Raw genomic sequence first — 57671 nt, 5'->3', positions numbered from 1 at the left:
GGAGATCGGGCGGACGGATGCCGCAGCCGGCGCAGCGCTCGAGGAGCGCTTCCGCTCGGTGGTGGCGCGGATCGCGGCCGCCCAGGAGGCCGACGGGTATCTGAACACGATGTTCGGCCGTGCCGGACAGCGCGAGCGGTGGTCGGATCTGGAATGGGGGCACGAGCTGTACTGCCTCGGCCACCTGTTCCAGGCCGCGGTCGCCCGTATCCGCACCCGCCCCGACGCCGACGACGGGCTCGCCGGCATCGCCCGGCGCGCCGCGGACCTGGTCTGCCGCGAGTTCGGGCCCGATGGCCGTGATGCGATCTGCGGGCATGCGGAGGTCGAAGTCGGGCTCGCCGAGCTCGGTCGCGCGCTCGGCGAGCAGCGTCTCCTCGAGCAGGCCGCCCTCTTCGTGGAGCGGCACGGCCGCGGTACCCTGCGCGACATCGAATGGGGCCGGAAGTACTTCCAGGACGACGTTGCGGTGCGCGAGGCCGATGCGCTGCGCGGGCACGCCGTGCGCGCGAACTACCTCTCCGCCGGCGCGACGGACGTCGCCGTCGACGGTGGCGACGACGCCCTGCTGGATGCGCTGCGCAGCCAGTGGGATCGCACGGTCGAGCGACGCACCTACGTGACCGGAGGGCAGGGCTCGCACCATCAGGACGAGGCGTTCGGCGACGACTGGGAGCTCCCCGCGGATCGTGCGTATTCGGAGACCTGCGCCGGAATCGGCTCGATCATGTTCTCCTGGCGGCTGCTGCTCGCGACCGGCTCACCGCAGTACGCCGACCTCATCGAGCGCACGCTGTTCAACGTGGTGGCGACGTCTCCGGCACCCGACGGACGCTCCTTCTATTACGCGAACACCCTGCACCAGCGGGTCCCCGGCGTCCCGGCGGACCCGGAGGCGACGTCGCAGCGAGCTTCGTCCTCGCTGCGCGCGCCCTGGTTCGAGGTGTCGTGCTGCCCACCCAACGTGGCACGCACCTTCGCGAGTCTCGACGCGTACATCGCGACCGCCGACGACGAGGGCGTGCAGCTGCACCAGTACGCCCCTGCCCGGGTGCGGACGGTCCTGCCGGACGGCCGGGTCGTCGCCTTCGACGTCACGACGGCGTATCCGGCCGACGGGGTCATCCGGGTCACGATCGCGGAGGACGCGGAGTGGACCCTCACCCTGCGGGTGCCGGCCTGGGCGTCCGGTGCGAAGCTCCGCGTGCAGGGCGAGCCCGACCAGGTGGCGGAGCCCGGCGTCATCGAGGTCAGGCGCGCCTTCGAGCGCGGCGATGTCATCGAGCTCGTCCTGCCGATGCATCCGCGCGCCACCGCGCCCGATCCTCGTGTCGACGCCGCCCGCGGCTGCATCGCCGTCGAACGCGGCCCGGAGGTGCTGGCCCTCGAGTCGGTGGACTTCGGCGCCGACGTGGTGGATGCGGTCGTCACCGGTCCACCTGTGGAGCGGAACGGCCGGGTGGTGCTGCCGCTCCGTGATCGCGCGACGGATGCCGCAGCCGACGTCCCCCTGGTGGCGTATCACGACTGGGCCCAGCGGGGCCCGTCGACCATGCGGGTCTGGATCCCGACCAGCTGACCGTCACGACAGAAGGGGCCTCCCGCACATGTGTGCAGGAGGCCCCTTTCTGCGTCGTCCGCGCTATTCCTTCTTGCGCGTCACCGCGCGCTGCAGCAGCACGAAGACGAGCAGGATGCCGCCGGTGATGATCGTCGTCATCTCGGGAGGGATGCCGCCGTCGCGCGTGATCAGCACGTTCATGAGCCCGAGCACCAGCGCGCCGATGACGGAGCCGAGCACATAGCCGTAGGCGCCGGTCAGCAGGGTGCCGCCGATGACCGCCGCAGCGATCGCGTCGAGTTCCCAGCCGATGCCCGTGATGTTCTGCGCCGTGCCGAGGCGGGCCGTGTAGAGGACGGCGGCGAGCCCGGCGAGGGCGCCGCTGATGACGTAGACGAGGACCTTGGTGCGCTGCACCGACAGGCCCATCAGCAGGGCGGAGCTCTCGGAGCCGCCGATCGCGTAGACCGTGCGTCCGGTACGGGTGCGGTGCAGAACGAAGAACGCGGCGAGGACCACGATGACGGCGATGATGACGGCCGGCGTGATCACCAGGTCGTTCACCTTCGGACCGTCGACGACCTTGAGCTGGACGCCGATCCAGCGGATCGGCGAGTCCTCGCCGAGGCGTTCCGGCTTCGTGCTCAGCAGCGACGCCAGGCCGCGACCGAGGAACATCATCGCCAGCGTCGCGATGAACGGCTGCACGTTGAAGTACCGGATCAGCACACCGGAGACCACTCCGAAGAGCGCGCCGATGCCGACCATCACGACCATCACCGCGATCGCATTCCATCCGGCGTTGGCCAGCATCACGCCGGCCACCGAGGAGAACGCGATGATCGAGCCGACCGAGAGGTCGATGCCGCCTGTGATGATGACGAAGGTCAGGGCGACGGCGAGCACGATCAGGTGCGCGTTGTTGATGAGCAGGTTCGACAGGGTGCTCGCCTGCAGGATGCGGCCGTAGGCCACCTCGCCGTAGACGACCATGCCGACGAAGATCACGACGGAGGCGATCGTCGGCAGAACCGACGGGTTCGCCTGGATCATCCGGCGCACCCGGTCGAGGATGGCCACGGGTTCGTCGCGCACGCGGGCCGCGGTCAGGGCGGTCATGCCTGCACCTCCTCTTTCACGGTCTTCTGCTCGGGGGCTGCCGGCTTCTCTCTCCGGCGGGTGCGGAACCAGCTGCGAACGCGCTCCGACTGCAGCAGGCAGAGCACCACGATCACGATCGCCTTGAACGCCGGTGTCGCCGACGAGGAGACGCCCAGGAACAGCACGGTCTTGTCGAGTGTCGCGATGAGCAGGGCGCCGACGAACGCGCCGCTGAGCGAGAACTTCCCGCCGGCCAGCGACGCCCCGCCGATGACGACCGCGAGGATCGCGTCGAGCTCGAGCTGGTAGCCGGTGCGGGAGATGTCGACGGTCATCACGCTGCCGACCGACATGATGCCGGCGATGCCGGCGAGGATGCCGCTGAGGATGTAGGTGGTCAGCAGCAGGCCCTTGGGCTTGATGCCGGCCATCCGGCTGGCCTTGGGGTTGATGCCGATCGCCTCGATCATGAGGCCGAGGGCGCTGCGTCGCACGACCCAGCCGACGACGATGACGATCAGGACGGCGAGGATGAACACGACGGGGATGCCGATGAGGTAGCCGTTCGAGATCCACCGGAAGGGATCGTTGGATGCCGCGGTGTTCTGTCCGCCGGTGATGACCTTCGCGATTCCGCGGCCGGCGAGCATCAGCACGAGCGTGGCGATGAAGGGTTGCAGCCCGACGTAGGCCACGAGCACGCCGTTCACGGCGCCCAGGACGGCTGTGATCAGCAGAGCGAGACCGGCCGCGGCGAAGGCGACGCCCACGGAGGCCGAGTCGCCCGCGGCGTTCAGGAACTCCATCGACACGGCGCCGGCGACCGCCATCAGCGATCCGACCGAGAGGTCGATGCCGCCGGTCGCGATGACGAGGGACATGCCGATCGCGATCATCATGATCGGCGCCGCCTGGCGCAGGATGTCGATGAGGTTGCCGACGAGGTTGCCGTTGTTCGGGTTCACCGTCATCGCCAGGTAGGCGGGGTCCTTCACCACGTTCAGCGCGAGCAGCGCGACGATCGCCACGATGCCCCAGAAGAACGGCTTGTGGATCAGTTCACGCCAGAGCGACGTGCCGGATGCGGCGGTCATCGCGCCTCCTCCTTCTCGGTGATGTGGGCGATCGTATCGGGTGCAGCGCCCTCGGTGTCCTCGAGGGTCTCCGCGGCCGCATCCAGACCGTGGGCGGCGATCACGTCGACGATCTCCTGGGCGGTGACGTCGGGGCCGTTCTGGATCTCGCCGATCTTGCGATGATCCTTGAGGACGACGATGCGCTCGGAGAGACGCACGACCTCCTCGAGTTCGGAGGAGATGAACACGACGGCCACGCCTTCCTCGGCGAGCATCGCGACGGCCTCCTGGATCTCGGCCTTCGCGCCGACGTCGATGCCCCTGGTGGGCTCGTCGAGGATCAGCAGCTCGGGCTTGGTGGCCAGCCAGCGTCCCAGCAGAACCTTCTGCTGGTTGCCGCCGGAGAGGTTCTTGATCATCCGCTCGGGGTCGGCCGGGCGCACGTTGAGTTCGCCGATGTACTTCTCGACGATCGCATCCTGCTCCTTGCGCGACATGGGCCGGGCCCAGCCGCGTTCGGCCTGGACGGCGAGGATGATGTTCTCGCGCACGGTCAGATCGCCGATGATGCCCTCGTCGCGGCGATTCTCGGTGGAGAATGCGATGCGCCGCGCGAGTGCGTCGGCCGGCGACTTCAGATCGACCTTGGCGCCCTTGACCGAGATCGTGCCCTCGTCGGGGCGATCGGCGCCGTAGAGCAGCCGGGCGAGTTCGGTGCGGCCCGAGCCGAGCAGTCCGGCGAAGCCGACCACCTCACCGGGACGGATCTCGAGGTCGGTCGCCTCGACGGAACCGCGGCGGGCGATTCCGGATGCCGAGAGCACGGGCTTCTCGCCGGCCTCTCGCGGCGCGCGGCGACGATTGCCGCCCAGCGACTTCAGCGTGTCGAGGTCCTTGCCGATCATCGTGGAGATGAGCGCATGCCGATCGAGGTCGCGGGTGAGGAACTCGCCCTCGTACCGTCCGTTGCGCAGCACCGTGAGCCGGTCGCTGATCGCGTAGATCTGGTCGAGGAAGTGCGAGACGAAGAGGATGGCGACGCCCTGATCGCGCAGGGTCCGCATGACGGTGAACAGGCCTTCGACCTCGGCCGCGTCGAGGCTCGAGGTGGGCTCGTCGAGGATCAGGACCTTGGCCTTGATCGCCATCGCGCGGCTGATCGCGACCAGCTGCTGGAGTGCGATGGAGAGCGTCGACAGCGGCTTGTGGGTGTCGAGGTGCTCGAGCCCGAGACGGGCGAGCGCTTCGGTCGCGGCGCGATGGGTCGCGCGCCAGTTGATGCCGAACGGACCGCGGACCTCATGTCCGAGCATCACGTTCTCGCCGATCGAGAGGTTCGGCGCGAGGTTCACCTCCTGGTAGACCGTCGAGATGCCGGCTGCCTGCGCGTCCGCGGTGCCCGCGAAGCTTCGTTCGCCGCCGGCGACGACGATCGAACCGGCGTCGATCCGGTACACGCCGGTGAGCGCCTTGATCAGGGTCGACTTGCCGGCGCCGTTCTCGCCCATGAGCGCGTGGACCTCGCCCTGGAAAAGCCGGAAGTCGACGCCGTCGAGGGCTTTGACGCCGGGGAACTCGATGGAGATCCCGCGCATCTCGACGATGGGGAGTTCTTCGTTCATCGCTGACTCTCAGTTTCGAAGATGGTGTTGCCCGGGTGGCGGACGCGCCGCCACCCGGGCCGGTCGCCGGATCGCTCCGGCGGTGTGATCAGCCGGATCGCTCCGGCGGGATGATCAGTACTTGCGGTCGGCCAGGACGGCCTTGGCTGCCTCGGCGGAGTCGAACTCCTCGCTCGGCACGACGATGTACGAGTCGACCTCTTCGCCTGCGAGGGCCTTCTCGACGACCTCGAGCGCGGTCTCGCCGAACAGCGGGTTGTACTCGTGCACGTAGCTGAGCTGACCGTCGGCGAGGGCCTGCATGGCGTTCTTGGTGCCGTCGATCGTGGCGATCTTGACATCCTTGCCCACGACCAGGCCGGCCTCTTCAGCCGCCTGAGCGGCGCCGAGACCCATCTCGTCGTTCTGTGCGAACACGAGCTGGATGTTGTTGTTGTTGGCCTTCAGCATCGTCTCGAAGACGCTCTTGCCCTCTTCTGCAGACCAGTTGGCGGTCTGCGCGTCGAGCTTGGTCAGCTTCGTGTCTCCGAGGCCCTCGTCGAAGCCCTTGTTGCGCTCGTTGACGACGCCGACGCCTGCCGGGCCCTCGAGGACGACGTAGTTGCCGCCATCGGGGAACGTGGCTGCAGCCCAGGCGCCGACCTCCTTGGCGACCTCGACGTTGTCGGGGGCGATGCGGGTGACGTAGAGGCTGTCGTCATCGGGCTCGATGCCGCGGTCGAGCAGGATGACCGGGATCTCGGCCTCCTGGGCACGCTTGAGCGAGTCCTCCCAGCCGGACGCCTCGGTGGCGGACAGCAGGATGACGTCGACGCCCTCGTCGACGAACGACGTGAATGCGTCGATCTGCGACTTCTGGTCGAGGTTGGTGGCGGGCGCGTACTTGAGCTCGTATCCGGCGTCCTCCGTGAAGGTGTCCTGGATGTTCTGCTCGTTGGCCTCGCGCCATGCTCCCTCGGGACCGACGGCGACGAAGCCGACGGTGGTCAGCTCACCGGTGCCGCCTTCGCCGCCGGCGCCCTCTTCCGGCGCAGCGGTCGAGCAAGCGGCGAGACCCAATGCGAGCGCGCCGACTGCGGCCAGCCCCAGTACGGTGCGGATGCGCGTGTTCACGGACATGTTCTCCTCCTTGAGACGCCGGGGTTCTCCCCCGGCAAGCGTGTGGACCTGACGTGGTCCCCTGCGTGATTGCAGGACGCCTGGTCGAGCGCCCTGCCGCGATGTTACCGGGAACAATCAGTGGAACACAACACTTCACGTGAAGTTCTTTCAAAGTGGTGGCCGCGTTCTCGTTACCGGTCACAGTCCGGTCACAATTCTTCGGACGAACCCCTGTCTGCGGCGATCATCTCGACGACCGTGTCGACGGTCACACCCGGGCCGTTGCTGAGCTCGCCGATCTTCTCGCGGTCCTTCAGCACGATGATGCGATCGCTCAACCGCACGACCTCCTCGAGTTCGGAGGAGATGAACACCACCGCCACTCCGTCTCCCGCGAGCTGCGTGATCCGGCGCTGGATGTCGAGCTTCGCGGCGATGTCGATACCGCGCGTCGGCTCGTCGAGGATCAGCACGTGCGGGCGCACGGCCAGGGCACGCGCCAGCAGGAGCTTCTGCTGCGTGCCACCGGAGAGGAGCTTCGCCGGACGGTCGAGGTCGGCGGCATCCAGATGCAGCACCTCGACGTAGGTGTCGATCAGCGCGGCCGCCTCCGAGGGCGACAGCGGCCGCGACCAGCCGCGCAGCGCCTGCAGGGACAGCACGATGTTCTCGCGGGCCGTGAGCTCGCCGATCACCCCCTGCGTGCGGCGGCTCTCGGTCGTCATGGCGATGCGGCGCCGCAGCGCGGCGGACGGGCTGCGCAGATCGACCTTCGCTCCGTCGACCCGCATCTCACCGCTGTCGGCCCGGACGGATCCGCTCAGGAGGGACGCGAGTTCCGTGCGTCCGGAGCCGCGCAACCCCGCGAGACCGACGATCTCTCCGCGCTGCACCTCCACGTCCATCCTGTCGAGCTCACCACGACGGCCCAGGTCCGTCGCCTGCAGCACCGGCGTGGCGTCCGAGGCGTAGTGGTGGAGCTTACGCTCTGACTTCAGGGCGCGCAGACTCTCGATGTCCTTGCCGAGCATCTGCGAGATGAGGTCGGCGCGCTCGAGGTCGCGGGTGGCATGCTCCCCGATCCAGCGACCGCCGCGCAGCACCGTCATCCGGTCGCTGATCGCGAATGCCTGCTCGAGGAAGTGCGAGACGAAGAGGATCGCGACGCCGCGTTCCCGAAGGCCGCGGATCACGCGCATCAGGATGGCGACCTCAGCCTGATCGAGACTCGAGGTGGGCTCGTCGAGCACCAGAACCCGCGGATCGTCGACGACGGCCCGCGCCAGGGCCACGAGCTGCTTCTGGGCCGGCGAGAGCATCGACAGCGGAGTCTTCGGGTCGAGGTCGTCGAGCCCGAGCCGCGCCAGAGCGGCAGCGGCGTCCGCCCTCGTCCGGCGCCAGTCGATGCCGAACATGCCCCGGCGTTCTCGCCCCAGCATGACGTTCTCCCCCACGCTCAGGTTCGGGCTCAGCTGCGTCTCCTGGAAGACGGTCGCGATGCCCGCCGCCCTCGCGTCTGCCACACCCGAGAAGCGGCGCTGCTCACCGGCGACCGTGACCGTGCCGGCCACCGGGGCGCAGGTGCCGGTGAGCACGGCGATCAGCGTGGATTTGCCCGCGCCGTTCTCGCCCATCAGCGCATGCACCTCCCCCGGGAAGAGGCGGAAATCGACATCGTCGAGAGCACGCACGCCCGGGAACTCCACCGTGATGCCTTCCAGCTCGACCAGCGGCTGCGCGGCTGCGAGCGCCATCAGCGCACCTCGCGTGGCGCTGCGCTCGACGCCCGCGGCACGAGCTCGGTGGGGATGCGGGTCAGCGCCGGGATCTCGCGCTCCTCCATCGCCGCGCGGAGCATCTCGACCACGGCGCCGCCCAGCGCATGGAAGTCCTGACGCACCGTCGTCAGCGGCGGCAGGAAGTGGCGTGCCAGCGGCACATCGTCGAAGCCGACGACGCTGAGGTCGTTCGGCACCTCGAAGCCCTTGTCGTGCAGCCCGTGGATGAGCCCGATGGCCATGTCGTCATTGGCCACGAAGATCGCCGTGTAGTCGGGCAGGCGGTTCAAGCCCATGGCGAAGTCGTAGGCGAAGTCGGCGGTCCAGTCGCCCACCACGATGGGTCGCTCGCGGATGCCCCAGGACTTCGCCCTGGAGTGGAAGGCGCGTTCTCTGGCGCGGGCGTCCAGCCAGTCCAGGGGACCCGCGATGTGCAGGATGTCGCGATGGCCGAGCGAGACGAGATGGTCGACGACGAGCGTCGTGCCGGCGTGCTGGTCGATCGACACGGTGAGGAAAGTGGGATCGGCGTCGGCCTTGACCACCAGCATCGGCACGCTGAGCGTGATCCTGCGCAACGCCGCCACCGACGACGATCGCGGCGCGATCACGCAGAGCGCATCGACGCCCTGCGTGACGAGGTTGTCGACGGCATCCTGCGGGGTGAGCGCATCGCCCTCGTGCAGCGCCACGGCCGTGACCGAGTATCCGGCGGCGCGGGCGGCGAGCTCGACGGCCCGCAGGATGCTGGTCGGACCGAACGCCACCGGACTCTCGATGATGACGCCGATGCGCCGTGTGCGCTGGGTGGCGAGAGCACGAGCGACGAGATTGGGGCGGTAGTCGAGCTCCTCGATGGCCTCGAGCACGCGCCGCTTGGTGTCGGGTTTGATGTTCGGGTGATCGTTCAGCACCCGCGAGACGGTCATGTGCGAGACGCCGGCGATCACCGCCACCTGGCGGATATTGGGCTTGTCCGAGCCGACGTTCACCATGCGCACCTCCGTCGGCCCCGCCTCCGAAGATGTTACCGAGAACAGCTCCGGAGGCGCAATCGTCGTGTCTCAGTCGACCATCCGGAAGGTCGCATCGGCACGATCGCCGTCGGTGACGATGGGATCGATCCAGACCTGGAAGTTGCGATGACGCAGGTGGCGTTCGGGTCGGTTGTGCGACTGGAAGGAGGTCATCATCGAGTGCCCGAGCCCCGCCACCGGCACGAACGTCGCGTCCGCGGCGAACAGCGCTGAGCCGTCGTTCTGCGCCAGCGCGACGCGGAAGAAGCTGTGCCGGAGGAACCGGCCGGGGTGGTCGACGGACTCGAAGGAGATGCGGTGGTCCTGGTCGCCGGCGAGACCCGGGACCAGTCGGAAGCGCGACAGATCGAGAGCGGGAGCGGCCGCGAGCGACACGGCCGCGCCACTCGCCGCCAGATAGTGCGTCGGGTGGGTGAGCGCCTGCAGCCGGGAGATGCGCTCCCCCGCGGCAGGGGCCGCCGCAGTCAGCGTCCCGAACCCCAGTGCGTCGTAGCCGCCCGAGTTCGGACCGTAGTCGCCGCCGCCGCCTTCGGCGCGCACCGTCTGCACCATCTGCGTCGTCCACGGCGCTTCGAGTCCGCGCCTGCCGACGTAGTGGCCGAGGATGAGCTCCCAGACCGGACGTCCCTGCCCTCGGGCGTTCGCGCCCGGAACGGTCTGAGTCTGCCAGCCGGCGTGCGCCGCCGTGGTGCTCGGGCCGGACTGCCACGTGTACGGGGTGAACGGCACGTCGTGTCCGAGGTTGTACTTGGCGACGTATTCCGCAGCTTTCAGGAAGCGGTTGTCGTCTGCACCCCAGAGGTCGATCCCCTGGTTCCAGGCCATCTCGCAGATCGTGCCCATGAGCCCGATTCCCATGATCGAGTGTGCCTGGTCACGCCCGCTCTCCTGCCACTGCGCGAGCCCCTCCTCCTCGTAGACGAACGGAACGGCGTGCGGAAGCGAGCCGTTGCCCGCGCCGTTGTGGAAGTAGTCCACGGCCCGGTCCACGAGGTCGTCGCGGTCGGCGAAGATCCCGATGGCGAGGACTGACGCCATGTTGCAGAGATCCCAGTTCGCCCAGTAGTTCGTGATCACCGCGCCGTTGTGGTTGGTCAGGAAATGCTCGTTCATCGGAAGGAAGATGTTCAGCAGCATCGCGCGGAACGCGTCGCGCTGGAAGTCCGGGCGGTCGCGGACCAGCTCGGCGGCGTTCGCGAACTGGTAGCCGTAGATGCCTGCTGCGAGGAACCGATCGGCGTTCCCGCTGAGCGTGGTGAGGGTCGACGACCACGTGTTGAGGATGCGCACGGCTGCGGCACCGTGCTCCTCGATTCCCGTCGCGTGCCAGCGCAGCGCGTTCTGGTAGGCGGCGTGGATGTCGGTCACCATCGGCATGTAGTTCGACCCGTCGCCACCGCGGATCACCACGGCCGACGGACGCGGATTCCATCCCGCGCCGGATCGTCCGTTCGCGGCGAGGCGCTGGAAGCCGGCGAGCCAGGGCTGGGTCTGGGCATCCACCCGGCCGGCGATGTCGGCCAGATCGGACGCCGTATGCAGCAATCCGGGATGCGCGTAGGTCGAGTCGAAGAGCGCGGTGTGCGCAAGATGCGGCTGCCGCGAAGCGGTGACCGCTGCCGCCGCCGGCGCGGCGGCGAGTGCGCTGACCCCGATTCCGCCGAGCGTGGCGGCACCCGTCACCAGCGCGACGCGTGCCAGCAGACCCCGCCGCGTGATCCCTCGGGCCGCCGCAGCGGCATTGATGTTCGTCGACTCCATCGTCGTCTCCCTCTCGCATCGGCGGGCCCTTCGCTCGCCTGCGCTTGAAGTTAGCGCTAACAAACACTCAGGGTCAAGCACTCCACCCGCCGGCACGCAGAAGGACCCGGGCACCGCCCGGGTCCTTCCTCGCCTCAGAGCGTCAGAGGATCAGCCGCATGCGGCCGCCTCGGTGTCGACCTTTCGCTGCACCTGCACCTGTTCGCCACCGACCGTGGCCGTGGCCTCGACCGTCACCTCGCCGGCCGGGATGGTGGCCGCGCGGGTGTTGATCGCGACGGACTTTCCGGCATCCGGCGTCACCGTGCCGAGATCGCGCCGCCCGTAGTCGGACACCGCGGTGAACGCGATGCCCACGGCATCATCGTTCACCACCCGAACGGTCTGGGTCAGGTTCTTACCAGCGACGCAGCGCGTGGTCACCTCCACCGAGAACGCCAGCGAGGCGGCCTCAGTGAAAGACCAGTTGTCGACCTCGGCGAGATCGGTCGTCGCCTCGGCTCCCTCCGGGCCGGCGAAGACGAAGAACACATCGTGCTCTCCGGTGGCGCCTGTCACGGCAGCCTCCACGCTCGTCCACTCCCCGACGGTCCCCTCCACGGGGATCTCGGCGACGACCGGGCCGTCCACATCGTCCAGACGCACCTGGATGCTGCCACCCGCGACGAGAGGCTTCACCGTGGCCGAGACCGTTGCGGCACCCGTCCCGAAGTCCACGCCCGCGATACCGGCGAAGTCCCCGTCATCGACGGCGGAGAGCATCATGTTGCCTCCACCGTTGTGCTCGGGGAACTCAACAGACGCCGCATCCGTCTTCGCCACGCTGATCCCGCGCTGCCACGCGAGAGTCTCGGCCTCGAAGGTGCGGTACGGGTCGAAGCTCTCGACCTGCTCGACGCCGGCACGGGTTCCGGTCACCGGCTTGATGGTGCCGTCCGCGTTGAACTCGAGCTTGTCGATGTGCACCGAGCGGTAACCCTGGGTGGCACCGGGCGTTCCCAGTGCTGCCGCCCATGCCGCACCCCTGGTCTGCGCGTGGTAGGTGAAGTACGTACCGCCCTTGTAGTCGAACATGTCGGAGTGGTTGTTGCCCCCGTTGCCCGCGCCGAAGAAGGTGGACGGGTTCTGGAAGGCCACGCCCGCGTACTGCGCTGCCGTGAGATCCATCGGGTCATCGGTCATCATGTACGCGATCGCACCCCGTGACGGGTACGCCCCCGGCACCTCGTTGACCTGGAAGTTCGACGAGTACGAGTAGTAGTACTTGCCGTCGTGCTTGAACATGCTCGAAGCCTCGAACATGCCGGGTCCGTCGATCTCGACCGGGTCGCCGTCGAGGGTGACCATGTCGTCCTGCAGCTTGACCACCCGGGTCGACTTCGGGTTCTGTGGCCCCTGCACGTTCGGCGCGGTGCCGATCTGCGAGTTGCCGCCGAAGTACAGGTAGCCCTGTCCGTCGTCGTCGATGAACACCTCGGGATCGAACAGCCACATCCCGGCCGGGAATCCGCCGCCGGCGATGTACTCGGGCGACACGGTGTCCGGGATGATCTTCTTCCCGAGCGGGTCCTCCCACGGCCCGAGGGGCGAGCCGCCCACGACCACGGCCGTTCCCGTTCCGCTGTCGCAGAAGTACAGGTAGACCTTGCCGTCCTTCTCGATCGCGGCAGGTGCCCACGAGTTCCGGCTCCACGGCGCCGCGCCGCCTTCACGGGCGACGGGAACCGTGCCGTGATCGACCCAGTTGACCATGTCACTGGTGGACATCACGTTCAGCCGGGTGATCCCGCCGTAGCCGTTCGACTGCGTCGGCAGCCCGTTCGCATCCTTGCTGTTCAGCTCGTACTGCTGCGTGTCGTCCGTCGAGTAGATGTACAGGCGGCCGTTGTAGACGAGGTGGTGCGGATCGGCGCCGAACTTGTGGCCGACCAGAGGGTTGTGGTCGCCGACCGGCTTGGTCTGCACGTTCTCCAGGCCGGAGAAGTCAGGGCCTTCCGGCGCATCGGCGATCTTGATGAGGGAGAGCTCGTCGACGTTGAACGCCTGCAGTGCGCTGGAACCCCACGGAGTCTCGACGAAGAGCCAGTCGGCGGCGACGTGCTTCGCCTCGGCGGTGAACTCCCGCGAGAAGCTGCCCCACTCACCCTTGGTGAAGCTCTGACCGTAGTCGGCGCAGCCGTTGAAGTTCGCCGGGCAGAATGTGAAGTTGAACTGCTGGGTGGCATTGCCCTCGTCGAACTTCAGCTTTCCGGTCAGCCGGTACACGGCGCCGAGTTCGACCTTGCCGGTGACACTGGCGAACGGGCCGGACTGGGTGTTCGCGCGGGCGGTCACCTGCAACGAGTTCGTGCCGCTCGCGGCATCCTGACTCAATGCCAGCGTGCCACCGCGCGGTGCGGTCCATCCGGTGAAATCGCTCACGAAGCGACCGTCCGGCAGCAGGTTCCCCGGCACAGCAGGCGGCTCCTCCCCCGCCGTCACGACCTCGCCGGCCATCGGCACCACGCCGGAGATCACCCCGGCGAATGCTCCGCTGTCCACGATTCCTGCCGGTGCACCGTACGCCGCGCTGCTGCCGAAAGCCGCCATGGGAGATGCGACGAGCGCGGCGGCACCCACCAGCGCCGTGGCGAGTCTCATCGCCCTGCCTCGCGATCGTCTGGGACGCGGCGCCGTACGGGCGCCGTCGATGATTGTCTTCATGCGGTCTCCTCCTCGAGATGCGGCGCGAGACGCCGACAGCTCGGATGTTACCGGTATCAGAAAACGGGGGGCAACGGTTTCGAAAAGCCTTGACAGCGTTCGTGCGAAGTGTTCAGACGCGCGGCGGCGCCGTCGAGGCACGCACCACGAGTTCGGGCTGGATGAGCTCGCGCAGCTCCGATTCGCCGCCGTCGATGGCGATCAGCAGTTCGCGCATCACCAGTCTTCCGACAGCGGCGAAGTCCTGACGCACCGTGGTCAACGGCGGCAGATAGTGCCGCGCGTCGGGGAGATCATCGAAGCCGACGACGCTGATGTCTTCGGGCACCCGGAGGCCGCGCTCCGCGAGACCGTGGATGAAGCCGAGCGCCATCTGATCATTCGCGACGAAGACGGCAGTGGCGTCGCCGAGTTCGAGATTCCGCCCGAACTCGTATCCGGAGTCGGATGACCAATCGCCGATGGCGAGGTCGCGCACCGGAAGGCCGTCCTCCTCCAGGCAGCTCCGCCAGGCCTCGGTCCGCGCCTTGGCTTCGAGCCAGTCCTGCGGACCGGCGACATGCAGGATGATGCGGTGCCCGAGATCGATGAGGTGCCGCACCGCGGCTGTCGCACCGGCACGCTGGTCGACGGCGACCGTGTGCATGCGGGCATCCGGCTCTTCCTTCACGACGAGCGTGGGCACGGTCGTATGCCGCACGGCATCCAGTGACGAAGCTCGAGGCGCGATCACGCACAGGGCGTCGATTCCCTGCGTGACGAGCTCCAGCACTCCGGCATCGATGCCGCCGGCCTCGGCGTCGCCGACCGAGAAGGCGCTGACCGCGTATCCCTCAGCGCGCGCCGCGGTCTCCACTGCTCGAAGGGTGCTGTTGGGGCCGAACTGCTCGGGGTTCTCGACGATCGCGCCGATCCGCATGGACCTGCGTGTCGCGAGGGCGCGGGCGATCGAACTGCGGGTGTAGTTGAGCTGCTCGATCGCATCCATGACGCGGCGCCTGGTCGATTCCCGGATGTTGGGGTGGCCGTTGAGCACGCGCGACACGGTCATGTGCGAGACGCCGGCACGATCGGCGACGTCGTAGATGCTCGGACGCGCAGAGTCGCCGGAGGGCGCCGAACCGTTGCTCATTCTTCCCCCATCCCGTGACCGCGAACATCGCAAGACTACCGGGGTGGCGGGGAAGGGCGCGCTGAGCCGCGCTGGGGCGATTCGCCCAGCGCGGCTCAGTGCGGTGCGGTCGGTGCTCGGTTCCTGATCTCCTGTCAGCCGCAGGTGCGGGCGTCGTAGAAGGTGCTCGCGGAGTACGAAGCGCCACTCGCCGTGCCGTCGACGGCGACGGATGCCGCCTCGATCGCGCTCTGCCTGCTCGACACGGTCTGCGTCACCGTCTTGCCCGGCTGCACTGCCTTGACCGTCTTGACTCCGAAGGGCGTCGAGATGACGACATCGGCCGCCCTGGTGTCCTCGTTCGTGACGGAGACGGCGAGGGAGGCCTTGCCTGCCACGCAGCGCGTGGTGACGGCGGAGCTCAGCTTCAGGTCGGGGTCGATCCCGACGCCGGCGTAGTGGAACATCACCCGCTGGTACTCCGCCGCCGTGATCGGCACGATGCCGCCATGACGCTTCTTGATCGCACCGAGGTTGACGTCGGTCGCCTTGCTCCACACCGTGCTGGAGGTGGAGGCGAGGTCGGTCGTGCGGAAGGGCACGTAGCCGCGTCCGGTCGCGTACTGGTCGGCGAGCAGCCCGTAGAGCTGCTGCGCGCCGGCACGGTCGTCGTCGTTGTACTGGAAGAACTCCGGCCCTTCGAGGCAGGCGCCGGTGTAGTTGGTGCCGGCGGCACAGGTGCCACTGCCCGTCAGGATCGACTGCAGCGTGCCGACCAGCACCCACTGCTGGTCGGTGCCCGTGGCGGCCGGCAGAGCCGACGCGGTGGTCGCTGCGAGGTTCTTGGACCGCTCGATCGTGATCTCGCCGTCGCCCGAAGCGCGGTAGTACCAGTCGCCGACCTTGATCACCGTGGTGTCGATGATGGAGTGCTGGCGATCGATCCACTTCACCGGGGTCGAGAAGGTGCGGAAGTCGCGCGTTGTCGAGAGGTAGATGTCGACGCTGTCTCCGAACGCGGTGTTCCCGTCGGCGCGGGTGGCCCAGTACACGTAGTACTGACCCGTGACCTCGTCCCAGATCGCCTCGGGCGCCCAGGCCATGCCGGCATTCGGGATCTCGCCTGCGACGTCGGCGAGACGCGGTTCGCTCCAGTTCACGAGGTCGGTGGACTCCCAGATGACGAGCTCGGTCGAGCCGTCCTCGGTGGCGTGGGCGTTGCCCCAGCCACCGCGGTGGTAGATGCTCAGGTCGGTGGCGATCAGGTAGAACCGGTCGCCCTCCGGCGAGCGCACCAGGAACGGGTCGCGCACGCCGCCCTCGCCTTCGCCGGCGTCGCGCTCGGTCGACAGCACGGGAGAGCCGGCAGGGCGGGTGTCGGTGAAGGTCTTGGCGTCGCGACTGGTGGCGAAGTAGATCTGCTCGTCGGACGCAGAGCCCTCCGTGCCGGTGAAGTGGGCGAAGATGTAGTCGGTCGTCGCAGGCATGTCGTAGGCCGCACGGACCACGAGCGCGATGTCGCGGGTGGCGGTCTCGCCATCGATGGTCGCGTTGACGGTCAGCGTCACCTTGACGTCGCCGCCCTCCGGACGCGTCACGATTCCGGGCGCGGTCTGCGCGGTGCCGGTCACGTCGACGATCGACGGTGCGGAGCTCTGCCAGGTCAGCACGGAGCCGTAGCGGGACCCGGATGCGGGGAGCGCGAAGTTCGAGCGGATGTCGTCGGCATCCGCGATGCTGATCGCGTCGAGGTCGCGCTGGGCTTTGTCCGAGGCCGCGGGATCCGCGAGCACGGTCACGTCGAAGGTGCGCGGTGTGCTCTGCACTCCGCGCACGGCGGAGACAGCGGTGAGGGTGACGACGGTGTCGGCTTCCGGCTGCGTCACGGCGCCGTCGGGGCCGACGATGCCCGGTTCCGACGAGGTCCACGTCACGCCGCCGGCCGTGGGCAGTGTGAGGTCCGTCTCCACGGCGTCGAGGCTCTGCGCGTTGGCGGCGGCGAGATCGATCGCGGCGACCGTCTCGGTCGCGGCGCTCGCGGCATCCGTCGCTGCGATCTCGGTGAGCGTCGCCGCCGGCAGCGCCTCCTCGTACACGCGGAACGTCGAGACCTTGCCCTGGTAGAGGCTGTCCGTGGAGTAGGCGCTCTTGCCGATGTAGTTGACGGTGTGCGTCAGCAGGTCGGTGAGGTTGACGCTCGAATCGGTCTTCTCAGCCACCTGCGCGCCGTCGATGAACAGCCGCAGGGTCGAGGTGGTGCCGTCGGGGTTCTTCGCGATGGTCGCGGCGACGGACTGCCACTGCCCTTCGACGAGCTTCGTCGCCGACGTGACGGTCTGCTCGCCCGACCAGTTCGTCTTGGTGATCGCGACGCGAGGCGCGACGGGCTGGATGAAGAACTGGCCCTGGCCGCTCGACGGGCCGGCCGTGCCGCCGATGTTCCACAGGAACTTCGCGCCGGTGAGCGCCTGGGGCGACGTCTCGATGACGATCGTCGCCGCGCTCCGCCCGGCCAGCAGGTCGTTCGGCATCTTCACGTGGTTGGCGCCGGTGAACTGCATGTATCCGCTGTTCCAGGCGTCGCCGCCGACCACCGTGGCGTCGTTGCCGTGCGTGCTCGCGTCGTGCACGGTGGTGCCGCTCGCCTCCGAGAAGTCGTACAGCGCCACGAGCGACGCCGGTTCGTCGGCTGCCAGGGTACGCACCGAGGCGGCGTACGCCGCCGCCGGTGCTGTGAGCGCCAGGCCCCCCACCAGCGCGACGCCCAGTGCGCTCGCGATCACGCGCCGGCCGCGGCTGCGCGTCTGTTCAGAACTCATCATGAGAACCCCTTCGTTCTTTCGTGCATCGGAGTGTGTGCGTGTGTGTCGGTGGTTCAGCCGCAGGCGCGGGCCGAGTAGGACTCTGTGATCTCGGTCGCGCCCTGCCCGCTGGTCGCCACCGCGATGGCGGAGCCTGCATCGATCGACGCGAGCCTCGTGGAGATCGCCACCGACGACGACGCGCCCGGTTTCACCTCTGCGACGGTCTTCGTGCCGTGGGGCGTGCTGATCTCCACGCTCACGGCAGCATCGTCGCTGTTCCAGGTCTGCGCGACGAGCGTCACCTTTCCGGCGGTGCAGCGCGTGCTGAGGGCGACCTCGACGTCGGGCCCGGTCGGCGGCAGCTCCACGATCTGCGCCGGCACGCTCTCGAGCGTCGGAACGACCGGCTTCATCAGGCCGTCGGCGCCGAACTCGAGCCTGTCGATGGTCGTCTCGCGGTTGTTGCCGTTGCCGCCGGGAATCGCGAACCGGTGATAGGCGATGTACCAGTCATCCGTGCCGGGGACGTTGATGATCGAGCTGTGACCGGGGCCCTTGATGCCGAGGCTCAGGTCCTTCTGCAGGATCACTCCGCGGTAGGTCCACGGCCCGTTCATGCTCGTCGCCGTGGCGTACCCGACGCGGTAGTTCTCCGAGCCGGTGTCGTCGATCGCGTAGGTGAGGTGGTACAGCCCGTTGCGATGGTTGAAGAAGACCCCTTCACGGAAATCGGTCAGCCCGGTGATCCGCTGGTAGCTTCCCGGTTTGATCGAGACCATGTCGTCGCCGAGCTCGGCGAGCACGGGCGATCCGTTCCCCCAGCCCAGGTACCACCTCCCGGTCACGGGGTCGTGGAAGGCCGCAGGATCGATCGCCTGGCCCGAGGTGACGGTCTCGTTGTTGAGGATCATCGCGGTGGGCTTCGCGACGAAGGGGCCATACGGGCTGTCCGCCACGGCGACGCCGATCGTCTTGCGATTCAGGCTCGCGTTGTGACCGCTGAAGTAGAAGTAGTACTTCCCGTCGCGCTCGATGATGGTCGGCGCCCATGCGTTGCCCGTAGCCCACGGCACGTTGCCGTTCGCGCCGTCGAGCGTCAGGAAGGGCTGCTCGGAGCGGACCCAGTCCACCAGGTTCTTCGAGCTCCAGACATAGAACTCCTTGCCTCCCCACCCGGCGTAGCCGTCGGAGGTCGCGTAGATGAAGTAGGTGTCGCCGAAGACCGCGATGTTGGGATCTGCGTAGAGACCGGGCAGCACCGGGCTGTTCACCACGCGCGCCTCGATCGTCCAGGTCGCCGTCTCCCCTCCCTGGCCGGTGAGCGTGTATGTCACCGGAGCTGCCAGATCGACGGCGGTGCCGGATGCCGGCGAGACCGTGACGCCGTCGGCCGCGCCGAATGTCGGGGCGAGCGCGGTCACGTCCGTCCCCTTCAGCACCGGAAGCACGACCGTGTGCGCTGCCGCGTTCACGATCGGAGCCAGCTTGAGCGCTGAGGGGTCGGCGAGCGAGACATCGATCAGCTGATCCGTCACACCGGCGTTGCCCAGCACCTCGGTTGCCGACAGCGCCCGGTCGTAGACGCGCACGTCGTCGAACCAGCCCTTGAAGTATTCGTCGCCGGCGTAGAACGACTTGCCGAGGTATCCGGCGAGGTTCATGCCGAGCTGTTCCACCGTCGCGCGCAGTGCCGCGTTCTCACCGAGCTTCACACCGTCGGCGTACACCGTCATGGTGGCGCCATCGAAGACGACGTCGATCCGGTGCCACTGCCCGCTCGACACGGTGCCGGTCACCGCGGACTCGTTCTGCCACGAGGACTGCGTGATGGCGCTGCGCACATCGGAACCACGCACCCGGAGGAAGTGGTACCTGTTGGAATCCGCACCGAACGCGAACGTGAAGAAGTTTCCGCTGGTCTTCTCGGACTTCACATCCATCGACACGGTCATGGTGCTGCGCCCATCGAAGAACCCGAGCGGGAACGCGGCGAAGCCGTTGGCGGTGCCGTCCAGTCGCAGCGCCTGCCCCCTCTCCGCGTCGGTGGCGACGACCGCCGTGCCGCTCGGGGTGAGGTCGGCCCCGCCGATCGAGTCCTCAAGGGTGCCGCCGTCGAAGGTGTATTCGGCGATGGGCCCCTGCTGTGCCTCCGCGGCCGCGGGCTGCGCGACGATCGCGGCCGCTGCGACGACGAGGGTGAGCGCGGCGAGCCCCGCGATGGTCCGTCTGGTGAAGGTCTGCATCATTGCACTTCCTTGGATGTCCGGCAGCTGCCGGACAGAGGGTCAGAGGATGGCTCGCGAGGGCCGGCCTGGTCGGTTCCGGATGCGACGGCGGATCGTCCTGACCGCCAGGAATGCGATGCCGGCGACGATCAGCACGACTCCGACGGCCAGCAGAAGCCCTGGCGTCTCGATGCCTGTCGCGGGGAGGCCGCCGCACGACTCCATGCATGCGCGCGGGAGGATCTCGACGTGGATGTAGACGCCGACCGTTCCGTCTGCGAGTTCACCGCCCTCGCCCTCCAGGGCTGCGATCGCGGACGGATTCATACGCTCTCCGCCTGCGCGTGGGATTCCCTGAGCGCCTGCTCACGGCCACGCTCGACGGCCTTCTCGATGAGGCCGTCGATCCGCCGACGCGAGCGGATGCGGTTCCACAGCAGTGCGATCAGCAGGAGCGCGACACCGAGGACGATCAGGAGATGCGGCCAGGGCACGGCCCAGAGGAACTGAGTGGTCGTCGCGGCGGCGACGACGGCCGCTTCGTCGGCGGAGGAGGACACCACCGGTGCGACGGTGAGATCGGCGGGGAAGCCGAACAGCGGCCACACGTCATCGATGGCCAGCGCGTACGACCTCTCCTCGCCCGGCAGGAGTTCACTGCGGCGCTCCCCCTCGGCCGGGAAGGCGATCGTCTGACCGGCGACGTCGAGCGCGCCCTCGACCATCAGCCGCGTGTTGCCCGTGTTGACCACGGTGAAGGTCGTCGAGATGTCACCGGGGCGGAACGGGTTCCAGGAGAGCAGATAGTCGGTCTGCACCTTCTCGACGGAGAACGCGGGCCTCAGCGGGCCGGTGACCTGAGTCATCACCTTGAACCCGACGCGGCTCTCCACGCCCACCCCGGTGCCCTCGCCCTGCGCTCCGGAGATCACCGACGCGGTGATGCCCGCGGCATGATCGCCCGGCTCGGCGTCCTCGGGGACCGTCAGCGAGAACGGAACCACCGCTGTCGCTCCCGGAGCGACGGTGACGCTCTCCGGCAGAGTGATCCAGGTTCCGGCCGCCACCGACTCCTGATCGGAGCGGAGCATGTCGAACCGGCCGTTCGCATTGTAGAAGCCGTCGGCGGCGGAAAGGCGGAAGGTGACCTGCTCGGCACCGAGGTTGCGTACCGCGAGGTGATCGTCGACGGTCTCACCGGGGTCGATCGCATGCTCCACGAACACGCGACCGTCCGGCCCGGACTCGTCTGCCGGAGTCACCGACCACGAGATCGGCGCGTCGTCCTCGGCGGCAGCCGCCGCGGCGGGTACGCCGAGCAGGGCGAGCGCGGCCAGCGCGCTCACCAGCACCGAGCGGAATCGCACAGAGTTCACGGGAGTCCTGATCAGGTGAGGGGGGGCTGGGCCGGTCGCCCGGACCCAGCCCCTCGTCGGGAAGATGCTCAGAACGCGTCTTCGAAGAGCGACAGCGTCAGCAGCGACGTGTAGCTGCCGGGAGCGACGTTCACGTCGGTCTTGAGGACGAGGCCGGCGTTCGCCGTCCACTGCCCGGCGGCGGCCTTCGCCTCGGCCGAGTCGAGCGCGAGCTGCAGCATCTCCTGGCCCACGAGCCCGACGTTGTTCGGCACCGGCGGGGTCGGGTCGTCCTTCGACGTTGCGACGGCGTCACCGGCGGTGACCTCGCCGTTGCCGGTGGTCACCAGAGCCGGGGTCCAGCCGAGGTGGTCGGGGGTGATGTTCGGCTGCCCGGCGGCTCCGGTGAAGTCACCGGCCTGACCCGTGACGTACCAGTACACGCCGGCCGGCACGTCGGTGCGGGTGTCCGTCACCGTCACGTTCGGCAGGGTGCCGGTGAACTGACGGTATGTGGCCGTCGAGCCCGTCTCGGTCAGCACGGATTCGGTGCCATCGACCGTCAGGCTCAGCGCACCGCCCGCCACGGGTGCGATGTCGACCTTGACGTCGACGCCCGAGCTGTCCTCCTCGTCCGGCCACGCCGCGAAGGCGGCACTGCCGACGCCTGCCAGCAGCACTCCGCCGAGGATGCCTGCGGCGCAACGTGCCGCGGTTCCCTTGGTGATCTTCATGGTTACTCCCATTCCTCGGTCGGCATCAGCCGTGCCGAATCAGCGATCAGCCCCAGGCTGTCGGTTCGCTTCTCAGGCTTCGCGTGCGACCTCGGTCGGCATCGTCGCCTTCTTCGTGTTCCGTCTGTGGACCACGTTCCCGCCCTTATGTTAGCGGGAACAAGACGGGATTCCGCAAGCTTTATTTTCTCGCGACGGCGAGAATCCCGATTGTGGCGGCGTGATCGCAGGAGAGCCGGGCGAGTGAAGCGAGTGGAACCGCATCCTGTCGGCCACCGGCCACCGCGCCTCCCTGCGCGCCGGCACAGCGGTGCTGCCGATCGAAATCAATCGAAGCGCTTGCACTCTTTCGAAACGAGGGTTGTTCGCGGTAACATTCGGCAGCCGGTCCCTTCGGACGTCCAACGCACGCCAGCGATGGTGCCGGGCGCACGGCGAGCCGGACCAACAACATTCAGCGAAGGAGCTGTTCATGCATGTGAGACCGATGAACGTCCGATGGGTCGGTGCGACCGCGATCGCAGCCGCCCTGGTGGTGGCGAGCCTCGCCGTTCCGCCGTCGAGCGCCGAGGCCGGCGTCGTCGGCGCCGATCTGGTGAGCAACGGAGGGTTCGAAGACGGGGTCGCCCCCTGGACGGCTCCCGACGGCGGCGTCCTCTCCACCGACACTCAGCTCGCTGCCAGCGGCGCGGCAAGCCTGAAGGTGACCGAGCGGACGAGCACATCGTCCGGCCCCTGGCAGAACCTCGATGGAAAGCTCACGCCCGGTTCGTCGTACGACGTCTCGGCGGCGGTGCGCTTCGACTCCGGGCCGGACACCAAAGAGTTCATCGTCACGATGGCCTACAGCGATCGATACATCAACGTCGCTCGCGCAGTCGTGACGAAAGGGCAGTGGACGAACATCAAGAGCTCGTTCACGATCCCCGAAGACCAGGGCGTCACGGGGGCACGTCTCTTCATCGAGACGCCATGGGTGCCCGATCCTTCCGCAGAACCCGCATCGAACCTCTTGGACTTCCGCGTCGACGACGTCTCGTTGTTCGAGGTCAAGCCGTCGTTCGCGTGGTCGTCCAGCGATCCCGTGATCGTCCCGAAGCCCACCGCGGAGCATCCGTCGCTCGCCGTCAAGGACCCGACTGTCGTGTTCGCCGACGGCAAGTACCACGTGTTCATGACGACCGCCAGCCAGAACGGTTGGAGCATGGCCACCACCAGCTTCACGGACTGGTCCGAAGCTGCCGAAGCGCCGATCACGTATCTGGCGGAATCCCCCATCGGCAACGGTTACACCGCTGCCCCACAGGTGTTCTTCTTCGAGCCTCAGGGGCTGTGGTACCTCATCTACCAGGCAGGCGACCCGTTGTACTCCACGACGGCGAACATCGATGACCCGATGTCCTGGACAGCTCCCCGTTCGATGTACCCGAACGGCACTCCGACGGCCATCCAGGAGACCGGAGGATGGCTCGACTTCTTCAACATCTGCGACGAGGACCTCTGCCATCTCTTCGCCACCGGCGACAACGGCAGGCTCTGGCGCGCTCAGACGTCGATCGACGAGTTCCCCAATGGGTTCGGCGCGCCCGAACTCGAGCTCCTGGACACGACCGACAACATCTTCGAAGCCAGCATGACCTACAAGCTCGACGGCTCCGACAAGTACGTCACCATGATCGAGGCGATCGGACACCCCGGGCGTTACTTCAGCTCGTGGATCGCCGACGATCTGGCAGGTCCCTGGACGCCGCTCGCGGCCACCGAGGCGGACCCCTTCGCCGGCCCGGCGAACCGCACTTTCGAGAACGAGATCTGGTCGAAGGAACAGGTGTCGCATGGTGAGCTGATCCGTTCCGGATCCGATCAGAACCTCACCCTCGACCCGTGCGAACCGATGCGCTTCCTCTACCAGGGCATGTCGCACACGGCCGAGGCACCCGACTACCTCAGCCTGCCGTACAAGCTGGGTCTCCTCACGGCCGTCGGCGACAACCCCATCTCCGACATGTGCGTCGATGTCGAGTCGTCCGTGTCGCAGAAGAAGGTGGCCGGAAAGGTCAACCTCGTCGTGTCCGTGACGAACAACGACTCCTCCGCGGTGTCGCTGACCGTCACATCCGACTTCGGAACCAAGACGATCGCCGACCTCCTGCCGGGGAAGACGACCACTGTCGCGTTCAACACGCGCCTCGCGGAGAAGTCCAGCGGGACGATCTCCGTCGACGCCACGCAGAGCGGGCCGGCAGGACCGGTCTCGTACGAGCGCACGATCGAGTACACCGCAGGCTAGCGGCGGGTATCCGTCGTGCGGGTCAGGAATCCTCCCGACCCGCACGACGATCACTCACGAAGGGGCATCGAGTCACCACGACTCGATGCCCCTTCGAGTGGGAGGAGCTGCTCAGCTCAATTGCAGGCGCGGGCCGGGAACGACGCCTCGGTCTCCGTCGACACGGATTCACCGTCGACGGTCGCCGAGAACTCAGCGGATGCCGCTACCTCCGGCACGCTCACCTGTCGGGTCGTGAACGCGTGCACCGCGGTCGCTCCGGGGGCGACCGACGCGAAGGACTTGCTGCCGTACGGAGTCTCGAAGGCCACCGTGATCGGCACATCCTCCGCATTGGACGCGCGCACTGTGACGACCACCTTTCCGGTCACGCAGCGGGTACCTGCCGTCAGTTCGACGTCAAGTGTCGGCGCCGGCGCCTTCAGCGTTCCCAGGCGAGCGAGCTCCAGGCTGAGCGCTCGCTCGGGGGCGTCGATCTGGTTCTGCGTACCGACACCCCCTGCCGCCACCTCGCGCGCCTCCGCGAGCGCGTCGGCCATCGCCGCCCACGCCTCGACGGGGTAGTCCGCCGAGAGACCGTCGGTTCAACGGCAGGTCGCGGCCGGGTGGCTCACGGTCGTTCGCGTGACGACCAGCCGGCCGCCGATCTCGGCGGAAGCCTCGACCGCGACCTCGCCGGCCGTGATCGACGGCTGACGGGTGGCGATCGACGCCGAACCGGTCCCGCCGGCGGAGACACGCAGCCGGGTGCTGCCGAACGCCGTGCTGATCACGGCGTTCACCGGGGCGTCCGCCCCGTTGCGCACCTTCACCACGATCACGGCCTTGCCCGCGACGCAGCGCACCGAGGCATCCGACGTCACAGCGAGTTCGGACTCGCGGACGATGCTGATCCCGTACTCGGCCGTGGTGACATGGTCCTGTGCCGTCGCCCTCACGGCGACGACGGTCGGGGCTTCGCCCGGTGCCACCGCCACCGTGCGCGGCAGGGCGTCGTCGATCAGGATCCCGTCGACGTGCACGAGCCCGCTCGGACCGGCCGGCGCCAGCGTCAGCGCCACCTCGGTCGCATCCCTCGGCACGGTGACCGTGTAATCGGTCACCCCCGCGGCGAGCGCAGGGCTGAGCACTCCGCCGTCGACGGTGAGGGCCGAGAGCCCGGCATCCGTCGAATAGTGGTCGACCGCCGAGGTGTACACCCCGAAGACGCCGCCGACGAGGCTCGTCCCGTTGCTCTGGAACCGGACGGTGACGACGGGAATGCGCTGCCCGCCGGCATCCAGCACGTACTGGCCGTTCTGATCGCGCTTGTAGCTGTCCTTCGCCGCGATGCCGTCGAGCACCTCCTGCGGGATCCGGTCGTACTGGATGTACCAGTCCCGCGCGCCGTGCGCGTCGGTGATCCGCTCATGCTTGAGCAGGACGTCGTTGAGGTAGACGTCGAAGGTGCGCCCCACGTCGCCGCCGTAGTAGCGGACGCCGAGGTGGTTCGCCGCCAGCGCGGGGTCGACGATCATGTCGTACTGGAAGAAGGCGTCGGCCGCGCGCTGCGCGTCGCGATACGGCTGACCGTTGAAGACGCCGACCGACGACTTGTTGTAGCGGTGGTTCTTGTCGGCCTCGCTGTTGTTGTTGTCGAAAGACGTCAGCGCGTCGGTCGTCGTCTCGTCGATGCGCAGCTGCTGCTTCTCCCTCAGGATCAGCGCCTGCGCCTCAGCCGAGTCCGGCTGCACGAGCGTCATGTAGGTCGCGTAGCGCGCACCGTAGAGGCTGTAATACGGCTCGAAGGTGAGGGCGGATGCCGCGGGGTCGACCCCGTGCAGGGCGAAGCGCATCGTGGTGAGACCGTTCCCGTTCACGCCGTCGGCGAGGCGCTCGACGTTCTGCGCGGCGGCGGCCTTCCAGGCGGCGGCGTCATCGACGACGACGTTCGCATTCAGCGACTTGTCGGCCACGCCCATCTGCACGAGCACCCCGGCGGTGTAGCTCGCCTCGACGTTCGCGCGGCTGAGCTCGGCGCCCAGCAGCACCGGGCCGTACTTGAACGCGACCCAGTTCGCATTCTCAGTGCCGTCATCCACGGTGACCTGCGCTGGCAGCGTGTAGGTGAGCTCGTCTCCGGCCGCCACTTCCAGCACGATGTAGCCGTCGACGGCGGCGACATCGGCCGGCGCGCCGTTCACCGTGAGGGTGGGAGCGGATGCCGCCCACGACGGCACGCGGAGGCGCAGCAGCGTGCCCTCGGCGACGGATCCGCCGTCGAGGGCGCCGATGGAGATGCGCACCAGCGGATCGGCGGGCACGTTCGCGACCTGCGTCACGCCCAGGTTGTGCGCCGGGGCGCGGAACTCCGAGCTGTAGAACTGGTTGAGCCACACCCCGTCGGCGTCGGTGAAGTACATCGAGTCGCCGAGCTTCGTGAAGCTCTCGATGCCGGTGCCGTGGTCGCACCAGAACTGGTCGAGCGGCGTGCCGAAGACCTTGGCGTAGCCGGCCGTCTGCGGCTGGAAGTAGGTGACCATCCCGGTGTCGGGGTTCTGCGAGGCGAGGATCGTGTTGATGAACGTCGACTCGTAGTAGTCGGCGTACTTCACCTGCGGATCCACGGCGAACAGCGCGTGGGTGAGCTTGAGCATGTTGTACTCGTTGCATCCCTCGGCCGTGGAGTTCTCGCCGTAGCCCGTGGTGACGCCGTTGGTGGCGTGCGCGTAGAGGCTGTCCGCGCCGTGGAAGTGCTCGGACTGACTGTTCGCTCCGTTGGCGTAGGTATGGTCGTCGACCACGATCTGCCAGAAGTTCTTCGCCGCTGCGAGATACATCGGCAGCGCCACCTTCTCGGCGTCGCTCAGCGTCTCGTACAGGGCCGCGTCACTCGTGAACAGCGTGTATCGCTTCAGCGCGCCGATCAGCTTCGGGATCGTCGTGTTCGCGTGCAGGCCGTTGAGCACGTCCTGCCCGTTCGCGAGCTTCTGGAACAGCGCGACCTCGTCGAAGTACTCGGCCGCCCGCTTGTGCGCCGGGTCGCGGGTGAGCTCGTACAGCTCGTAGAGCGCCTCGTTCATTCCGCCGTACTCGGTGTTGAGGATCGTGGCGGGGTTGGGGAGGGAGGCCGCGTAGTCGCGCACCCAGGTGCCGAATCCGGATGCCACGGACAGCGCGTCAGCGCCGAGCGCCTCCGGCGCGTACTGGTGTGCGTCGATGAGTCCGGCGAGCACTTTGTGCAGGTTGTAGAACGGCACGAGCAGGCCGTCCTGGCCGCTGGGCAGTGCGCTCATCGGGAAGGGCGCCATGAAGCCGGCGCTCTCGGGATGAGCGGCCGCCCAGGCATCCTGGCACCGCTTCAGTCCTTCGACCCCCGCGGTGAGCTTGGCGAGGAGCTGCGCCTTGACTCCGGCATCCGTCGTCGTCGCATACGCCTGCGCGAGTGCCGAGAGATAGTGCCCGAAGAAGTGGCCGGAGAAGCGTGTGCCGCTGGTGCGCTCCCAGCCGCCGTAACCGGCGGCCGTGGTCGGGGTGAGGCCGGCCTGCTGATACCACGAGTAGAGGAACTTCTCCGGATCGAGGCTGAGCAGATAGTCGATCGTCTTGCCGTTGGCGTTGACCAGATAGTCGTCGGTGAGCGCCAGGTTCTCGAGCCCCGCATCGAGGAGGTATTCGGATGCTCCGGCGGCGGGGGCGACGGTCACGGCGAACTCCCGCGTGACGGGCGCGCTCGCGCCGTAGGTGGCCGAGGCGGTCAGCGTGGCCGTGCGCTCCTCCTCGGCCGGGACGGTCACATGGGCGACGGCGCCGTCGACCTCGATGAGGTCGGTGTCGGACGAGCTCCAGGCGACGGCGCTGCCGCTCGCACCCTCGATCGGCAGCGGGAAGTCGACGCTGACCGTGGTCGGCAGCGTCAGCGCGGCGAGATCGGCGCCGGCGACGGAGGCGGGATCGAAGTCGGCGGTGCCGCGCTGCGTCAGCGCGACGACGTCGTCGATCGTGGCCACGCCGTCGTACACCGCGTAGTCATCGAGCAGGCCTTTCAGATGCGCCCCGTTGTACTGCGGTCCGTTGTAGCCGATCGTCTTCACGGTGGTGCTCTCGGAGCCCAGCACGCCGCTCGCGGCGGCACTGACCGGGTACTTCACGGAGGACACCTGACGTACGCCGTTGCGGTAGAACGTCACCGCTTTGCTCTCGTGGTCGTAGGAGGCGACGATGTGCGTCCACTGGCCCGCCGGGAAGAAGGTCGAGCGGGTGCCCTCGACCGCGACCTTGTACGGCTGGCCCGAGGACGGTCCGATGGAGAGCGCGAGGGGCGTGGTGTCGTTCTCGCTGGTGAGGTACCAGCCGTCCGAGTTGTAGGCTGCCTTGTTCCAGGAGAACACCTGCTCCCCCGTCATTGGCGCAGTCGGGTTGTACCAGAACGAAACGGTGAGGTTCTGCGGCTGCAGGTAGGCACCGGTGCCGAGGCGCAGCGCCGTGGACCCGTCGAACGCGAACGCCTGCCCGCGGATGCCGGCCGCGTACGCCGCCGATCCCTTCTGCAGGCCGATGGCGGCTCCGCGCGGGCTGGTGTCGGTCAGCGCGCCGTCGAAACCGAGCTCGAGGACTTTGGACGATTCGATGCTGATCTCCTCTGCGGCGTTGGCTGCGGGCACGGAGCCGACGACGAGAGCACCGCCGACCAGGCATGCGATGGTAGCGGATGCCGCGAGGCGGGTTCTCCGTGACATGGTGATGCTCCTCGTTCGGGCTGGCGGCTCAGCGGGCGCAGGTTCGCGCCGCGTACTCGGCGACGGCGGTGGCGGTGCGGGTGGCTCCGTCGATCACGGCGGATGCCGTCACGGTGACCTGCCCTGCTTCGACGGCGCCCAGGCGGGTGCTCGTCGTGCGGCTGATCGACTTCCCTGCGGCGAGTGTTCCGGCATCGGCCACGCCGAATACGGTGTCGACCCTCAGTGCGACGGGCGTCGTCCCGGCGTTCTGGACCTCGGTGACGAGCACGACCTTACCGGCCACGCAGCGGGTGGTCGCGGTCGCGGTGATGGCCGGCGTCGCGGCATCCGTCACGGTGACCTGCGCGGTGACGGTGAGCGCCCCGCTGCGGGCGAGCACTCTATCGGGGGCGTTCCACGCGGTCGAGCCGCCGGCACCGGTCCACGAGTCGAGGTTGCCGCCGATCGTCTGCACGACGCCGGCGACCGGATAGACCCCCGGAGCGGACAGGTCGACGGACGAGGTGTCCCACGAGACCGGCTGCGAGGCGGTTCCTCGGCCGTAGGCGAGCGTGACATCGGCCTGCTGCGGAAGCGCGGCGACGAGATCGCCCGTACCGGCGCCCGCCTCGACCTCGACCGCCCCGAGATCCGCCGTGACGACGGAGACGGCATCCGCGGCGCGCACCCGGTCGTACTCGCCCTTGGTCAGCGAGACGATGCCGCCGTGCTTTGTGTGCGGGGCCATCGAGAACGAGGGATCGTTCAGCTGGGTCCACCCGGCGTCGAGGTCTGCAGTGACCATGGGCCGGTATCCGGTGCTCGGGATCACGTCGACGTACAGGTACCACTTCTCGTCGCTGTGGCTCTTGAAGACGGCCGGCCCCTCGACTCCGCCGGCGTTTCCGCCCGCCCACGCCGCGCCGATCTCGGTCTGCAGAGTCGTCCAGGAGGTGCCCTGCTCCCACCACCGCTCGGCCGTGGTGGACTCCATGTAGATGCCCTTGCCCAGGCCGTTGTCCTTGGTGACGCGGTAGGTCGTGCCCTCGTCCTGGATCATCGTCGTATCGATTGTGTTGGCGCCCGTGTTGACGAAGTCGCCGCCGTACGAATAGGTGTCCTGGGAGAAGTCGGTGGTGGCGCCCCAGAGCACCCGGTTGTAGCTCGGACCGGTGTGCGCGGCATCCGCGTACACGTTCGACGACCAGTACATGACGAATGCGCCGCGACCGTCCGGGTGGTAGTCGTCGACCCACAGCGCTTCGGGAGCCCACGCCATGCCGAGCTCGGCAACCTGGGTGCCGCTGCTGTCGAGCGCGGTGTCGAAGGTGCGCGGCTCGCCCCAGTTCACCAGGTCGTCGGATTCCCAGACGACCAGGTCGGTGCTGCCCTTGGTCGTCCAATGGCACCAGCTGGTGCACGAACCGGAGCCTGCGTCGCCGCCGAACACCCGCAGGTCGGTGGCGATGATGTAGTACCGGCCGGTCTCGGGGTTGCGCGTGAGGAACGGATCGCGCACGCCGGTGGTGCCCAGCTGCGAGGCGAGGATCGGCTTGCCGCTGTTGAGCGGGTCCCACTTCTCGGGGTCATCGCCGCGCGAGACATCGAGGTAGATCTTCTCGGCGTAGCCGGCGGCATCCTCGATGAAGTGCACCATGAGGTACCCGTAGTCGTCTGCTTCGGCCGCCGCGGGCCGGATCGTCACGGGAATCCCTCTCGTCGCAGTGACTCCGCGCACCGTCGCGGTCGCGGTGAGGGTGGTCTCCACTGCCCCGGACCCCGCCGCCGGCTGCGTCACCGTGGCTGAGCGCCCGTCGGCGCCGATCACGATGTCCTCGCTCGCCGACGTCCAGGTGACGGCAGCGGAGGTCGATCCCGGCAGCGTGACATGCGCGTCGTCCAGATCGAACGAGGCGAGCGAGTCGACGGCGGCCTGCGCTGCGGTCTGCATCTCGTCGGCGTGCGCTGCGGCGTCTGCGATCGACACGTCGGCGACCTCTTCCTGGGTCAGGGCCCGGTCGTACACCCGGAATGCGGCGACTTCGCCTTTGTAGAGCGGGTCGGGGTACGGCGCACGGCCGATGGTGTTCATGGTCTGCGCGGCGATGGAGCCGGGCGTGAGCGTCGTGGGTGCGCTGCCGGCGCGTACGCCGTCGATGTAGAAGGTGATGACGTCGGCGGCGCCGTCGATCACACTGGTCACGCTGTACCAGCGGTCAGGGGTGAGCGGCGCGGGGCCGCGCGCGTTCACCTCTGCGCCACCGCCGCCCGTGGTGATCGCGGTGCGCGCGGTGTCCTTCAGCGAGGCGAACCAGTACTGCGAGGTGCCCTCGCTGCCGACGTTCCAGAGGAAGTGCCAGGCGGAAGCCATCGACGCATCGAACTTCGTCTCGACCGTGATCGTGGCCGATTCCTCGCCGGCGAGCAGGCTGTCGGGCAGCCGCACCCAGTCGCCGGTGCCACCCTTATCACCGCCGGTGAGCACGAGAGACGATCCGGTCCAGTGCGCATCGGTGCCGTTGACGACGGTGGCGGCGCCGACTGCGCTGCCTGCGGTGTTCGGGACGGCGGTTCCGGCGTTCTGCGAGAACAGGTACTCGGCGACGAGTCCGGTGCGCGGGGCAGTGATCACTGCTCCGGACGCACCCGTCGGACCGATCAGCCCGGGAGCGATGGCGGCGGCGAGCGCGACCGCGCCGGCGCCACGCAGAGACAGCCGGCGGCGTCGCCGCGCCGGCGACGCAGAGAGGGGAGGGGGCTTCGCCATCGAGGACTCCTGAATGCAGCGGCAACACTCGCTGTTACCGGTAACCAGGAACCGTAGCACAGCCCCGTCGCGTCTCGCGAGGGTTTGTTTCTGCAATCTTCACCGACGAAAAACTCCTATGTTTCCGCCATTGTGTCCGGTAACATTCACGTACCCCGGGCAATGGATCGCACGACCCCACCACGTGCGGCCGACCGTCAACGATGACAAGGACTTCCGCATGAGATCACCCGAATCCCCCTCTCGACGGCTGCTCGCTGCCGGGATCAGCGTCGGTCTGGCCGCCTCGCTGTGCACCCTCGCCCCGGCCGCGTCGGCGGCCGATGTCCCCGCGCCGACCGCGCACTACGACATGTCCCACACGGGCAGCACTCTGCTCGACGTCTCCGGCAACGGTCGCGACGCGACGCTCACCGGATTGACGGACTCCTCGTTCACCGACGCCGATGGCGATGCGGTGCTGCGCTTCAAGCGGGACGGGTACGCAGCGCTGCCGCAGGGTCTCGTGACCGGCACGGACAACGCCTTCACCGTGGAGTACACCGTGTCGGCATCGACGTCGGGTAACCAGTTCGGCTGGGTCATCGGAGACGGCGTCGGAGCGTGGAACACCACCGCACTCGGCAACCACGTGTTCGTGAACCCGCGGTCTGCAGAAGGCTCGTACAACGGCCAGGTGCTCTCCGGCATCCGGGTCAAGACCGGTTCGAGCAACGGCGAGGTGCGTGTTCCTGCCGGCGGGGGCCTGAACCCCGGATTCTCCACGATCACGATGGTCGGAAGCGGCGACCGGATCACCCTCTACCGCGACGGCCAGCAGATCTCGACGGTGACGCACGCCTACAGCCTCTCCTCGATCGTCCCGGCCGGCAGTACCCTCGGCTACCTCGGCCGCTCCCTCTACGCACCCGACCCGCTGCTGCAGGCGGATGTCACCGATGTGCGCTTCTGGGACACCTCGCTGACCCCCGAACAGGTGACGGCGAGCATGCCCAGCGCCGAGCGGAAGGCCGCCAGCACGGACGCCCTGCTGCGACTGGATCTGCCGGCCGTCGTGCGGGGAGAGAACGCCTCGCTGGATGCGGTCCGCAGCGACCTCGTGCTGCCCGCGTCGTCGAACGGCATCACGCTCACCTGGTCGAGCTCGGACCCGTCCGTCATCTCGGCCACCGGAAAAGTCTCCCGGACCGTCTCCTCCGACACGCCCGTGCAGCTCACGGCGACCACGTCGCTCGGCACCAGCATCCAGCTGACGGCCGTCGTCATCGCGCCATCGGCATCCGCCGACCTCGATGCCATCGCCCTCGCGTCGCGCACGACCGAGAATCTCCCGCTGGTCACCACCGGATCCGTGGACGGCTCGCAGATCACCTGGACCTCGTCGGACGCCGCGCTGGTCTCCCCCACCGACCCCGGCTACACGGCCCCGGCCGCCGGGATGTCCGACCCGTACCGCGGAGGCGGGATTGTCAGCCGACCGGCATACGGCACCGGAGATCGCACCGTGACCCTCACCGCCCACGCGACGGCGGGCGGCACGACGCTCGAACGCGAGTTCACGGTCGCGGTCGCCGAGCGCGCCCGCACGGCCCCGGATGCCGGGTACGCGGCCGCGTACTTCCGCTCCGACTCCGACGAGAAGATCTACCAGGCGGCGACGAGCGGCAACGACTTCTTCACCTTCTCGCCCGTCAACGTCGGCGCTCCAGTGATCACCTCGACCACCGACACCCGGGGACTCCGCGACCCGTACATCCTGCGCTCCCACGACGGCGACAAGTACTACATGATCGCGACCGACCTCTGCATCGGCTGCGGGACCGGGTGGGGACCGGCGCAGTCCGAGGGCAGTCTCAAGGTGGAGGTCTGGGAATCCACCGACCTCGTGCACTGGGATCGGACCAACGGCGAGAACGCCGGCATCACGATCAACCAGCCGGAGGCCGGGATGACCTGGGCGCCCGAGGCCTACTGGGACGACGACCTGCAGTCGTACGTCGTCTTCTTCGCCTCGCGTCTGTACTCCGATGCCTCGCACACGAACTCCGACAATCTGCATGCGCGGATGTTCGCCGTGCTGACGCGCGATTTCCAGACCTTCACCTCTCCGCCGGCGACGTGGCAGGACACCGGGTTCGCCCGCATCGACTCGACCGTCACCAAGATCGGCGAGTACTACTACCGGTTCACCAAGAACGAGGACGGCGGAGCAGCCGGGCCCCTCGAGGCAGGCAAGGACATCTTCCTGGAGCGGTCGAAGGTGCTGACCGCGCCGACCACGACCTCGAACTGGAACGCGGATCCCGCTCAGACCTGGCAGCTCACCGACACCCGGATGACGGGGCTCGAGACCGGGCAGGCCGGCGAAGGCCCGGAGATCGTCAAACTGAACGCCGGCGACCCGAGCAATGCCGACGGCGACGGCTACGTCTTCCTCGTCGACAACTACGGCGCCGGGGGCTACCGGGCATTCGTGACCACCGGCGACGAGATCGCATCGAGCACGCAGGCCGATCGGCTCTCGAAGCGTCCGGAGTGGAACGTGCGCCCGGCCGGCGGACTTCCCGCGAGCCCGCGCCACGGGGCATTCGTGAGCGTGCCGCAGACGGTGCTCACCGCGATGCACGACTGGACCTCGATCACGGCCGTCGCCTCGGCGACGGAGCTCATGGTGAGCGGCCGCGAGGCCACAGCCGCCGTGACGGCGGCAGACGGCGGCGAGGTCGTCGGCACGGTCACGTTCTCCGGTGACGGCTGGACGGAGTCCGCGACGCTCGCGGATGCGGCGGCGACCGTCACCGTGCCCGCCGGCGTGAGCTCGGTGACCGTCACCTACGACGGATACGCCGACGGCGCCGTCGCGGCCTCGACGTCGACCGTCGAGACCGTGGCCGGCGACCTCGACCTCACCGCCTCGGCCGCGCTGCGCTGCGTGGCCGGCAAGGCCCAGGTCGTCGTCACCGTGCGCAACCTCGACACCGTGCGCGCCGAAACCGTGATCAGCACCCCGTACGGCACGAAGCCCGTCACCATCGCCGCGGGAGCTGCGGCCTCGACGTCGTTCCCGACCCGGCTCGCGTCGATCACCGGCGGCACGGCGACCGTGACCGGCACCGCCGCCGACGGCCAGCGCTACGCAGGCTCCGCGGCGATCCCGCCGGGCGCCTGCGGCTGAACCGATCGGGCGCATCCGTCGTCTGACGGATGCGCCCGCCGGGCGGTGCGACCGCCGGACCCCGAACACCCAGACAGATCAGAGGAGATCATGAACGGCATCTTCAGTCAGCGCGTGCGCAGAGCAGCGGCCCTCACCGCCGCCGCCGCGACGGTCATCGCTATCGGCGTGACGACGTCACCGTCTGCGACCTTCGCCGCCGACGGCCCCACCCCGCTCATCCACTACACCTTCGACGCCGCCGCAAGCGGCATCGTGGCCGATGCGTCGGGCAACGGCAATGACGGCGTCATCCGGCAGAGCGGGGCCTCCGTCGCGGACGGCCGGCTGTCGCTGCCCGGTGGCACACGTGGCACCGCCGGGTATCTGGAGATCCCGACGGCACAGCTCACCGGGAAGCAGCAGCTGACGGTGTCGACGTGGCTCTCCGGTCGCTCAGGACCGGGCAACACGGCGGCGGCCTTCATCGGCGCCCCGGTCGCCTCCGGCGCGTCGTACTCCAGCGGGTACTGGCTGCTCAACCCCGCGAACCCGAGCGGATACGTGAAGTCGGTCGTCACCGGCACCGTGAACGCGGGCGCCCCCTGGGGCACCGAGGTCGGCCCCGGCTCCACGAACGCGGCCACCTCCGGCATCCGCACACCGTCGACGATGTCGCTCTACACGACCGTCATCGACGGAGCGAGCAAGCAGCTCACCGTCTACGTGAACGGCACGCAGATCGCACAGCAGGCGCTGAACCGCGACGTGTCGTCGTTCGGATCGCAGCTGGTGTCGTACCTCGGCCGATCGACCTACAACGACCCGGGCTGGGCCGGCGACGTCGACGACTTCGCGGTGTACGGCGAAGCGCTCAGCGCGGCCGCCGTGCAGCAGGTGTTCGCCGATCAGGCGCTCGAGCGCGCGGTCGCCGCTGTGACGGTGCCGGCCACGGCCGATGCGAGCTTCACCGTGCCGACGAGTGCGAGCGGCGCGGCGATCTCCTGGGCATCCGACGATGCGGCGGTCACGATCACCGGCGGCGACGCCGTGGTCGTCCGGCCCGCAGCAGGCTCGGCTGATGCGGTGGTCACCCTCACCGCGACCTTCACCGCCGGCGGGGCGAGCACGACCCGCACCTACACGGTCACGGTGCCCGCTCAGCTCACGGATGCGGCCAAGGCCCAGGCCGACATCGACGCCGTCGACCTCGGTGCGACCGATGACATCCGCACCAGCATCGCCGTCCCCACGGCGGGAGCGCACGGATCGGTGCTGACCTGGTCGGTCGCCTCTGGGTCCGCGAACGCGGAGATCCGCGACGGAGTCAAGGCGGGCTCGGCGACGGTCTCGATCACCCGTCCGGCAGCGGATGCCGCAGCCGTCGACGTGATCCTCACGGCCACGGCGACCAGTGGCGCAGCGACTGCCGACCGCGAGTTCACGCTGACGGTGCGCCCGATGCCCGCAGCATCCGCCGACCCGGAGGCCTATGTGTGGGCCTTCTTCACGGGAGAGGGCGCCGGCGCCGAACGCGTCAGCCTCGCCGCATCCCAGGGGAACGACGCGCTCCGCTGGAACACCCTGAACGACGGCGAGCCGATCTTCACGTCCACGCAGGGCACTCAGGGCCTGCGCGACCCGTTCATCATCCGCTCGCACGAGGGCGACAAGTTCTACATGCTCGCCACCGACCTCAAGGTCGCTGGCCTCCCCGGCGGCTTCACGACGGCGCAGATCTCGGGCTCACGCTCGATCGAGGTGTGGGAGTCGACCGACCTCGTGAACTGGTCGGCGCAGCGTCACGTGCAGGTCTCGTCTCCGTTCGCGGGGAACACCTGGGCGCCCGAGGCGTACTGGGATGACGAGATCGGCCGCTACGTCGTGTTCTGGGCGTCGAACCTGTACGACACCGCCGACCCGGCCGCTCGCACCGCCGTCACCTACAACCGCATGATGTACGTGACGACCGACGACTTCGTGACGTTCTCGGATCCGCAGGTCTGGACGGATGTCAAGCGCGGCACCGGTCTCGGCGTGATCGACTCGACCGTGGCCGAGGTGGATGACACGTACTACCGGTTCACGAAGGACGAGGCGTCGATGACCCTCCGCCTGGAGAAGTCGACGGATCTTCTCGACACGATCACCGGTTCCTTGCCGGGCACGACCGGCCCCGCCGACGAGTGGACGCTGATCAAGGACGAGGTTGCCACCGGCCTGCCCAACGGCGAACCGGGCGGCACCTACACCCACGGCGAGGGGCCGAGCGTGTTCCCGTCGAACCCCGGAGATGTGAACGGCTTCGACTGGTACCTGTTCATCGACCAGCCGTCGTACCACGGCGGGCCGAACCACTACATCCCGTTCGGCTCGACCGACATCACCGACGGCGACTCGTGGCAGCCGCTGGGCGCGACGCTGCGTGCGAACCTGCCGCAGAACAGCGATGGCGGCAAGCCGCGTCACGGCACGGTGCTCCCGGTGACCCGCGCGGAGTACCAGACGGTGCTCGAGGCGTACGCCCCGGCGATCGCCGTCGAACAGGTCGAACCGATCGCGGTCTCGACGCGGGCAGGCACCGCACCGGTGCTGCCGAACGCGCAGCTGACCACCGCCGACGGCGCGGTCAAGACCGCATCCGTCTCCTGGGAGGGCGTGGACCCGGCGGACTATGCGAACGCCGGCACGTTCACCGTGAGCGGGGTGGCCCAGGACGAATCGCGGATGCCGGTGACGGCGACCGTCACGGTGACGCCGGGGATCGGCGTCGAGGCGTCGACGCGGTGCGTGGCCGGCAAGGCCGTCGTCATCGCGAAGGTGACGAACGAGTCGTCGCAGTCGGCATCGGTCGTGGTCGCGTCGCCTTACGGCACGCGCACGCTGACCGTGGCGGGCGGCGCCAGCGCCTCGGCGTCCTTCTCCTCCCGTCTCGCCATGGCACCCGCCGGCGAGATCTCCGGCACCGTCGACGGTGCCGTCTCGACCGCGACCTACGGAGGCCGCTCATGCTGAAACCCGTCCGCACCGCGCTGCATCTCGCCCTGACCGCGGTCATAGCGCTCGGCGCCCTGGGCGCCGCCGGGATCGCGCAGGCGCCGGCGGCTCAGGCCGTCGGTGAGGACACGTTCACCAATCCGCTCGCCCCGGACACGGCCGATCCGACGATCGAGTTCCACGACGGCAACTACTACATGGTGGCCACGACGTGGGACAACAGGGTGGTGATGCGAAAGGCGCCGACCCTCGCCGCGCTCGGCACCACCAAACCGTTGACGGTGTACTCCGACACCAACGCGGGTCGCAACGGCAACATGTGGGCGCCCGAGTTGAAGCGGCTCGACGGACCGAACGGTGCGCGCTGGTACCTGATGTACACGATGGGCGTCGCGGGCAACTACGGAACCCAGCATCTGCAGGTCATCGAGAGCGCCGCCGACGATCCCATGGGTCCGTACACGTACAAAGGCCGGCCGATCCCGACCGACGACTGGAACATCGACGGCGCCTATATGGAACTGAACGGCGAGCTCTTCGTGCTCTGGTCGGCGTTCGCCCCGGACGGGTTGCAGAGCAACTACATCGCCCGGATGTCGGACCCGTGGACCGCGACCGGACCGCTCAACATCCTGTCGCAGCCGGTCGAGGCGTGGGAGACGATCGGGCAGCCCGTGAACGAGGGGCCGATCCCGTTGCAGAAGGACGGACGCACCTGGGTCACCTACTCGGCGAGCTTCTGCGGCACCGAGGACTACCAGCTCGGCACGCTCGAGTACCTCGGTGGCGATCCGGTGCTGGCGTCGTCGTGGCAGAAGAGCGACGGCCCGGTCTTCTCGAAGGCCAATGGCGCCTTCGGCACCGGCCACAACGACTTCTTCTTCTCACCGGATGGCACCGAGACGTGGAATCTGTACCACGCCAACGCTCGCGCGAACGGCGGATGCAGCCGCGAGCGCTCGGCGCGTGCGCAGGAGGTGAACTGGGATGCGGCGGGCGAGCCCGACTTCGGCATCCCGCAGGCCACCACCACCGCGGTCAACGTGCCGAGCGGCGAGAACGCGCCGATCACCGCTCAGGTCGAGGGGGCGCGCTGGAACCTCGTCAACCGCGGCACCGGCCAGTGCGCCACGGTGGGATCGGATGCCGATGGAGCGGCGCTCATGCCCGGAGACTGCTCCTCGTCGCGGTCGCGCTTCGTGCTCGACTCGACCGGCGACGGATATCTGAGGATCGTCGGGGCGCTGAGCGGGAAGGCGCTGGGGCCCGTCGACTGTTCGGCAGCCGACGGCGCAGGACTCGAGCAGTCGCCGTTCCTGACGGCCGGTTGCCAGCAGTGGACCGTGGCCGCGACGACGGCCGGATGGTCGACGCTGACGAACCGCACGAGCGGCAAGGTGCTCGCGGCGGGCGTCGGCGGGATCGTGCAGTCGGCGCCGAACGCCTCTGCCGCACAGGACTGGGCGCTGCGCCCGGCCGGCGCGGTCGCGGTGACCTCGATCGTGTCGGGCAAGGCGTTCGAAGTGCCGAGCTGCTCGAGCGCCGACGGGGCGATCCTGCAGCAGCGCGAGTACACCGGCGTGGCATGTCAGAGCGTCACGTTCACAGCCGCACCGAACGGCGAATCCGAGATGCATCTCGGATCGGCGCCGGAGAAGTGCCTCGCCGTGAGCGGGGGCTCGGCTGCCGACTCGGTCGCCGTCACCCAGGGCGCGTGCGGTATCGCGGGCAGCACGTGGCGGGTGCTGGTGTCGGGCGACGGTGTCGTCGAGTTCCGCAACGGCACGAGCGGCAAGGCGCTGGACCTCTCGTTCTGCGCTGTGGCCGACGGTACCCGCGTGCATCAGTACAGCGTGCTGAACAACGACTGCCAGCGGTTCCGCCTGTCGTCGGTCGCGGCCGACCCTGCCGCCATCGCGGTGGAGGCGTCTGCGGCGACGCGTTGTGTGGCCGGCAAGGCGGTCGTGGTCACGACGGTGAACAGCACGGATGCGATCGCGCTCGACGTCACTGCGGCGAGCGCCTACGGCTCGAAGTCGTTCGCTCTCGCGGGCGGCGAATCCCGCAGTGCGTCGTTCAACAGCCGGGTGGCCTCACTGTCCGCCGGGTCGGTGCAGGTGACGGCGACGGGGCCGACCGGGTCGGTGACGCTGTCGGCCGCTTACCCCGCGAAGGGCTGCTGAGTTCGCGGAAGGCCGGCCGGATGCCCGGCCGGCCCTTCGCGGGGTTGGTCGGGCACGTCAGGTTCGGGCCCGCCGCGATCGGGCACGTCAGGTTCGGGCCCGCCGCCTGCGATCCGTCGCCTTTGATCGTCGCGCTCGGCGCCGCGACTCTGACCGGTCACGATTGCGGTCGCGCTCAGGCCAGTCGCGTTTGACTGTCACGTTCGGCCGCGGCGCTCGACGCCACGCTCGACGCGACGACATACGCGGTGCGCTCTGTGTTCCCTCGCAGCCCGACATCCAGGCTGACCCGACGCCCCTTCCTGGTTAACTCCTGCGGCCCCAGAAGGGTGGTGGGGTGTCGTCTTCGGTGAAGGTGACGGTGTTCTGGGGTGGGGGTCGGTCGAGGTAGACCTTCCCGGTGGGGCTGGTCCACGCGAATACCCCGGCTTCGAGTTGTTCGACGTGCCATGGGGAGTGGTGTTTGAGGACGTGATGTCGGCGGCAGAAGTCGCCGAGATTCTCTTCGACGGTCGCCCCACCCAAGGCTGCATCGTGATTGTGGTCGATGTCGCAGTCTCGGGCTGGAAGCCCGCAGGTCGGGAAACGACAGCGTTGATCGCGCGCTTTCAGGTGTCGCTTGAGGTGGGCGGAGGGCCGGTACCGGTCGACGGCGAGGAGGGCGCCGGTGATCGGGTGGGTGAGGATGCGATCCCACCCGGTTGCCGCACCTGCGAGTTCCCTTGCAGTCGCAGGGTCGATCGGGGTGCGGCCGTTCAGCTCAGCCGGCGTGGAATCGTGGCCCATCAGGGTCGTGACTGGGATCGTCACCGCCACGTGGGCGGTGATTCCGGCCAGGAGACCCTCCGGGGTGTCGTGCCCGGCGGGTGCACCGGCGAGCAACAGGTCGAGGGCGAGGTCGCAGCGCAACTGGTCCATCGTGCGCGAGTCGCGATCCGCCTCCTCCGAGGCCGCATTGGCGTCATCTGAGGAGCCGTCGGCGCGAAGCGCATCGCTGTCACCGCGCGTCGCGCCCTGCACTTGCTTGGCCATTCCGGTGAGCCGTTCGAACGCGCCGTGCACGAGTACGGCCGGCCCGGACAGACCGAACTCGGCCATCCCGTCGGCCTTCTCTTTCACCCACACGGCGCGCTCGTCGCGAGCATCCTGATGCCGGTCCTCGATCGACCGGGGCTGGAACCGTTCCGCGACCTGCCGGGCCATCCGCCCCACCCGGTTCGGGGACTCGGTCTCCGCGAACCCGATCATCTGCTCCGAATACGCATCCCGCGCGACCGGATCCTCGAGATACTCGCCGGCTTCGATGATCACCCGGGCGTGTGAGGCACTGACCCGCCCGGCGCCCTGCGCGGCCCAGACCAGTGGGAACTGTTCCACCAGGAACGACGCGGCAGCCATCCGGCGTTGCACCGTCCGGTCGCTGACCCGCAACGCCGCACCCATCTCCGCCGCGACCGTCCGCAGCGCCATGTCGCCGTAGTCGGGGTGCTCCGCCTGCTGCGCGACTTCCAGTGCGAGCCGTGAGCCGAGGGCGAGCATCCCATCCCGGGCGGCCTGCAACTGGCTGATCGTGCGCTCGATCTCCACGACAGAATCAGTGAGCGCGCCCAGCGTGCCCACCTGCTCCACCGTCGCATCCATCAACGCCGTCATAACCCCAGTACACCAGGGACCACCGACATTCGAACAGGAGATCAGGGGGCAAAACGGACCCGAGAACTCACAACTGGGTACGCCGGGCGGGATGCGTCCGCTCTGTCTCGAGCCACCTGGCCGGAAGTCTTCCCACGTCACGCGTTCACAACCTCCCGAGGAAGTACAGCTGGCGGCGAAGGGAGGCTCACCATAAGAACGCGGGACGAACTTCTGCCACACCATTCAGTTCGCGCTTGAGCTGATCGACTAGCAGCACGCCCCGCTCGCGCCAGCCGTTGAGATCGGCGAGCGGTTCATCCACTTGCCTCGACAACCACTCCTCGTTCCAATCAAACAATGCTGCGCCCAAATCGGGTGAGATGTCGAGGGAGCTGGCGTCGAGGCGGTATCCGTCGGTGAAGTCCTCCCATATCGGCCAGCCGCTGATCCACTCGGGGAACACGCGAAGCAGTCGCAGACCATTGGGCAGGAGCGGTCGTAGCCCGCGTTGAGTCCGTGCCAGCAGGTAGCGGCTCTGCATTTGTCGGCGGAGCAGCCATTGACGTGCAGTGAAAGAAGTGTCGTTGTAATCCATCCCGGAGAGCCAGATCAACCCGCGTTCGCCATGCGAGTCGTCATCAACGATCGCCAAGGACCAGAGGTACTGGTCGCCGTTCGAAAGCGCACGCGCGGAGTCCATGGCTTCGTCGAGGGTGGCGTCAACGAGGTCCAGGGCTGTCACTTCGTTGTCAGGGCCCTTGAACACCAGAATGCGGAAGCGAGGGTCGTCACGTTCCCATGTGGAGTCGCGCTCATCGACATACTCTCCGCGCATGAGAACACAGTACGTGTCGGTGTGCCGGTCACGTACCCTCAGGCGAGGCTTCGTGAGATAAGAAGTCTTCCCGCCACCGAATCAGTCGCGCGGTGCCCCCTCCGCTCAGGCACTTGCTCGCCCAAGTCCCCCACGAGCGACCGGCGCAACCGCAAGGGACTCCCCCTCGTGGAACCCGCCCATCAGGAGGTCGTGGCGGAGGTCGCCCAGCGTGCCGTCCAGGCGTCCGACGAGCGTCTCGACGCCCATCCGGCCGAGCTCAGCGGCCGGGAGCCGCATGACCGCCAACTCGGGATCCGCCATGGCTGAGACCTCGACGGTCGACCCGATGAGGACGACCGAGAGGTCGCGAGGCACCGATACGCCGAGTTTGCCGAGCTCGCTCACGAAACCGACCGCGGCGTGATCGTTGAGGATGAGGATCGCGGTCGCGTGGGGCGCCTCCGCGAGCAGCGTCGATGCGAACGTGCGCCCTCCGGCCGGGGTGCCCGCGCATCGCAGCGTCCGCCCGCGGAGCCCGCGTTCGGCGCAGACGGCCTGAAACGTCTCCTCCACGCGGACGACGGGCCCGTACCCCTCGAGTTCCAGCCGGTCGGACTCCTCGAGCAGCACGAAGTCGCGGTGCCCGAGCGACTGCAGGCGGTCGATCGACTGCTCGACCATCCCTTCGAAGTCGACGTCGACGTAGTCGAGGGCCGACGGATCCCTGTTGCGGCCGATGAGCGTGAACGGCGTCTTCGCGGCGAGCAGCTGATCGACCCGATGGTCGTCGAGCTGCACCTCCATGAGGATTACGCCGTCGATGAGTCCGTCCGAGGTGAGTTCGCGCAGGGACTCGGAGTCGTTCGGCACCGGCCAGAGGACGACGGTGTAGCCGAGTTCGGATGCGGCCTCCGCGGCTCCGGTGAAGAACCGGGCCGCAGTGTCGGAGAGCCGGTGCTGGAGGACGGGGAACAGGAGTGCGATGATGCGCGTGCGGCGACTCGCCAGCGCCCTGGCCACAGCATTTCGGCGGAAATCGAGCTCGGCCATCGCCGCCTCGACGCGGAGCCTGGTGCCGGGCGAGACCGGCTTGGAGTCGTTCACGACGAACGAGACGGTCGCGACGGAGACCCCGGCACGCCGCGCGACGTCACGCATCGTTGCCATGAATCCTCGTTCCTCGGGGCCGATCCTTCGGTCAGTCTCTCACGGATCACGGTTCAGTAAACCGGTTAAATTTCCTCTTGACTTAGGCGCGAGTCCGGGGGAAGCTGGTCTTCGAAGCGTCCAGTAAACCGGTTAACTTTCGGGCTGGACATCCGAATCCCGACCGGCGAAGGAGCCGCGATGACGACCACCGGGCCCGACACCAACCGTTCAGGGCGCCCGCTTCGCGTCGCGATCGTCGGGTACAGCTTCATGGGCACCATCCACGCGCAGGCCTGGACCACCGCTCCCCGCTTCTTCGACCTCGGCGACGGCGTCGAGATCGTCGCCGTCAGCGGCCGCGACGCCGTGGCCGCCCGCGCCTTCGCCGACAGGTTCGGCGTCGCCGACGTCGAGACCGACTGGCGGAATCTGCTCACCCGCGGCGACATCGATGTGATTGACATCTGCACCCCGGGCCACCTGCACGCCGAGATCGCGATCGCCGCCCTCGACGCAGGCATCCACGTGCTCTGCGAGAAGCCGCTGGCCAACTCCGTGGAGGAGGCCGAGCGGATGACCGCCGCAGCCGAGCGCGCCGCGGCCCGAGGCGTGCAGGCGATGGTCGGCTTCAGTTACCGCCGCACCCCGGCCCTCGCGTACGCCAAGCGCCTGATCGCTGAAGGCCGGCTCGGCACCGTCCGTCACATCCGCGCCCTGTATCTGCAGGACTGGATCGTCGACCCCGAGTTCCCTCTCGTGTGGCGGCTCGATGCCGATCAGGCGGGATCCGGTGCGCTCGGCGACATCGGCGCGCACATCATCGACCTCGCCCGGTTCGTGACAGGGCACGAGCTCACCGGCGTGAGCGCGTTGTCCTCCACGTTCGTGACCGAACGCCCGCTGCCGACAGCATCCAGCGGCCTGAGCGCCACGGCCGACAGCGGGTCCGGTGGCAGCGCGGACGGCGACCGGGCGATGGGACGCGTCACGGTCGATGACGCGGTCGTCTTCATCGGCCGCACCGACGGCGGCGCGCTCGCGACCTTCGAGGCGACCCGCTTCGCCTCGGGACGCAAGAATGCGATGCGCCTCGAGGTCGACGGATCACTCGGCTCGATCGCCTTCGACTTCGAGCGGCTGAACGAGCTCCAGTTCCACGACCACACCCTCCCGGCCGAGGAGTCGGGGTTCCGCCGCATCCTCGTCACGGAGCCGCAGCACCCCTACGCGGCAGCCTGGTGGCCCGCCGGCCACGGCCTCGGCTATGAGCACACCTTCGTGCACGAGGTCACCGACTTCGCGCGAGACCTCGCCGCCGGCCGCGCGCCGGAACCGGGATTCGCCGACGGCCTCCTCGTGCAGCGCATCCTCACCGCCGTCGCGACGAGCGCATCCGCCGACGCGGCGTGGACCCCGATCCCCCACTGAACGAACGACCAGCACCGGCACCATCCGCAGCACCCGCCGTACCCTCAAACAGGCAAAGGAGCCATGACATGAGATCCACCACCGCATCGAACCCCCGGCAGGCACTCCGCCGGCCGCACATCCTCGGATCCCTCGCGATCCTCGCCATCACCCCGCTCGCCCTGACCGCCTGCGGCGGCGGTGCGGCGACCGGCGGCGACGCGGACACCCTCACCATCCTCGATTACTACAACAACGAACCCGACAAGACGCTCATCGGCGACGCGCTCGACAGCTGCGCCGAAGAGGTCGGCGTCACGATCGAGCGCGAGACCGTACCGGGCAAGGACCTCATCCAGAAGGTCCTCCAGCAGTCCTCGTCCAAGACGCTGCCGGACGTGCTCATGCTCGACAACCCCGACGTCCAGGAGATCGCCGCGACCGGTGGGCTGTCGCCACTCAGCGACTACGACGTCGACACCTCTGGGTTCGCGCAGGGAATCCTCGATGCGGCGAGCTACGAGGGCGAGGTGTACGGGCTCGCCCCGACCGTGAACACCCTCGGCCTGTTCTACAACGAAGAACTCCTCGCCGCGAAGGGCATCACCCCGCCTACGACCTGGGACGAGCTCAAGACCGCCGCGGCCGCACTCACCGAGGGCGACACCTACGGCCTGGCGTTCAGCTCCATCGCCACCTACGAGGGAAGCTGGCAGTTCCTCCCGTTCATGTGGACCAACGGCGGCGACGAGACCGACCTCACCTCCCCCGAGGTCGCCGAGGCCCTCCAGCTGCAGGTCGACCTCGTCGACTCCGGCTCGGCCTCCAAGAGCGTCATCAACTGGTCCCAGGCCGACGTCAACGACCAGTTCATGGCCGGCAAGGCCGCGATGATGATCAACGGTCCGTGGCAGATCCCCGCGCTGAACGCGGACCCCGACCTGAAGTACGCCAGTGTGCAGGTGCCGGTGAACAAGGCCGGCCAGACGCCGGTCGCACCGCTCGGCGGCGAGGTCTGGACCGTCCCCGTGACGGGCGACGACGCCAAGCAGGTGAAGGCCGCCGAGTTCGTCGAATGCATCTCGAGCGATGAGAATCAGCTGGCACTCGCCGAAGCCCGCTTCACCGTGCCGACGAAGACCGCACTCGCCGAGGAATACGTGGCCAAGGTGCCCGAGATGGCGGCATTCACCGAGCAGGTCGCGAACGCCCGCTCGCGCACCGGGGAACTCGGCGAGGAATGGCCGGAAGCCGCCACGGAGATCTACACCGCCATCCAGCTCGCCCTCACCGGGCAGGCGACGCCCGATGAGGCGTTCGATCAGGCAGCGGCCGGCTGATCCTGATGAGCAGCAGCATCGCGGGAGCATCCGTCCGGAGCACGGATGCCGCGCAGCCGACGGACGGCTCCGGCGGGGGTGCCGCCCACCGGCGCACCCCCGCCGAGGGCGGACGGAGGCACTCGCGCCGCTTCCGGCGCGAGGAACTCGTGAAGCTCGGCTTCGTCCTGCCCGCCGCGCTCTACATCGTGCTCTTCTTCGGCTACCCCGTGGTCAAGAACGTCACGATGAGCCTGCAGGAGTACACAACGAAGACCTTCTTCACGGGCGAGGCGCCCTGGGTCGGATTCGCGAACTACGCGACCGTGTTCGGTTCGCAGCTGTTCACGCCCGCATTGCTGAACACAGCCCTGTTCACGATCGGCTCGATCGCCGGGCAGTTCGTGATCGGACTCGCCCTCGCCGTGTTCTTCAAACGCCGTTTCCCGCTGAGCTCGTTCCTCCGGGCGATGCTGCTGCTCCCCTGGCTGCTGCCGCTGATCGTCTCGAGCGCGACCTGGCGCTCGATCCTCGATCAGGACAGCGGCGTCCTCAACGCCGCACTCGAGTCCGTCGGGCTCGCCGCCGTGCCGTGGCTCACGAGCCCGTCGGTCGCGTTGTTCGCCGTGGTGCTCGTGAACATCTGGATCGGCATCCCGTTCAACGTCACCATCCTCTACGGCGGCCTCCAGGACATCCCCGACGAACTGTACGAGGCGGGCGCACTCGACGGCGCGACCGGGTGGAAGGCCTTCCGCCACATCACCTGGCCGAACCTCCGCCCCGTCGTGAGCGTCGTCCTCGTGCTCGGCGTCGTCTACACGATCAAGGTGCTCGACATCATCCTCGGGCTCACCAACGGCGGGCCCGCGAACGCGACCCAGACCCTGTCCGTGCGGTCGTACCAGGAGTCGTTCGTGAACTTCGAGTTCGGGGTCGGGGCGGCGTTCAGCAACATCCTGATCGTCATCTCGCTGCTCTTCGCCATCGTGTACCTGCGCGTCAACCGCCGCGCCGTCGACGAGTAAGGAACCGCCATGACCACGACCAGCATCGTCACCGGCGGCGCACAGCGGCGACGCCCGTTCGACCCGGCCGGCGCACGCAGCCGACGCGGCTCCGAGCGGCACCTCGGCTACACGATCATCGGAGTCGTGATCCTCGCGATCATGCTCTTCCCCGTGTACTGGATGGTGAACGCCTCGCTGCAGCCGTCCGGGAACACGCTCACCGGAGACTTCTTCCCCGTGAATCCGAGCTTCGCCGGCTACGAGAAGGCGATCGCCGACCAGGGCGGCCATCTCCTCACCAGCCTCGCGATCTCCCTCGGCACCGTCGTGCTGACCCTCGCGATCGCGGCCCCCGCGGCCTATGCACTCGCGCAGTTCCGCTTCCGATGGATCAACATCGCGCTGCTCGTCATCCTGGTCGCGCAGATGATCCCCGGCATCGTGATCGCCAACGCCCTGTACTCGGCGTACAACGACCTCGGCCTGCTGAACTCCATCCCCGGCCTCATCCTCGCCGACGCCTCGCACGCGATCCCCTTCGCGATCCTCATCCTGCGCGCATCGATGCAGACCATCCCGCCGTCCATCGTCGAGGCCGCCCGGGTGGACGGCGCGGGCCTGGTCCGCGCGTTCGTCTCCATCGTCGTGCCGGTGAGCCGCAATGCGCTGATCACGGCGGGGCTGTTCGCCTTCCTGTTCTCGTGGAGCGACTTCCTCTTCGCGCTCACCCTCACCACCACCGAGGACGTGCGACCCGTCACCCTCGGTATCTACCAGTACCTCGGCTCGCAGGTCTCGAACTGGAGCGCCGTCATGGCGACCGCGGTGCTGTCGTCGCTGCCCGCGATCCTCCTGCTCGTCATCGCCCAGCGGTTCATCGCGGCCGGCGCCACCGGCGGTGCCGTGAAATGACCTCGAGCACACCAGACCACCTGACACATCCCCGAAGGAGCACCACCATGTCCGACACCCGCGCCACCCCGATCCGCGTTCTCGTGTGGGGTGAGAACCGCCATGAGCAGCTGGAGGAGAAGGTCCGCGCGATCTACCCCGACGGCATGCACACGACGATCAAGGAGGGCATCGAGGAGTACCTCGGCGCCGAAGCGGTCGTGACCACCACGACCCTAGACGAGCCCGAGCACGGGCTCACCGAAGAGGTGCTCGCCGCGACCGACGTGCTCGTCTGGTGGGGGCATGCCGCACACGGCGACGTCTCCGACGAGGTCGTCGAGCGGGTGCATCAGCACGTGCTCGCCGGCATGGGCCTGCTCGTGCTGCACTCCGCCCACTGGTCGAAGATCTTCGGCAAGCTCATGGGCACCAGCTGCACGCTGCGCTGGCGTTCGGAGCAGGACCGCGAGATCGTCTGGACGGTCGATCCCACCCACCCGATCGCACAGGGCATCCCGCATCCGTTCATCATCCCCGCGCAGGAGATGTACGGCGAGTTCTTCGACGTGCCGGCGCCGGACGAACTGGTCTTCCTCTCGACCTTCACGGGTGGCGAGGTCTTCCGCTCCGGCATGACCTACAAGCGCGGCTTCGGCAAGATCTTCTTCTTCTCGCCCGGTGACCAGGACTACCCCGTGTACCACCACGAGCACGTCCGCCGTGTGATCGCGAACGGCGTCCGCTGGGCCGTGACGCTGCGCCCGGAGCGGGCCGTCCCTGTGCTGCTGCGCTACGAGACCGAGGACTTCTACAACGGACGCGGCTACGACGGAGCACTCGCCCGATGAGCGCTCCCACCCACGGCGGCTTCGCGACGCTCGCAGACCCGTCCGCGCCCGTCCGACTCGTTCTGGTCGGCGCCGGCGGGATGGGGCGTGCCTGGCTGCGGACCATCCTCGCGAACCCGGAGACCGAGCTCGTCGGCGTCGTCGACCTCGACACGTCGCTCGCCGAGGCCGCCGTCTCGGATGCCGGTCTGCGGCCGGGCGAGGGCGGCGTGCTCGTCGGCACCAGCGTCTCGGCGGTCGCCCTCGCCACCCGCGCTGACGCGGTCGTCAACGTCACCGTCCCCGGCGCACACCATCCGGTGAACACGGAGGCGGTCTTCGCCGGGTTGCCGGTCCTGTGCGAGAAGCCGATCGCCCCGACCGTCGCGCAGGCGATCTCGCTCGCCGCGACGGCCGAGGCCAGCGGGCAGCTGCTGATGACCAGCCAGTCGCGACGGTATTACGCGTCGATCGCCGCGTTCCGCGAGCAGATCGTCTCGCTCGGCAGGCTCGGATCGGCCACGACCGAGTTCTTCAAGGCGCCGCATTTCGGCGGCTTCCGCGACGAGATGGCGCACGTGCTGCTCGTCGACATGGCCATCCATGCCTTCGACGCCGCGCGCTTCCTTCTCGACGACGACCCGATCGCGGTCTACTGCGAGGAGTACAACCCGTCGTGGAGCTGGTACGCGGCCGACGCGGCGGCGACCGCGGTGTTCGAGTTCGCCGGCGGCGTGCGCTACACCTACACCGGCAGCTGGTGCGCCGACGGGCTCGAGACGTCCTGGAACGGCACGTGGCGGGTCAACGGCGAACACGGTTCCGCCGGCTGGGACGGCGATTCGGCTCCCACCCGACAGCTGGTCCCGCAGCAGGGCGCGCCAGCCGAGATCGAGGTGGGCACGCCTCTGGCCGCAGTGCCCGAGGAGATCGCCGGGTCGCTGGTGGAGTTCGTCGGTTCACTGCGTGACGGCCGTGTACCGTCCGGCGAGGTGCACGCGAACGTCCTCAGCCTCGCGATGGTGGAGGCCGCCGTCCGCTCCGCGGAGTCCGGGGTGCGCGTCGTCATCGCCGAGGTCCTCGAGCAGGCGTATGCGCAGGCCGTCGCCGACGAACCGCGCGACGACGTCCGCGAGGTGCTCGCGGCCTGGGGCACGGCTGCCGCCGGCCTCGCGGCGCCGGCGCTCGCCCCGCGCTGACGCTCAGAGGCCGAGGCGCTCCAGGTATTCGTTCACGAACCGGCGCTCCGGGTCGAACGACGCGGCGAGCGCGGCGAAATCGTCCCAGCGCGGGTAGCGCGAGCGCACCTCGGTGCCATCGAGGGTGAACACCTTTCCCCAGTGCGGGCGGGCGGATGCCGGCAGCGCGGCCTCGAGCACGGGAAGGAGCTCGCGGACGGCCGCCTCATCGGGTTTCCACGTGAAGTGCAGGCCCACGGCATCCGTCCCGTAGGAGGAACTCAGCCAGAGATCGTCCGCCCGGACCGTGCGGATCTCGTTGACGAGCAGCAGCGGCGCGATGCGGTCGGCGAGGGAGCGCACGGCCTCGATAGCGGCCACGGCGTCCGCGCGGGGCACCAGGTACTCGCTCTGGAGCTCCTCCCCCGCGGACGGAGTGAACTCGAGCTTGAAGTGCGGCAGGCGCTGGAACCAGGGGCCGGCGACACCGCCCTGCTCGGTGCAGGCCTCCGGGTCGACACCGAGGATCGGATGCCGCTTGCCGTCGGCCGGTGCGGCGCCGAGACGGGCGGCGAGATCGTCACGCCGCGACTGCTGGGCCCGCGCGTCCGCGCGGGTGACGGAGACCCGCTGCTTGATCCAGATCTGGTCGGCGACATCGGTGCGCTGCCACATCGAGAAGATGCTCACGCTGGTACCGGCACCGGTCACGGCCGTCAGATCGGCAAGGATCGCCTCCCACGAGGGATGCTCGAACACGTGCTGAGCGATCTGGTACGTCGGCTCGACATCGAGCGTGACCTCGAGCACCGCTCCCAGCGCACCGAGACTGACCACGGCGCCGTCGAAGCCCTCGTCGCCGCGGGCAAGCGTGCGGATCTCGCCGGATGCGGTGAGGATGCTGAGGCCGCGCACCGCGCTGGACAGAGCGCCGATCCCGTCGCCGGATCCATGGGTTCCGGTGGCGACCGCGCCAGCGACCGAGATGTGCGGCAGCGAGGCGAGGTTCGCCAGGGCCAGGCCCTCGTCTTCGAGCCGTGATGCGATGTCGCCGTAGCGGAGCCCGCCGGAGACGCGCACCGAATCGCGTGCCGCGCTCACCTCGTAGATCGCGGGCATCCGGTCCAGCGCGATCAGCGCTCCCGCCGTGTCGGCGATGTCGTTGAAGCAGTGTCGGGTGCCCAGGATCCGCACCGGACCCCCAGCGGCGATCAGGGCGCGCAGCTCGTCGACCGACTCGGGGTGGGACACTTCGGCGGCTCGATACTCGAGGTTGCCCGCCCAGTTGCGCTCAATGCTCATCGTGTCAGGATAGCGACCGCACTACATCGTTGTACTCCTCGACGGCGCGTGAGCCCGGTTAGGCTGACCGGATGACAGCGATGCTGCCGCCACGCGCCACGATGAAGGACGTCGCCGCCCTCGCCGGCGTCTCACCGAAGACGGTCTCCAATGTCGTCACCGGCACCGTGGTCGTCCGCGAGGAGACCAGAGCCCGTGTCGAGGCGGCGATGGCCGAGCTCGACTTCGTACCGAACCTGAGCGCTCGAGGACTGCGCAAGGGCCGCTCGGGGATCATCGCCCTCGCCCTGCCGGATCTCGCCACGGCCTATTCGGCGGAACTCGTGCACCGTATCGTCGAGGCCGCGCACGAACGCGGGCTCGCCGTGCTGATCGAGGAGACGGCGTCGGAGCCCGAGCGCGAGAAGGAGCTTCTCTCACGTGCCCGCGCCCAGCTCATCGACGGCCTGATCCTGAACCCCGTACGCCTCGAGGACAGCGTCGTCAGGTACGCCGACCGCCTGCCTCCCCTGGTCGTGATCGGCGAGGTCGAGCAGAACAGGGCGGATCACGTGCGCATCGACAGTCGTCTCGCGGCCGCCGATGCGACGCGTCATCTGCTCTCGCGCGGCGCCCGCCGCATCGCGGTGATCGGCGCCGATGACGATCCCTCGGTCGCCACGGCGACCAGCAGACTGCGACTCGAAGGCGTCCACGACGCGCTCCGCGACGCCGGGCTCGCACCCGACCCGGCCCTGCAGGTCAACCTGCTGCCGTGGTCCATGGCCAGTGGCGCCGATGCCGCGCGCATCCTGCTCTCGCGCGACGTGGATTTCGACGCGATCGTGGCGCTCACCGATTCCCTCGCCCTCGGCGTGCTTCATGCCCTGCAGGAGCACGGCATCCGCATTCCCGACGACGTGATGGTGGCCGGTTTCGACGACGTGGAGTTCTCAGAGTTCACCTCGCCGTCGCTCACCACGATCGCCTTCGATCGCCGGGAGCTGGCGGAGGCCGCACTGAGCCTCCTCGAATCACGGATGGACGACCGCGGTGCCGCTCCCCGCGGCCTGACCCTCTCCCACCGACTCATCGAGCGCGCGAGCACCTCCGGATCCCCCGCCGGCCACCACTCCTGACCCTCGCCCCAGCTTCAAAAGGCGCAAACGGCTTCATTCCGACCGCGAATGCAGCCGTTTGCGCCCTTTGAACGTATTGAGGCTGCTCTTGCGCGTCGGATTACCACGATGTAATGATGTAGGCGTCCATCTTCCAGTCACGAAGGAGTGACGATGACGCCCGCTCTCGATCTGTCCCGCCGGCAGTTCCTCGCAGCCACCACGCTGGCCGCGGGAACCGCCCTGCTCGCCGGGTGCGCCCCCGGCGCCACCCCGGGCTCCGGCCCGCAGACCCTGCAGTTCTGGCACCTGCTCTCCGGCGGTGACGGCGTCACCATGTCGTCGATGCTGCAGAAGGCGAACGACGCGCAGGATGCTTTCCGCATCCGGCCGACGGTACTCGCCTGGGGCACGCCGTACTACACGAAGCTCGCGATGGCCGGCGCCGGCGGCCGCGCTCCGGACGTGGCCATCATGCATGCCACCCGCACCGTCGGCTGGGCGCCGGGCGGCCTGCTCGACACGTGGGACCTCGACCGCCTCGCCGAACTGGGCATCGACGAGTCCACGTTCCCGAAGCCGATCTGGGACAAGGGGTTCGTCGGCGAGAACATGTACAGCATCGCCCTCGACGCCCACCCGTTCGTGATGATGTTCAACACCGACGTCTGCGACGCCGCCGGCGTTCTCGACTCCGACGGCGCGCTGAAGGAGACGTCTTCTCCCGAAGAGTTCCTCGACCAGCTCCGCACGGTCAGCGGCACGGCGGAAGGCCACGCGCTCTCGTACGGATACCTCGGCGACGGCGCCCAGATGTGGCGCCTGTTCTACTGCCTGTACGCGCAGCACGGGCTGGCGATGGAGCTCCCCATCGGCGGCAAGGCCGTCATCGACAAGGATGCCGCGATCGAATCGCTCACATTCATGCAGACCCTGCTCGACGGCGAGATCGCCGCTGCGCAGAACGACTACGGCAGCGCGGTCGCAGAGTTCGCCACCGGCAAGAGCGGGATGCTGTTCACCGGCGTCTGGGAGCTGCGCACCATGCAGAACGCGAAGCTCCCCTTCGACGCCACCATGATCCCCACGCTGTACGGGACGCCGGCGGTGTACGCCGACTCGCACTCCTTCGTGCTCCCGAACCAGACGAACCCCGACCCGGCGAAGCGGGATCTCACCTACCGGTTCGTCGCCGACATGCTGAAGGGCTCGTTCGACTGGGCGGAGGCCGGGCACGTTCCCGCCTTCCTGCCCGTCACGAGGTCGCCGAAGTACGACGACCTCGTGCCGCAGGCGCACTACGCCGAGGCGGCCGAGCACGTCGTGTACGACCCGACGGCCTGGTTCACCGGGTCGGGGTCGAGCTTCCAGGGCGAGTTCGGCGCCGCCGTGCAGAACGTGCTGCTCTCCGGCGACGACCCCTCGGCTGCGATCGACCGTTTCGAGGCCCGGGTCAACACGCTGCTCGCGCAACCCAACCCCGCAGACCCCGAAGGGACGTGGAAGTCATGACGAACACCGCCACCTCCACACGCACCCTGGTCACCGGCGGAGCATCCGATCTCCGCTCCCGTCGCGCGGGCACCCGGCGCGGCGAGCAGCTGGTGAGCTGGGCGTTCCTCGCACCGTTCCTCGTCGCGTTCCTCCTGTTCCTCATCTGGCCGATCGTGCACGGCATCTACCTCAGCTTCACCGACCAGTCCCTCACCGGCGCCGGCGGCGCTCTCGTCGGCTTCGAGAACTACGCGGAGGCGTTGTCGGATCCCGTGATGTGGCGGTCGATGGGGAACACGGTGTGGTTCACGCTGCTGTCCACCGTGCCGCTCGTGGCGATCGCCCTCCTGATGGCCGCGCTCGTCGACAGGGGCCTCCCAGGGCAGTGGCTGTGGCGACTGTCGTTCTTCATGCCGTATCTGCTCGCCTCCACCGTCATCTCCCAGATCTGGGTGTGGATCTTCAACCCCCAGATCGGCGCGGCGAACAACGTCCTCGAAGCCTTCGGGCTCGAGCCCCTCGCGTGGCTGCAGAACCCCGAAACGAACATGATGTCGATCGTGATCGCGACCGTGTGGTGGACCGTCGGATTCAACTTCCTGCTCTATCTCGCCGCGATGCAGAACATCCCTCCGCAGCAGTACGAGGCAGCTTCTCTGGACGGCGCGAGCACCTGGCGCCAGTTCTGGTCGATCACGCTGCCGCAGCTGGGCCCGGCCACCGTGCTCATCCTGCTCCTGCAGATCCTCGCCTCGCTGAAGCTGTTCGACCAGGCGTACCAGATGCTCGGAGGCGTCGCGAGCGACACCACCCGTTCGATCGTCCAGTACATCTACGAAGCCGGTTTCACCAGCTACCGATTCGGCTACTCCGCCGCGATCTCGTACGTCTTCTTCGCCCTCATCGTCATCATCGGTGTCGCGCAGGCTCTTGTCATGCGCAGCCGGAAGGAGCAGCTGTGATGTCTGCCACCACCATCGCGCCCTCGACCCAGACGATCGTCGCCCCGCAGGCGAACCCGCGGCGTCGCGCGCACGTTCCCGGCCAGAAGCCGTTCGGCCCGCTGCGCATCGTCGCGTTCGCCGTGCTCGCGCTGCTCGCGATCGGCTGGCTGCTGCCGTTCCTGTGGGCGGTCGCGACGGCCTTCAAGACCGAGACGGATGCCGCCTCCGGCGATCCGGGATGGATCGGCGCCTCCGGCCCGACGATCGAGGCCTTCACCGCCATCCTCTCGCAGGGGAACGTCTACACCTGGGCGTTCAACAGCCTGTGGACCTCGGCCGCGGTGACACTGATCACGCTGGCGATCTCGGCCCTGGCGGCCTACGCGTTCTCGCGGCTCGACTTCACCGGCCGCAAGTGGCTGTTCGTCGTCATCATCGCGTCGATCGTGGTGCCGCCGCAGGTGCTGATCATCCCGCTGTTCTACCAGATGCTCATGTTCAACATGATCGACACCTACTGGGGGCTGATCCTGCCGCAGGTGGTGGCGCCGGCGATGGTGTTCATCCTCAAGCGGTTCTTCGACGCGGTCCCGATCGAGCTCGAGGAGGCCGCCCGCGTGGACGGCGCCAGCCGGTTCCGGATCTTCTGGTCGATCGTTCTGCCGCTGTCGCGGCCGATCCTGGCATCGGTGGCGATCTTCGTGTTCATCGGCGCGTGGAACAACTTCCTCTGGCCGTTCCTCGTCATCAACGACACGACGCTGATGACCCTGCCGGTCGGATTGCAGACCGTGATCAGCGCCTATGGAGTCCAGTACGCGCAGGTCATGGCCCAGGCGGTCCTCGCCGCCCTCCCCCTCATCGTCGTGTTCATCATCTTCCAGAAGCAGATCGTCAAAGGCGTCGCGACCAGCGGCTTCGGCGGCCAGTGACCCCCTCAATAGGAGAGCAATGAGTAGCGCCCGCATCACCATCGACCGCGACTTCACCATCGCCGACGTCCCCCGGAGACTCTTCGGATCGTTCGTCGAGCACATGGGACGCTGCGTGTACACCGGCATCTACGAGCCGGGGCATCCGCAGGCCGACGAACGCGGCTTCCGCACGGACGTGCTCGCGCTCGTGAAGGAGATGGGCCCGACCGTCGTCCGCTACCCCGGCGGCAACTTCGTCTCGGGATACCGCTGGGAGGACGGCGTGGGCCCGGTGCAGGACCGGCCGGTGCGCATCGACGGCGCCTGGCACACGATCGAGACCAACGCGTTCGGCCTGCACGAGTTCATGGAGTGGGCGCAGGAGGCCGAGGTCGAGGTCATGGAGGCGATCAACCTCGGCACGCGGGGAGTGGAGGAGGCGCGCGCCCTCGTCGAGTACGCGAACCACCCCGGCGGCACCTACTGGTCGGATCTGCGTCGCAAGAACGGCGCCGAGCAGCCGTTCGACATCAAGCTGTGGTGCCTGGGCAACGAGCTCGACGGACCGTGGCAGATCGGCGGCAAGACCGCCGGCGAGTACGGACGCCTCGCGCAGGAGTCCGCCAAGGCCATGAAGCTGGTGGATTCGTCGATCGAGCTCGTCGCGGTCGGCTCGTCGTCCCGCTCGATGCCGACCTTCGGCACGTGGGAGCACACGGTGCTCACCCACGCGTACGACGAGGTCGACTTCGTCTCGATGCACGCCTACTACCAGGAGCACGAGGGCGACGCCGAGTCGTTCCTCGCCGAGTCGGTCGACATGGACGCGTTCATCGAGGGCGTCATCGCGACGGTCGACGCGGTCAAGGCCGCCGGGAAGCACACCAAGCAGGTCGACATCTCGTTCGACGAGTGGAACGTGTGGGACCAGGTGAAGTACAACGACGTCGAGGCAGGAGAGATCGAGAAGGCCGGCTGGCGGCAGCATCCGCGTCTCATCGAGGACACCTACAACGTGACCGACGCCGTCGTCGTCGGCACGCTGCTCAACAGCCTGCTGCGGCACGGCGACCGCGTGAAGATCGCCAACCAGGCGCAGCTCGTGAACGTGATCGCTCCGATCCGCTCGGAGGAGAACGGCCCGGCCTGGCGTCAGACGAGCTTCTGGCCGTTCGAGCGGATGGCGCGTCTCGCCAAGGGGCGCATCCTGCGCCTGGCGATGTCGGCACCGCAGATCGAGACGAAGCGCTACGGCGGCGTCGACGCTGTCGACGCCGCCGCGACCTGGGATGAGGAGACCGGACGCGTCGTGGTGTTCGTCGCGAACCGATCGCTGAGCGAGGAGAGCGACCTGACGATCGACCTGCGCGGGATGGGCGGGCTTCGGGTCGTCGGGGCCGAGACGCTGACGATCCCGGAGGGCGGCGACCGCCTGACCGCCAACCTCGAGACGACGCCGGATGCCGTGCACATGGTCCCGCTCGCCGCTGCCGAGATCGTCGACGGCGCCGTCCGTGCGACGCTGCCGCCGCTGTCCTGGTCGGTGATCGAGCTGGAGGCGTCGCGCGCGTAGCGAACCCCCGCTCCCGTCGCGAAAAAGCCCGGTATCCGCTCTGGATACCGG

37 protein-coding genes (1 of these 37 running past the window's edge) are annotated in these 57671 nt (G+C 68.4%); 16 read left to right on the top strand and 21 right to left on the bottom strand.

The genetic code is table 11. From position 1 onward, the window contains the following. Window positions 1–1579: the 3' portion of a glycoside hydrolase family 127 protein gene (locus CUR96_RS16985; protein WP_219722011.1), read on the top strand. Its footprint begins 281 nt before the window's first position; the window shows 1579 of its 1860 coding nt (coding positions 282–1860); its start codon lies beyond the left edge, outside the window; the stop codon is at window positions 1577–1579. A 63-nt stretch (window positions 1580–1642) separates the two neighbouring features. On the opposite strand, the gene CUR96_RS16980 is transcribed toward CUR96_RS16985, so the two are convergent. From CUR96_RS16980 to CUR96_RS16915, 14 genes are all read right to left on the bottom strand, one after another. After that, window positions 1643–2680, bottom strand: a complete 1038-nt coding sequence (locus tag CUR96_RS16980; protein ID WP_102194521.1) for an ABC transporter permease — start codon at window positions 2678–2680, stop codon at window positions 1643–1645. Continuing rightward, entirely contained in the window at window positions 2677–3756 is a 1080-nt protein-coding gene (locus CUR96_RS16975; RefSeq protein WP_102194520.1) for an ABC transporter permease, read from the bottom strand. Before CUR96_RS16975 ends, CUR96_RS16980 begins: the two co-directional genes overlap by 4 nt. Next, complete coding sequence (locus tag CUR96_RS16970; protein ID WP_102194519.1) at window positions 3753–5360, bottom strand: sugar ABC transporter ATP-binding protein; 1608 nt, start codon at window positions 5358–5360, stop codon at window positions 3753–3755. Before CUR96_RS16970 ends, CUR96_RS16975 begins: the two co-directional genes overlap by 4 nt. Window positions 5361–5474: 114 nt before the next feature. Continuing rightward, window positions 5475–6479, bottom strand: coding sequence for a substrate-binding domain-containing protein (locus CUR96_RS16965; protein ID WP_102194518.1), 1005 nt, complete (start codon window positions 6477–6479; stop codon window positions 5475–5477). 191 nt (window positions 6480–6670) lie between these two features. Next, complete coding sequence (locus tag CUR96_RS16960; protein WP_102194517.1) at window positions 6671–8215, bottom strand: sugar ABC transporter ATP-binding protein; 1545 nt, start codon at window positions 8213–8215, stop codon at window positions 6671–6673. Beyond that, complete coding sequence (locus CUR96_RS16955; RefSeq protein ID WP_102194516.1) at window positions 8215–9234, bottom strand: LacI family DNA-binding transcriptional regulator; 1020 nt, start codon at window positions 9232–9234, stop codon at window positions 8215–8217. Before CUR96_RS16955 ends, CUR96_RS16960 begins: the two co-directional genes overlap by 1 nt. 69 nt (window positions 9235–9303) lie before the next feature. Then, window positions 9304–11037: an AbfB domain-containing protein gene (locus CUR96_RS16950; RefSeq protein ID WP_180969090.1), complete on the bottom strand. Its 1734-nt coding sequence runs from the start codon at window positions 11035–11037 to the stop codon at window positions 9304–9306. A 150-nt stretch (window positions 11038–11187) separates the two neighbouring features. Continuing rightward, window positions 11188–13740: a family 43 glycosylhydrolase gene (locus tag CUR96_RS16945; RefSeq protein ID WP_245861427.1), complete on the bottom strand. Its 2553-nt coding sequence runs from the start codon at window positions 13738–13740 to the stop codon at window positions 11188–11190. Window positions 13741–13852: 112 nt separating this feature from the next. Continuing rightward, window positions 13853–14872, bottom strand: a complete 1020-nt coding sequence (locus tag CUR96_RS16940; protein ID WP_102194515.1) for a LacI family DNA-binding transcriptional regulator — start codon at window positions 14870–14872, stop codon at window positions 13853–13855. Between the two features lie 134 nt (window positions 14873–15006). Beyond that, on the bottom strand, window positions 15007–17673 hold the full coding sequence (locus tag CUR96_RS16935) for an immunoglobulin-like domain-containing protein (protein WP_102194514.1): 2667 nt from the start codon (window positions 17671–17673) through the stop codon (window positions 15007–15009). 53 nt (window positions 17674–17726) lie between these two features. Further along, complete coding sequence (locus CUR96_RS16930; RefSeq protein WP_102194513.1) at window positions 17727–19901, bottom strand: family 43 glycosylhydrolase; 2175 nt, start codon at window positions 19899–19901, stop codon at window positions 17727–17729. Window positions 19902–19940: 39 nt separating this feature from the next. After that, on the bottom strand, window positions 19941–20207 hold the full coding sequence (locus CUR96_RS16925; RefSeq protein ID WP_102194512.1) for an LPXTG cell wall anchor domain-containing protein: 267 nt from the start codon (window positions 20205–20207) through the stop codon (window positions 19941–19943). Continuing rightward, a complete protein-coding gene (locus CUR96_RS16920) occupies window positions 20204–21256 on the bottom strand; it encodes a WxL protein peptidoglycan domain-containing protein (protein ID WP_180969089.1) in 1053 nt (350 codons plus the stop codon). The genes CUR96_RS16925 and CUR96_RS16920 overlap by 4 nt, the downstream gene beginning before the upstream one ends. Before the next feature lie 68 nt (window positions 21257–21324). After that, window positions 21325–21969, bottom strand: coding sequence for a hypothetical protein (locus tag CUR96_RS16915; RefSeq protein WP_102194537.1), 645 nt, complete (start codon window positions 21967–21969; stop codon window positions 21325–21327). Between the two features lie 472 nt (window positions 21970–22441). Between CUR96_RS16915 and CUR96_RS16910 the strand changes: the two genes are divergently transcribed. After that, complete coding sequence (locus CUR96_RS16910; RefSeq protein WP_102194510.1) at window positions 22442–24259, top strand: non-reducing end alpha-L-arabinofuranosidase family hydrolase; 1818 nt, start codon at window positions 22442–22444, stop codon at window positions 24257–24259. Between the two features lie 116 nt (window positions 24260–24375). Here the strand turns inward: CUR96_RS16910 and CUR96_RS16905 are convergent, their stop codons facing one another. Genes CUR96_RS16905 through CUR96_RS16895 form a run of 3 tightly spaced genes read right to left on the bottom strand, consistent with a single transcriptional unit; the run spans window position 24376 to window position 31726 of the window. Continuing rightward, window positions 24376–24798 (bottom strand): hypothetical protein, encoded by a 423-nt coding sequence (locus tag CUR96_RS16905; RefSeq protein ID WP_102194509.1) that lies wholly within the window; start codon window positions 24796–24798, stop codon window positions 24376–24378. 45 nt (window positions 24799–24843) lie between these two features. Next, window positions 24844–28977, bottom strand: coding sequence for a beta-L-arabinofuranosidase domain-containing protein (locus CUR96_RS16900; RefSeq protein WP_102194508.1), 4134 nt, complete (start codon window positions 28975–28977; stop codon window positions 24844–24846). A 28-nt stretch (window positions 28978–29005) separates the two neighbouring features. Continuing rightward, on the bottom strand, window positions 29006–31726 hold the full coding sequence (locus tag CUR96_RS16895) for a LamG-like jellyroll fold domain-containing protein (RefSeq protein WP_102194507.1): 2721 nt from the start codon (window positions 31724–31726) through the stop codon (window positions 29006–29008). Between the two features lie 220 nt (window positions 31727–31946). Here CUR96_RS16895 and CUR96_RS16890 point away from each other — a divergent pair, with 220 nt between their 5' ends. The 3 genes from CUR96_RS16890 (at window position 31947) to CUR96_RS18505 (ending at window position 40060) form a co-directional block, all read left to right on the top strand. Beyond that, a complete protein-coding gene (locus CUR96_RS16890; RefSeq protein ID WP_102194536.1) occupies window positions 31947–34901 on the top strand; it encodes an immunoglobulin-like domain-containing protein in 2955 nt (984 codons plus the stop codon). 90 nt (window positions 34902–34991) lie between these two features. Next, a complete protein-coding gene (locus CUR96_RS16885) occupies window positions 34992–37895 on the top strand; it encodes an immunoglobulin-like domain-containing protein (protein ID WP_102194506.1) in 2904 nt (967 codons plus the stop codon). Further along, entirely contained in the window at window positions 37889–40060 is a 2172-nt protein-coding gene (locus CUR96_RS18505; protein WP_146008175.1) for an RICIN domain-containing protein, read from the top strand. Before CUR96_RS16885 ends, CUR96_RS18505 begins: the two co-directional genes overlap by 7 nt. 306 nt (window positions 40061–40366) lie before the next feature. On the opposite strand, the gene CUR96_RS16865 is transcribed toward CUR96_RS18505, so the two are convergent. The 3 genes from CUR96_RS16865 to CUR96_RS16855 form a co-directional block, all read right to left on the bottom strand. Next, window positions 40367–41938: an HNH endonuclease signature motif containing protein gene (locus CUR96_RS16865; RefSeq protein WP_245861423.1), complete on the bottom strand. Its 1572-nt coding sequence runs from the start codon at window positions 41936–41938 to the stop codon at window positions 40367–40369. Further along, window positions 41901–42530 (bottom strand): hypothetical protein, encoded by a 630-nt coding sequence (locus CUR96_RS16860; protein WP_102194504.1) that lies wholly within the window; start codon window positions 42528–42530, stop codon window positions 41901–41903. The genes CUR96_RS16865 and CUR96_RS16860 overlap by 38 nt, the downstream gene beginning before the upstream one ends. A 105-nt stretch (window positions 42531–42635) precedes the next feature. Then, window positions 42636–43679 carry a LacI family DNA-binding transcriptional regulator gene (locus tag CUR96_RS16855; RefSeq protein WP_245861420.1) on the bottom strand — a complete coding sequence of 348 codons (1044 nt, stop codon included), beginning with the start codon at window positions 43677–43679 and terminating at the stop codon, window positions 42636–42638. Window positions 43680–43859: 180 nt separating this feature from the next. On the opposite strand from CUR96_RS16855, the gene CUR96_RS16850 reads away from it, so the two are divergent. From CUR96_RS16850 to CUR96_RS16825, 6 genes are all read left to right on the top strand, one after another. Next, window positions 43860–45089 (top strand): Gfo/Idh/MocA family protein, encoded by a 1230-nt coding sequence (locus CUR96_RS16850; RefSeq protein WP_102194503.1) that lies wholly within the window; start codon window positions 43860–43862, stop codon window positions 45087–45089. 68 nt (window positions 45090–45157) lie between these two features. Next, a complete protein-coding gene (locus CUR96_RS16845; RefSeq protein ID WP_102194502.1) occupies window positions 45158–46408 on the top strand; it encodes a sugar ABC transporter substrate-binding protein in 1251 nt (416 codons plus the stop codon). 5 nt (window positions 46409–46413) lie between these two features. Then, window positions 46414–47415: a carbohydrate ABC transporter permease gene (locus tag CUR96_RS16840; protein WP_102194501.1), complete on the top strand. Its 1002-nt coding sequence runs from the start codon at window positions 46414–46416 to the stop codon at window positions 47413–47415. A gap of 9 nt (window positions 47416–47424) precedes the next feature. Next, window positions 47425–48309, top strand: a complete 885-nt coding sequence (locus tag CUR96_RS16835) for a carbohydrate ABC transporter permease (RefSeq protein ID WP_102194500.1) — start codon at window positions 47425–47427, stop codon at window positions 48307–48309. Between the two features lie 47 nt (window positions 48310–48356). Continuing rightward, window positions 48357–49139: a ThuA domain-containing protein gene (locus CUR96_RS16830; protein ID WP_102194499.1), complete on the top strand. Its 783-nt coding sequence runs from the start codon at window positions 48357–48359 to the stop codon at window positions 49137–49139. Next, window positions 49136–50317, top strand: a complete 1182-nt coding sequence (locus CUR96_RS16825; RefSeq protein WP_102194498.1) for a Gfo/Idh/MocA family protein — start codon at window positions 49136–49138, stop codon at window positions 50315–50317. Before CUR96_RS16830 ends, CUR96_RS16825 begins: the two co-directional genes overlap by 4 nt. Window positions 50318–50320: 3 nt before the next feature. Here CUR96_RS16825 and CUR96_RS16820 read toward each other — a convergent pair whose 3' ends face one another. Continuing rightward, window positions 50321–51598 (bottom strand): D-arabinono-1,4-lactone oxidase, encoded by a 1278-nt coding sequence (locus tag CUR96_RS16820; RefSeq protein ID WP_102194497.1) that lies wholly within the window; start codon window positions 51596–51598, stop codon window positions 50321–50323. A 71-nt stretch (window positions 51599–51669) separates the two neighbouring features. Between CUR96_RS16820 and CUR96_RS16815 the strand changes: the two genes are divergently transcribed. From CUR96_RS16815 to CUR96_RS16795, 5 genes are all read left to right on the top strand, one after another. After that, the gene (locus CUR96_RS16815) at window positions 51670–52716 is read left to right on the top strand and encodes a LacI family DNA-binding transcriptional regulator (protein WP_102194496.1); all 1047 of its coding nucleotides are present in this window, start codon (window positions 51670–51672) and stop codon (window positions 52714–52716) included. 153 nt (window positions 52717–52869) lie between these two features. Continuing rightward, the gene (locus tag CUR96_RS16810; protein ID WP_102194495.1) at window positions 52870–54207 is read left to right on the top strand and encodes an extracellular solute-binding protein; all 1338 of its coding nucleotides are present in this window, start codon (window positions 52870–52872) and stop codon (window positions 54205–54207) included. Continuing rightward, window positions 54204–55151, top strand: coding sequence for a carbohydrate ABC transporter permease (locus CUR96_RS16805; protein ID WP_102194494.1), 948 nt, complete (start codon window positions 54204–54206; stop codon window positions 55149–55151). Before CUR96_RS16810 ends, CUR96_RS16805 begins: the two co-directional genes overlap by 4 nt. Beyond that, entirely contained in the window at window positions 55151–56065 is a 915-nt protein-coding gene (locus tag CUR96_RS16800) for a carbohydrate ABC transporter permease (RefSeq protein ID WP_102194493.1), read from the top strand. The genes CUR96_RS16805 and CUR96_RS16800 overlap by 1 nt, the downstream gene beginning before the upstream one ends. A 19-nt stretch (window positions 56066–56084) precedes the next feature. Then, window positions 56085–57620 (top strand): alpha-N-arabinofuranosidase, encoded by a 1536-nt coding sequence (locus tag CUR96_RS16795; protein ID WP_102194492.1) that lies wholly within the window; start codon window positions 56085–56087, stop codon window positions 57618–57620. Window positions 57621–57671: the final 51 nt, after the last annotated feature.

Origin of the sequence: Microbacterium aurantiacum (assembly GCF_002872075.1) — a bacterium.
Classification (GTDB): Bacteria; Actinomycetota; Actinomycetes; order Actinomycetales; family Microbacteriaceae; genus Microbacterium; species Microbacterium aurantiacum_A.
Note: the sequence above shows the minus strand (reverse complement) of the source record. Positions and strands in the feature narration are given on the sequence as shown.

Excerpts from the sequence above, each read along its gene's own strand:
- CUR96_RS16980 (WP_102194521.1), bottom strand. The coding sequence starts at position 2,680 with ATGACCGCCCTGACCGCGGCCCGCGTGCGCGACGAACCCGTGGCCATC.
- CUR96_RS16975 (WP_102194520.1), bottom strand. The coding sequence starts at position 3,756 with ATGACCGCCGCATCCGGCACGTCGCTCTGGCGTGAACTGATCCACAAG.
- CUR96_RS16970 (WP_102194519.1), bottom strand. The coding sequence starts at position 5,360 with ATGAACGAAGAACTCCCCATCGTCGAGATGCGCGGGATCTCCATCGAG.
- CUR96_RS16965 (WP_102194518.1), bottom strand. The coding sequence starts at position 6,479 with ATGTCCGTGAACACGCGCATCCGCACCGTACTGGGGCTGGCCGCAGTC.
- CUR96_RS16960 (WP_102194517.1), bottom strand. The coding sequence starts at position 8,215 with ATGGCGCTCGCAGCCGCGCAGCCGCTGGTCGAGCTGGAAGGCATCACG.
- CUR96_RS16955 (WP_102194516.1), bottom strand. The coding sequence starts at position 9,234 with ATGGTGAACGTCGGCTCGGACAAGCCCAATATCCGCCAGGTGGCGGTG.
- CUR96_RS16950 (WP_180969090.1), bottom strand. The coding sequence starts at position 11,037 with ATGGAGTCGACGAACATCAATGCCGCTGCGGCGGCCCGAGGGATCACG.
- CUR96_RS16945 (WP_245861427.1), bottom strand. The coding sequence starts at position 13,740 with ATGAAGACAATCATCGACGGCGCCCGTACGGCGCCGCGTCCCAGACGA.
- CUR96_RS16940 (WP_102194515.1), bottom strand. The coding sequence starts at position 14,872 with ATGAGCAACGGTTCGGCGCCCTCCGGCGACTCTGCGCGTCCGAGCATC.
- CUR96_RS16935 (WP_102194514.1), bottom strand. The coding sequence starts at position 17,673 with ATGATGAGTTCTGAACAGACGCGCAGCCGCGGCCGGCGCGTGATCGCG.
- CUR96_RS16930 (WP_102194513.1), bottom strand. The coding sequence starts at position 19,901 with ATGATGCAGACCTTCACCAGACGGACCATCGCGGGGCTCGCCGCGCTC.
- CUR96_RS16925 (WP_102194512.1), bottom strand. The coding sequence starts at position 20,207 with ATGAATCCGTCCGCGATCGCAGCCCTGGAGGGCGAGGGCGGTGAACTC.
- CUR96_RS16915 (WP_102194537.1), bottom strand. The coding sequence starts at position 21,969 with ATGAAGATCACCAAGGGAACCGCGGCACGTTGCGCCGCAGGCATCCTC.
- CUR96_RS16910 (WP_102194510.1), top strand. The coding sequence starts at position 22,442 with ATGCATGTGAGACCGATGAACGTCCGATGGGTCGGTGCGACCGCGATC.
- CUR96_RS16905 (WP_102194509.1), bottom strand. The coding sequence starts at position 24,798 with ATGGCCGACGCGCTCGCGGAGGCGCGCGAGGTGGCGGCAGGGGGTGTC.
- CUR96_RS16900 (WP_102194508.1), bottom strand. The coding sequence starts at position 28,977 with ATGTCACGGAGAACCCGCCTCGCGGCATCCGCTACCATCGCATGCCTG.
- CUR96_RS16895 (WP_102194507.1), bottom strand. The coding sequence starts at position 31,726 with ATGGCGAAGCCCCCTCCCCTCTCTGCGTCGCCGGCGCGGCGACGCCGC.
- CUR96_RS16890 (WP_102194536.1), top strand. The coding sequence starts at position 31,947 with ATGAGATCACCCGAATCCCCCTCTCGACGGCTGCTCGCTGCCGGGATC.
- CUR96_RS16885 (WP_102194506.1), top strand. The coding sequence starts at position 34,992 with ATGAACGGCATCTTCAGTCAGCGCGTGCGCAGAGCAGCGGCCCTCACC.
- CUR96_RS18505 (WP_146008175.1), top strand. The coding sequence starts at position 37,889 with ATGCTGAAACCCGTCCGCACCGCGCTGCATCTCGCCCTGACCGCGGTC.
- CUR96_RS16865 (WP_245861423.1), bottom strand. The coding sequence starts at position 41,938 with ATGGTGTGGCAGAAGTTCGTCCCGCGTTCTTATGGTGAGCCTCCCTTC.
- CUR96_RS16860 (WP_102194504.1), bottom strand. The coding sequence starts at position 42,530 with ATGCGCGGAGAGTATGTCGATGAGCGCGACTCCACATGGGAACGTGAC.
- CUR96_RS16855 (WP_245861420.1), bottom strand. The coding sequence starts at position 43,679 with ATGGCAACGATGCGTGACGTCGCGCGGCGTGCCGGGGTCTCCGTCGCG.
- CUR96_RS16850 (WP_102194503.1), top strand. The coding sequence starts at position 43,860 with ATGACGACCACCGGGCCCGACACCAACCGTTCAGGGCGCCCGCTTCGC.
- CUR96_RS16845 (WP_102194502.1), top strand. The coding sequence starts at position 45,158 with ATGAGATCCACCACCGCATCGAACCCCCGGCAGGCACTCCGCCGGCCG.
- CUR96_RS16840 (WP_102194501.1), top strand. The coding sequence starts at position 46,414 with ATGAGCAGCAGCATCGCGGGAGCATCCGTCCGGAGCACGGATGCCGCG.
- CUR96_RS16835 (WP_102194500.1), top strand. The coding sequence starts at position 47,425 with ATGACCACGACCAGCATCGTCACCGGCGGCGCACAGCGGCGACGCCCG.
- CUR96_RS16830 (WP_102194499.1), top strand. The coding sequence starts at position 48,357 with ATGTCCGACACCCGCGCCACCCCGATCCGCGTTCTCGTGTGGGGTGAG.
- CUR96_RS16825 (WP_102194498.1), top strand. The coding sequence starts at position 49,136 with ATGAGCGCTCCCACCCACGGCGGCTTCGCGACGCTCGCAGACCCGTCC.
- CUR96_RS16820 (WP_102194497.1), bottom strand. The coding sequence starts at position 51,598 with ATGAGCATTGAGCGCAACTGGGCGGGCAACCTCGAGTATCGAGCCGCC.
- CUR96_RS16815 (WP_102194496.1), top strand. The coding sequence starts at position 51,670 with ATGACAGCGATGCTGCCGCCACGCGCCACGATGAAGGACGTCGCCGCC.
- CUR96_RS16810 (WP_102194495.1), top strand. The coding sequence starts at position 52,870 with ATGACGCCCGCTCTCGATCTGTCCCGCCGGCAGTTCCTCGCAGCCACC.
- CUR96_RS16805 (WP_102194494.1), top strand. The coding sequence starts at position 54,204 with ATGACGAACACCGCCACCTCCACACGCACCCTGGTCACCGGCGGAGCA.
- CUR96_RS16800 (WP_102194493.1), top strand. The coding sequence starts at position 55,151 with ATGTCTGCCACCACCATCGCGCCCTCGACCCAGACGATCGTCGCCCCG.
- CUR96_RS16795 (WP_102194492.1), top strand. The coding sequence starts at position 56,085 with ATGAGTAGCGCCCGCATCACCATCGACCGCGACTTCACCATCGCCGAC.